Source organism: Halomonas sp. AOP7-B1-5 (genome assembly GCF_052353045.1).
GTDB lineage: Bacteria > Pseudomonadota > Gammaproteobacteria > Pseudomonadales > Halomonadaceae > Vreelandella > Vreelandella colorata.
Genome location: NZ_JBQTDC010000001.1, coordinates 173,015 through 229,715 on the forward strand (window position 1 = coordinate 173,015; position 56,701 = coordinate 229,715).

The window sequence follows — 56,701 nt, forward strand, 5'->3', positions numbered from 1 at the left end:
CCGTCATCGCGCACTTTTATGAGCCGTACCCCGCCCTGCTCGATTTCCACCTCGATGCGCTGACCACCCGCATCGATGGCATTCTCAATCAGCTCTTTGGTTACCGACGACGGGCGTTCAACCACTTCCCCCGCAGCAATCTGGTTAGCCAGGCGAGGGTCTAGGACTTGAATACGCGGCGATAGAGAGATCGACTCAGACACCAGATACCTCAAGAGTTGGGAATACGTAAGACTTGGCCCACACGGATAACATCACCACTTAAATCGTTGGCCTGGCGAAGCTGATTCACCGGCACGCCATGGCGTACGGCAATCGAGGAGAGCGTATCGCCGGACTGAATCCGATATTCATTGCCCGTGGGCCGGCGCTGGTTGTCGCGCTGCCATGCCAATAGACTCGTCGGCGGTGGGTTACGCTCAAAGTGCGCGCGTAGACCACTAAAAATAGCCGTTGCAAGCCCCTGCTGGTGAACAGGATCACGCAGTCGACGCTCTTCGGCGGGGTTGGAAATAAATCCGACCTCAATCAAAAGCGAAGGAATATCAGGTGACTTCAGAACCATAAAGCCTGCCTGCTCGACACGTGATTTGTGCAAGCGGTTAATCCGCCCCAGCTGTTCGAGCACCTGCCCACCGATAGAGAGCGAATCGTTTAACGTAGCCGTCATGGTCAGATCGAGCAAAACGCCTCGCAGCACCTGGTCTTTATCACGCAATGAAAGGCTGCCATCCACCCCGCCAATCAAATCCGCGCGGTTTTCACTATCGGCCAGCCACTGCGCGGTTTCCGAGGTAGCACCACGCTGTGAAAGCGCATAAACCGAGCTGCCTTCAGGACGCGGGCTGTTAAAGGCATCCGCATGCACAGAAACAAAAAAGTCCGCTTTTTGCTCACGCGCCAGCTGGGTGCGCTGGCGTAGCCCTATATAGTAATCGCTGTCCCGCGTCAGCACCGCCTTGAAGCCCGGCGTGTTGTTGATATCCGAAGCTAGGCGTCGTGCGATATTCAACACCACGTCTTTTTCACGCGTACCTGCGGGGCCAATAGCGCCCGGGTCTTCACCACCGTGCCCCGCATCAACCGCAATAATAATATCGCGCTGGGGATGGGGCTGCGCCGGCTGAACCTCAACAGGTGCAGCCGGTGCCTCGGGCACCACCTGGCTGCCCGGCACTTGCGCTTGCGCCTGGGCATTGCTCTGCTGGGCAAGCATTTCCTGGTCGCGAATCATCGCCTCGATCGGGTCGATGGGGTTTTCAACCGCGCTTTCACCTGGGTACTCAAGATCAACCACCAGGCGGTGGCCGTATTGATCATTGGGGGGCAGCACGAAATGACGCGGTTCAACCTCGCGATTGAGCTCAAGCACTACGCGCAAACCGCCCCCGTCGCGCGTGCCGGTGCGCACAGCGTCAATAGCGCTGCCCTCTAATGGAAGCGTAGAGGCATCGGTATTCAGAACACTCTCGTCCAGATCAATCACCAAGCGCTCGGGATTATCAAGTGCGAAAACGTTAGCACTCGTTAGCCCGGAAAGATCAAATACAAGTCGTGCATGGTCAGGGGCGGCCCATAAACGCATACTTTCAACGTTGGCGGCCTGCACCGAAGAGATCCCTGCCATCAGCGCAATCAGCCCTGGCGTTATAAAGCGCATAAAGCCGGTTTTTTTACTGCTTATGACCATGAAGGGGTACCGTCTTCTGACTGCTTGAACAACATAGTGGACTGCAGCCTGTTAAGGACGCGTTCGCCATGTTCATTGTAGGGAGTTAACGTAACCTGACGCCCCAGATCAGCTACCGCAAGCGACAAGCGAATATCAGGCGCGGGCAGCCAGCCTTCACCTCGGCTTGGCCATTCAATGATGCAGATGGCCTCGTCTGAAAGCACATCGCGACCGCCTATAAACTCAAGCTCTTCAGGGTCTGCCACACGATAGAGGTCCAGATGATAAATACGCTGTGCATCCAACTCATAAGGTTCGACCAGCGTATAGGTCGGGCTTTTTACCGCACCAAGATGGCCGTAGGCACGTAATATGCCACGCGTTAACGTCGTTTTACCGGCACCTAAGTCACCTTCCAGATAAATACGCCCACGCCCCTGCAAGGCGCGTCCCAGCGCCTCACCAAAGGCGACTTGTGCCTCTTCGTTATCCAATTGCACCTGCATGCGGGCTGCCTTTCCGGGTTGATCAATTCTCGCGCATAGAATGCCAGATCGCTTGCCAGCAAGCCACGTTCTCCTGACACCTTAGCGGCACGATCTGCAGCAAGGGCATGCACCAGCGTGCCAAGCCAGGCGCACTGTTCGACATCCCCACGTTGCGCCACCAACGCGCCCAGCATGCCGCTAAGCACATCGCCCATACCACCACTGGCCATGCCTGGGTTTCCGTATGGACATACTGCCAGCCCATAAGGACTGGCAATCAAGCTACCCGAGCCTTTTAAAATCACCACCCCACCGCGGGCTTTCTGCAATGCGCGCACTGCGGCAGGCCGATCCGCCTGAACATCCGCCGTGGAACAGCCCAGCAGGCGTGCGGCCTCACCGGGGTGCGGCGTCAATATCCAGTTGTCGCGGCGCTCCTCCGGCCAGTGGCTTGAGAGTAAGTTCAGCCCATCGGCATCAATCACTAGTGGCGCCTCAGAGGCCAACGCATACTGAAGCACCGCTTGCCCCCAGGCAGCCTGGCCTGTACCTGGCCCCACCACCATCACGTCAGCTTTCTGAGGCAGTTCATCCAAGTCGGCACCACCGCGCACGCCATGTGCCATGACTTCGGGACAGTTGATTAAACTGGCCGTGATGTGCTCCGGCGCCGTTGCCAGGCTCACTTTGCCAGCCCCCAGCCGCGCCGCCGCCCGAGAGGCTAATAACGCCGCGCCACCAAAACCGGGGGCACCGCCTAACACCAGCACATGGCCCATATCGCCTTTATGGCTGGTACGCGAGCGCGGCACAAAGGTCTCATTGAGCCACGCTTCATCCAACCGCCACGCAAAGGGCGGAATATCAACAAATGCCTGCGCCTTAACGCCTAAAGGGCGAAAATCGATTTCCCCCGTGTGGGCGGGAGCTTCTCCAGTATGCAGGCCCATCTTGTCGCCGATAAACGTTACCGTGCAGCTGGCCTGGACAGCTTCGCCCAGCACTGCCCCGGTATCGGCCGCAAGCCCAGAAGGAATATCAATCGCCATTACGGGACGCTTGGCCGCATTAATCGCTTTAATCGCCTGCCTGGCTGGTCCCGTGATTTCTCCGTTTACACCGATACCTAACAGGGCATCGATAATCACCTCGCCGGTAAAAACACACTCTGCCTGCCACTCTTCACAGCCGACGCCAGCTGAGGTGGCAAGTTCCGCTGCCCGAGCAGCATCGCCCGCCAATGCATCCAGCGGCTTAAGCGTAATACGCTGGACTTTAAGGCCAGACTGAATGGCCAACGCCGCCAGCACGTGACCATCCCCGCCATTATTACCGCCGCCACACAGCACCGTTAAACTACGCACCTGGGGCCAGCGCGCCCGAAAACTATGCCAGGCACTCGATGCAGCTCGCTGCATGAGGGCGAAGCCTTCGATGCCCCCGGCAATGGTGCGACGGTCCAGTTCACGGACTTGCTCTGCGGTAAATAATGGGCGTAGTGTGGAAGCACTCAAGGTAAGCACAATCTCTCCTTTCGCATGTTGTGATGGCGGTCAATGCGTTAGCATAGCGCGACTAATGCTCGACCGTAGACTGATGATGCCCTCTTCCACTGCTTCTGCACTTTCTCATCATGAGCTGGCACGCCTTGCCGACCTCATCAAAACCTGGGGCCGCGAACTTGGCTTTCAGCAAGTAGGTATTACCGATACGCAGCTCGATGCCCACGAGCAGCATCTCAACGCGTGGCTGGACAAAGGTTACCACGGTGAAATGGGCTTTATGGATAAGCACGGCACCAAACGTACTCGCCCGGCTGAACTTGAACCGGGTACACGGCGGGTGATCAGTGTCCGCATGGACTATTTGCCCCCGGAAGTCGAAACCACCCGGCTGCTTGGCCAGCCCAGCAAAGCCTATGTATCACGCTACGCACTGGGCCGCGATTATCATAAGCTGATACGCAAGCGCCTGGCCCAGCTGGGTAAAAAAATCGAGCAGGAAGTAGGTCCCTTCGGCTACCGCGCGTTTGTGGATTCCGCCCCGGTGATGGAGCGTGCCCTGGCACAAAAAGCGGGCCTGGGCTGGTTTGGCAAAAACGCCATGCTCTTAAACCCCAAAGCGGGTTCGCTGTTTTTTCTGGGCGAGCTTTATACCGACCTGCCCCTGCCCGTTGACCCGCCCTATGAACGGGAGCACTGCGGCAGCTGCGACGCCTGCCAGACGGCGTGCCCGACCGGTGCGATTGTCGATGACAAGGTGATTGATTCGCGCAAGTGCATCTCTTATTTGACCATTGAGCTGCACGGCGCGATTCCGGTGGAGTTTCGCCGCGCCATGGGTAACCGAGTGTATGGCTGCGACGACTGCCAGCTAGTTTGTCCTTTTACACGCTTCACGCGGATAAGCAACGAGCAGGACTTTGCACCCCGCCACGATCTCGACCGCGCGTCACTGCTCAACCTATTTGCCTGGGGCGAAGAGGAGTTTCTGGATAAAACCGCTGGCAGTCCCATTCGGCGTATCGGCTATGAGCGCTGGCTGCGTAATATCGCCATTGGCCTTGGCAATGCCCCCTGGAACGAAGCCGTTGAGGCCGCACTTTGGGCACGCCGGGCTTACCCCAGCGCCCTGGTACGTGAGCATGTCGCCTGGGCGCTTGACGAGCAGCGCCTCAAGCGTGAAGCAGTTATTGCCACTAGCGCGCCTTAACGCTGCCGAGGCTTACTCTTCTTCGTCATGCTCGCCGGCTACGCGCAAGAAGGTATTGCGGTAGTGGGCAAGCTCGGCAATCGACTCTTTAATATCATCCATCGCCAGGTGAACGTTGCGCTTGCTAAAACCAGCAAGCGCACCTGGGTTCCAACGCTTGGCGAGCTCCTTAACGCTTGAAACATCCAGGTTGCGGTAGTGGAAGAAACTCCACAGTGCGGGCATTTCGCGCTCTAGAAAGCGTCTGTCCTGATGAATACTGTTGCCGCACATCGGTGAGCTACCGGGCGTTACGTATTGGCGTAAAAATTCCAGCGTTTGCTGCTCCGCACTGGCCGTATCGACGTTACTTGCCTTGATACGCGCGACCAGCCCCGATTCCCCATGGGTTTTCTGGTTCCAGTCATCCATACTGGCGAGCAGGCTGTCCGACTGCTTCACCGCAATGACCGGGCCTTCGGCCACGACGTTTAAATCTGCATCGGTAATTAACGTGGCGACCTCAATAATGCGCTCTTTATTCGGATCCAGGCCGGTCATCTCAAGGTCAATCCATACCAGCAGATCGCTGCGCGGTGCGGTAGTGTCGTTCATGCTTTTCTCCAAGATAGCCGACGGGTCGAGTTACCCGGCGTCAGTTAACAGGTACAATAAGTCTATTGTACCGAGCATCGGGTGGTCATGAGCAAACGTAAATTAAGCCGTCAACAGCAATGGCGGGTCGACAAGATCCAGGCCGAACGTGCCCAACGCGCTGAAAAGCGTGAAGTGCAGGATACGGATAAACTCGCCGCCGGAGAATACGGCGCCGAACAACCAGGCCGCGTAATGGCCCATTTTGGACGCACGCTGGAAGTACGCAACGCCGATGGCACCCCCGTACGCTGCCACCTACGCGCTAATCTGGAAGGCCTGGTAACCGGCGACCGAGTGATCTGGCGCGCAGGCCAAGACGGTTCAGGCGTTGTAGTAGCACGCGAAGAGCGTGACAGCGTCCTTAAACGCCCTGACGCCCGCGGGCTTTTAAAGCCGGTTGCCGCAAATATTGATCAGATACTGATTGTCTTCGCCGTGGAGCCTGCGCCGCACCCTAACCTCATCGACCGCTATCTAGTCGCCGCCGAAGCGACCGATATCGCGCCTGTGCTTGTGCTTAACAAAATCGATCTGCTTCCGGAAGACGGCGGAGAGTTAAGCAAACTGCTTGAGCGCTATCACAGCCTGGGCTATCCGGTGGTGCGTACCACCACGGCCAATGAAGCAGGGCTTGAACCTTTACGCCAACAGCTTGAAGGCCGCACATCGGTTTTCGTTGGCCAAAGCGGCGTGGGTAAATCCTCCTTGATCGATCTGCTGCTACCCGATGAATCGCTGCGTATCGGCGCGCTTTCCGAAGATTCGCGTAAGGGCACGCACACCACAACGACAGCCCGGCTTTACACCATGAACCGTGACGAGGTCACCGATGGTGAGCTGATCGATTCCCCCGGTATTCGTGAGTTCGGCTTGATCCACTTGACCGAGCAGGATGTGACCGACGGCTTTATTGAGTTTCATCCCTTTATTGGACATTGCCGCTTCCGCGATTGCCGGCACCGGGCGGAACCCGGCTGCGCTTTACTTGAAGCGGTTGAGGCAGGCAAGATTCATCCAGAACGTTTTGCCAGCTATCGACGCATTCTCGATAGCCTAGATGCCTGAATTTTATAGGAGCCGTCCATGAGCACCGAGCACCCGTCATCAGAATCAAATTTTCTGCCACTCATTGTTGAACCCGAGCAGCTCAAGTCCCATCTAGACAGCCCTGAACTGCTGATTATCGATGTCCCGGTCAACCCGGACAGCTACCGCCAGGGGCATGTACCTGGGGCTGTATATCTCGATTTCCGCTATTTGATGCGTGGCGAAGGGCCAGTGCCCAATGACGTTCCCAGCGTCGAGTTTTTATCCCAGCTGTTCAGCGCACTCGGCCTTACGCGCGATACCCATGTCGTGGCGTATGATGATGAAGGCGGCGGCTGGGCTGCGCGCCTTTTATGGACATTGGAGTTGATTGGGCACACCCGTTACTCTTATTTAAACGGCGGCATTCACGCCTGGCGCGATGCAGGCATGCCCGAAAGCACCGAGCAAACACTCCCTTCGCCTAGTGAATACCATGCGCAGGTTTTAAACCCGCAGGCGCTCATTACCTGTGATGAGATTAAAGCCAAGCTGGGTGACAAGCAGTTTGCGATTTGGGATGCCCGCTCCAAAGGCGAATATGACGGCGAGAAAGGCAATAATAAGCATCTTGGTCATATTCCAGGCGCGGTAAATATGGATTGGCTTAATGCCATGGACCGCACTCGTGCTTTGCGTATTCGCGACTATGCCGAGCTTATCACCGAGCTTGGCGCCATGGGCCTGACGCCAGATATGGAAGTGGCCACCCACTGCCAGAGCCACCACCGCAGCAGCTTTACCTGGCTGGTGGGTAAAGCACTAGGATTTAATATACGCGGCTATGCGGGCTCTTGGGGTGAATGGGGTAACCGCGACGATACGCCGATTGAAAAGTAACGTGGCCGGCCGTGCTGGTCCTACGTTTAACCACTGCTAAAAGTAATTAATGTGACGCTATCTCAAAAAGCTTTTTCGTTACTCCAGTACCCGCTTCCGCATCACGCCCTCTCGCGCCTGACCGGCAAATTTGCGCAAAGCGAGGTGCCGTGGCTGAAAAACGCGCTGATTAAAGCGTTTATCAAACGATTTAACGTCGACATGAGCCAAGCGCTTGAACCGGACCCGACGGCCTATGCCAATTTTAACGCGTTCTTTACCCGCGTTTTACAAATCGATGCCCGCCCGCTGGGTGAAGGTCTACTAAGCCCGACCGACGGCTCGCTTTCGCGCCATGGCCGCCTGCAGGAGGGCCAGCTGGTTCAAGCCAAGGGTCATACCTATTCAGCGCAAACGTTGCTGGGTGGGGATGCGGCGCTGGCAGAGGAATTTATGGGTGGGAGTTTTGCGACCGTCTATCTTTCGCCACGTGATTATCACCGCGTACATATGCCGATGACCGGCACGCTGCGCGAGATGATCTATGTGCCTGGACGTATCTTCTCGGTCAATAAAGCCACCGCAAGCTACGTGCCGAACCTGTTTGCACGCAATGAACGCCTGGTGTGCATTTTTGATTCCGAGCACGGCGCGTTTGCCATGGTGCTGGTCGGCGCAATGGTGGTTGCCGCCATTGAAACCGTGTGGTCTGGGCAGGTAACGCCGCTGGCGGGCGTGCCCCAACGCACGCGCTTTGACAATAAGATCACCCTTGAGCGCGGCGAGGAAATGGGGCTATTTAAACTCGGCTCTACCGTGGTGATGTGCTTTGCCAACCCGGTCGCGTTTGCCGATTATCCGCCGGAAACCATGGTGAGTATGGGCCAAACGCTAGGCGATTTTGCAAGCCAGCCGATACAGCGCCAAGCCTTAGTTTGAAGATGCCGCTACCCCAGCAAGAAAGATCGTCAAGCAGCGTTTCGCCCGCGCGTTGCACTGCGCCTCGTCAAGCTGCAGGTCACGGCCAAGCAAAGCATCGATATGCCATTCGCCTATCAGCATCCCCATGAAAATCCCGGCGGCCTCGCGTGGGTCTTCAATATCCAGACGGCCGCTGACAACCTGATCACTGAGATAGTTGGCGAGCGCCTGGCGGGTCTGATCAGGCCCCCGGGTCAGAAACAGCTCGCCAAGCTCAGGGGACCGCTCAGCCTCGAACGCCAGTCCGCGCACTAACCGTATCACGCTCGGGTTAAATATCAGCATCAACATACGCCGCCCTAATTCGTACAACACCTGCTCAGGGGCCTGACGGTCCCGCCGCCCTTCTTCGAGTACTGCCCATGCCGCGCCGATATGGCGCTCCATCGCCGCCGTAAATAGCCCCTCTTTATTGCCGAACTGCTTGTATAACGTCGCAAGCGACCCGCCGGCACGTGCCACTACCTCGTTGACGCTGGCGCCCGCATAGCCCTGCTCAAGAAAAACATCCCGAGCTGCGTCCAGCAGGCGCTCACGCCGCGCTATCCCGCGTGCAGTCAACGTAGCGCCTTCATTCTCAGGCCGTTCAGCGGTAGTAGAAGACCCTAATCGAGACATTCTTACTCCTATTCAAACCGTTTACTGACATATAGCTGTTTGACGTCAGCATCGTTTCAATTTTTACATATAGCGTGCTAACAAAGTAGCCATGTAGTGTAGCATTCATTACACTATAGAGCTTCTTTCCCGATGACCGTTCAACGGGATGACATGCGTTGAGGAGTTGGCCATGCGCTCAAATGGCAAGCAAAGCGAAACCCCGGATACACATCAAAGCGATACGCCAGTTGCACCCGCCAATAGCCACTCCAGCGGCAAACCCAAGCGCAAGATTCTGGCGGTGCTGGTGGGCGTTATCGCGTTGGCGGGGATTATCTGGTGGGGCGTAGGCTGGTGGCAAGTCGGACGCTTTATGGAAGAGACCGACAATGCCTATGTGCGCACCGACAGCGTGGCTGTGCGCGCCGAGCTTTCTGCGCGCGTCGCACTCGTTGCGGTGAACGACAATCAGACGGTTAAGCAAGGTGACCTACTGGTGCGCCTGGACGATGAAAGCTACCGCGACCAGGTGGCGCAAGCCGAGGCCCAGCAAGCGGTGGCGGCAGCCTCGATTGTCCAGTCGCGTCGCCAGGTGGAGCTTCAGCAGGCAGCCATCGATCAGGCGACAACCCAGGTCGATGCTGCCCAGGCCGATGTTGACCGAGCGCGCCAGCACCTTGAGCGCTCGTCGTCACTGGCGGCCAACAACTACGGCTCGCGCCAGCAGCGTGAGGATGATCAAACCGCGCAGCGCGTCGCTGAGGCCAATCTGGCCAGCAGCCAGGCAGCCGTTGTCTCGGCCAGACGCCAACTGGCCGTGGCAGAGAGCGATGTGATCCGCGCCGAAGCTAACCTGGACGCCGCGAGTGCCGATCTTGCCTACACTCGCCATCAGCTCGACAAAACGCGCATTCTTGCGCCACGTGATGGAGTGGTCGGCAACCTTCGAGTCGAAGTTGGCACTGTCGCGCAGCCGTCGTTAACGCTGTTGCAATTGGTGCCCATCGAGTCGGCCTACGTAGCAGCCAACTTCAAAGAGACCCAGCTTGAGCGAATTCGCATCGGGCAATCCGTTACGGTTCACCTGGATGCGTATCCTAATATCACCTTTGAAGGCATCGTTGACAGCCTGTCACCGGCGACAGGCACCGAGTTCAGCCTGCTGCCCCAGGACAACGCCACCGGCAACTTCAACAAAATCGTTCAGCGCGTACCGGTCAAGATCCGAATTACAGCCCCACAAGAAGCGCTGCATCTACTGCGCGCCGGACTTTCGGCGCTTCCTGAAATCGATACGCGAGAACTTGAGCCTAAGCTTGAACCTGAGCCACCGCGGGAAAATAGCGCACGGCTTGCCCACTCAAACGCCGCTAACGCTTCCCAGCAACAGCCCCAGCTATGAGCGAGGCAGCCGCAAGCCCAGTGTTGGGCGCCAGCGACATGCCACCCTGGCGGCAGCGAATTGGCTTTATCGCTGCCGTGTTTGGCATGTTCATGGCCATTTTGGACATTCAAATTGTCGCCAGCTCGCTTAACGAGATCCAATCGGGGCTTTCGGCCAGCGAAGACCAGATATCCTGGGTACAGACTTCCTACCTGATTGCGGAGATCGTGATGATTCCGCTCTCGGGCATGCTGATGCGCATTCTCTCCACGCGGGTCGCCTTTACCCTTTCCTGCGCGGGTTTTACGTTGGCAAGCCTTGGCTGCGCGCTGGCCACATCCATTGAGCAGCTGATCGTACTGCGCGCCATTCAGGGCTTCATGGGCGGGGCGATGATTCCGATCACCCAGGCGGTCAGCTTTTCGATCTTTCCCCGGCGGGTGATGGGCAGCGTTCAGGCGGTGATCGGCATGGTCGTTACCATGGCACCTTCGATTGGTCCGACCGTGGGTGGCTACATTACCGAAACCCAGAGCTGGCACTGGTTGTTTTTGGCCAACGTGATTCCCGGCATCCTGGTGTGCTGGGCGGCATGGACGTTTCTGGATATCGATAAACCCAATCACGCCATCGCACGCAGGCTGGATCTTGTCGGCCTGGCCCTTATCGCGGTATTTCTGGGAACGCTTGAGTTCGTGCTTGAGGAAGGCCCGGGCGATGACTGGTTCGCCAGCCGCCAGATCACCCTGTTTAGCCTGGTCTGTTTAGTCGCGGGCATCTGGTTTTTTGTGCGTACACTGCGCAGCGATCATCCCATCGTCGATCTGCGCGCTTTCGCCAACCGCAACTTTGCTATCGGCGCGGGGATGGGCTTTATCATAGGCATTGCCCTGTATGGGCTGGTTTACATCATGCCGCTTTTCTTTGGCTACGTGCGTGGCTACTCCAGCCTGCAAATCGGCCAGGTGATGTTCGTGACCGGACTTACCATGTTCCTATGCGCCCCCATCGTCGGCCAAGCCTCCAACCGTCTGGATCTGCGCGTATTGCTGTTTTTGGGCCTGCTGCTAGTCGGCGTAGGCACCATGATGAACGCCAACCTCACGGTAGAGTCAGGGTTCTGGCAGTTCTGCGTGCCACAAATCGTGCGGGGCATGGGTCTTATCATGTGCATCATACCGGCATCGCGGATCGCTCTCGGCACCCTGCCCCCCAGCGAAGTGGGTAACGCCAGCGGGCTATTTAACGTGATGCGTAACCTGGGCGGCGCCATGGGTCTGGCACTGCTCGACACCGTGCGTGATATCCGCGAGGACTTTCACTGGAACCAGCTAATTCCGGCTATCGATACTGGGCGCGATGTGGTGGGGGCGGAGATCGCCAAGTATGAGGCCATGCTGAGCGGCACGGTACCCGATGCCTACCACGCCGCCGTGGGGTTACTTACGCAGCGGGTTTCACAGCAGGCCCAGGTGCTGGCTTTCAATGACATCTTTACCTGGCTGGGCCTGATTTATATCGCTACGGTGCCACTGGTGTTTTTACTCAAACGCCTCAAGGCTTAGCGAGTAGCTAGGCCAAAAATTCAACAGTTGGGCGTGGCGAACGCCAGCACGTCTTCCAGGCGTGCTTTACCCAGCGCTAGCTGAATCAGGCGGTCAATACCCAGCGCGACGCCCGCGCCTTCCGGCATGCCGTGCTCAAGTGCGGCAAGCAAATGCCCATCAATATCGACCTCAGGCAGGCCCAGGCGACGCCGTTCGGCGTTGTCTTCATTAAAGCGCGCCCGCTGCTCGGCGGCATCGGTCAGTTCATGATAACCATTGGCCAGCTCAATACCGTTCAGGTAAAGCTCAAAGCGCGACGCCACCCACTCACCGTCGGCGTCTTGATGACGGCGCGCCAGTGCTGCTTGACTCGCGGGATACTCCAGCACCACACTTAATTCGTTCTGGCCCAGCTGCGGCTCAATCACCATGCTCATCAGCAAATCAAGGCAGGTATCGCGACCTTCTTTGGCCAATGCCCCGGCGGGCATCTGCCCCCGCTCTGAAGCCAGCGCACGCAGCTTTTCAAGCGAGGTGGTAAACGGGTCGACCGCCAGATAGGTGTGAAACAACTCACGATACCGGTAGTGCACTACCGGCCCGGCAAACGAAGGCAAAAGGGTCATCACCAGATTCGTCGTCTCACCGATCAGCTCGCCCAGCGCGAATCCCGGGCGATACCACTCGAGCATGGTGAATTCAATATTGTGCCGGGAGCCGACTTCACCATCACGAAAGCTTCGCGCCAGCTGGTAAATAGGCCCACTGCCTGCAGCCAGCAACCGCTTCATGTGAAATTCAGGCGAAGTTTGCAGCCATAAACGGCGCAGGCCTTTATCGGTGCGCGCCTGAGTAACCAGCGACACCAGATGCACGTCGGTGCTTCCCCCCTGCCCAAGCACGGGGGTTTCCACTTCCAGAACGTCACGCTTTGCAAAAAAAGCCCGCACGTTTGCCAGCAGGCGGGCACGCTCACGCAGCGTGGCAATGTCTGCACTGGGTTGCCAGTCAATGGCCATTACCGCCCCTTAAATAAAATAAAAGCCACGCAATCGCGTGGCAATACGGTAGTACACGAGCCATTTAGCGCGTAGTTATACTCAACTACGCACTGATTTGGCTGTGTGTTAAGCGCGAGACACGTACTCGCCGGAGCGGGTATCGATTTTCAACACTTCACCCTGGTTAATAAACAGCGGGACACGTACAACGGCACCCGAAGACAGGGTTGCCGGCTTAGAGCCGCCCTGCGCCGTGTCGCCTTTAAGGCCAGGATCAGTCTCGACAACTTCAAGTTCAATGAAGTTGGGCGGAGTGACGGAGATCGCCTTGTCATTCCACAGCGTAATCGTATAGGGCACCTGCTCTTTGAGCCATTTTGCGGTATCACCCAAGGCTTTCTTTTCAACGGCATACTGTTCGAAAGAGCCATCGGTTTTCATGAAGTGCCACATGTCACCGTCGGAATAGAGATATTCCATCTCCAGATCCATGACATCAGCGCCTTCCAGCGAATCACCGGATTTAAAGGTACGCTCGCCTACACGGCCGGTCATCAGGTTACGCAGCTTAACGCGGTTGAACGCCTGGCCCTTGCCGGGCTTGACCAATTCATTCTCGACGATCGAGCAAGGATCGCCGTCGAGCATTACTTTTAAACCGCCTTTGAATTCATTGGTAGAATAGTTAGCCATGTTGCCTCTCAGTGATCTATTTCAGTTAGCTATTACAGTTAGCGATGCATGGCAGCATACTTCGCCGCAGCGTGGATAGCATCGTCAAATAAGTGCGCGCATGATAACCCGAAGGAGGGCCTTTTTGCAGGAGAACATTATGATCGTTGCCTCGGATAAGCACGAGCGATTCAACGAAGCCCCAAGCCCGACGTGGCAACGGCAGCTTTCAAGTGCCATTCGCGACCCGCATGAGCTCTGCCAACGCCTTGGGTTAAGCGAGGCGTGGCTGCCTGGCGCTCGTAAGGGGCATCAACTCTTTGAAGTGTGCGTGCCCGACGCTTACCTTTCAAGAATCGCCCATGCCACGCCGGACGATCCCTTACTCCGCCAGGTGTTGCCGCTGGGTGATGAGGCCGTGTCAGCCATAGGCTATGTCACCGACCCGCTGGAAGAGGCCGAGCATCGACCCGCCCGCGGCCTGATTCACAAGTACGCAGGCCGGGTGCTGCTGATCGCGAGTCCCAACTGCGCGATTAACTGCCGCTACTGTTTCCGCCGCCATTTTCCGTATAGCGATAACTCGCCTTCACGCGCCGAGTGGCAGGACGCGCTGCAATATCTTCGTGATGCCCCCTCCATCCATGAGGCGATTCTCTCGGGTGGCGACCCGCTGGCAGCTAACGACCGTCAACTCGCCTGGCTGGTGGGTGAGCTGGAAAAAATACCCCACCTTAAGCGCTTGCGTATTCATACGCGATTACCGGTGGTGATACCTGACCGGGTGGATAGTGCACTGCTTGACTGGCTGGGCACCACGCGCCTGCAAAAAGTCATGGTGCTGCATATCAACCACGCCAATGAGATCGATCAAGCGGTTATTGATGCCTGCACCCGACTAAAAGCAGCAGGTGTCACGCTTCTCAATCAAAGCGTGCTGCTACGCGGTATTAACGACGAGGTCGAAACGCTGGCAACGCTTTCCGAGCGGCTGTTTGAGGCGGGTGTACTGCCCTACTACCTGCATGTTCTAGACCCGGTTCAGGGAGCGGCGCACTTTGATGTGCCGGATGACGAAGCGCGCACAATCGTCACTCAGCTGCGTGAGCACTTACCCGGCTTTTTAATGCCCCGGCTAGTGCGCGAAGTGCCCGGGGAGGCTAGTAAAACACCGCTTTAAAAGCGCAACTGGCTGATTGAACATTTTGAAGACCTTCTATTGCACAAGCTAAGAATTTGCGATGGGAAGGTTTTCAGAAAAGTAGATTTCCATCGAGACAGCGCCGCTATCCGTTTTTTCACCACTTGCTACTTCAATGGCCCGGGCATAGATGGCGCTCGGGTTCTGGGTAATGACCATATCCATTACGCCCTCGACCAGCATGCTGCGAGTATCGGGGGTTAGCCTATGCCCTATAAAGCATATCTCTTCGCGCTTTGATTCATGCAGCGCTCGACCAATTCCATCAGATGAGCCGCCGACATTATAGATCCCGACAATATCCGGATGCTGCTCTAATAAGCGGCACGTGTTGTGGTAGTTTTCGTCCCGGTTATCGTGGCCTTCCTGAGGTCCAATCACCGTTAAATGAGGAAAGCTCTCCTCAATCAGCGCCAAAAATCCCATCTCCCTTTCCATATGCGCGCGATAAGCGCGGCTCGCCGCCACAAGCGCCAACTTACCTTGAGGGGCACGGCAGAAGCGTCCCATTACTTTGGCGGCGGTACGTCCTGCGGCAAAGTTATCAATCCCGATATAGGCATGCCGGTTCGAGGTGGGCAGGTCAGAGATAATGGTAACGACGCGTTTTCCGGCATTCACCAGCTCATCGATCACCTGACGCACTTTGGGATGCTCAATGGCCATGAAAATCACCGCATCAGAAGTCTTGCCGTAGCGCCGCAAGGCCTGAACCAACGCCTCTGGATTGAAGCTTTCGATGAAGTGGCTGCGCACTTTAAGGGGCGCCAAGGCTCTTACATAGGTATTTAGCCCGGTGAGATACGGATTGGTCCCCTGCGGCAATAAAAACACAACTTTTGAAAAAACTGGCCCCAGGCGGGCTTTAACCTCCTCTTCGCCTAAATAGCCCACTTTAACCGCCGCTTCCAGCACGCGATGAAGCGTAACGTTGCGCACGCCGGGCCGCCTGTTCAGCACGCGATCCACGGTTGCCGTAGAGACGCCGGCCGCCATCGCAATGTCGGGTATCAAGGGACGCTTTACATCAAAAACCATCATGAATTCCTCATTGCTTAAAAGAGCACCCCTGCCCTAGCCTATTGGTTAGTAGCAGGTGGAAAACACTTGGCTACAAAACAATAAAAAACAATCATGCCTGGAGAATAACAATGCTAGTTAAACTAGTTCGTAATAGCCATCTCGCTTTAATAGCCGGCGCCTTCGCGCTAAGTGCAACAAGCGTGACCGCACAGGAAGTCACTCTTCGCTACGGGCACATGCATACGCCCAACTCCATTGCGGGTATGCAGGCCGAATGGCTAGCGGACGCCATTGAAGAAAAAACGGGCGGCGATGTGGCCGTTGAGATCTACCCCAACTCTCAGCTAGGCCGCCTGCAGGAACTCGCCGAAGCGGTTTCCACAGGCTCCATTGCGCTTTCCCACAATACCGCGGGGGCTATTGGCTCTCTCTACGCTCCGTTCGCCGCCTTTGATACGCCCTACCTTTATCGCGATGTTGATCATCTGATGAAGGTGATGGATGTCGATTCTCCGGTGATGAGCACGCTGAACGAAGAACTGGCTGACGCTTCAGGCGTACGCTTGCTGTATGCCTTCTACTTTGGCACCCGGCATCTTACGGCCAACCAGGAGATCCATACGCCTGACGACTTAGCCGGTGTCAAAATTCGCTCGATTCCGTTCCCCATCTATATGGCGACCGTTGAAGGAATGGGCGCTATTCCGGTGCCGGTGGATTGGTCAGAAGTACCCACGGCACTCGCAACCGGCGTGGTTGAAGGCCAGGAAAACCCGGTCAACGTGGTGGTCAGCGCCAAACTCAACGAAGTACAAAGCCACATGATGCTAACGGGCCACATCAGTGCCGCACAGGTTATCGTCATTAACGATGATACCTGGCAGTCCTTATCCTCCGAGCATCAAGCGGCTATCGCTGAAGCGGCGCTGGAAGTACGCGAACGTGCTACCACCGCCATGCTGGAAGCAGAAGCCAATGACCTTGCGCAACTTGCCGAGGCAGGTAATGCAGATTATTGGCCCGGAAGAAGGCTTGGATGTAGATGCCTTTCGTACCCGTGTGCAAGCGCGAATTACCGAAGAGTTCGATAGCCAATACGGCGATCTCTATCAACTCATCAACGAAACGCGTTAAGCCATGAACGGTCAAGAACCCCTATTAGGGCGAAGCCTTAGCCGGCTGTCCGAGATTTGTGTGGGTATTGCGATGCTATTGCTGGTGATCATCACCGTATTGGTCGTCGCTCAGGTACTCGCCAGAAATCTATTCAGTATTGGGCTGCCATGGGCGGATGAAGCCTCACGGTTTGCGGGTATTTCCATGGTGTACCTTGCGACCCCTTATCTGCTGTTCCACGGCCAGCATGTCGCAGTTACCATGCTGGCGGATGCGCTATCCGGCGTTAAGCGCACCCTGTGTTTAGCGATAGCGGAACTCGCAACGTTAGGCTTTTGCGCCCTGACACTTTACGGATTTTATCGCTTCCTGGTGCGTGCGGGGCGCTTTTCCTCGCCCGCCATGGGGATTCCCAATTTGTGGCTATACATGCCAGCGCTTATCAGCATCGGGTTGCTTGCGTTGATCTCACTCTATCGCCTGGGGCGGATGATGCAGCGGAGGGCTTTAGTATGTCCTTAACGCTACTGCTCATCTTTGCGGGAAGCTTGCTGATTGGTGCACCGGTCGCGGTTAGCCTGGGTCTATCAGCGGGGCTGGTGATTTTTTTCTACGACCTGCCGTTCACGGTCATGGCGCAGCGCGCCATTAATACGCTGGACAGTACGCCACTGTTGGCGGTGCCGCTTTTCATACTCGCAGCGTCATTGCTGGGCGCCACCGGGGTCACCACGCATCTGTTTGAACTGATGCGCATGGTGGTTGGGCGCATTCGCGGCGGTATGGCGCACGTTAATGTGCTTACTAGCTTGATCTTTTCCGGCATGTCCGGCGCAGCATTAGCCGATATCGGGGCATTGGGCGGGATTCAAATTCGTCAGATGGAGCAACAGGGCTACACCAAGCGCTTTGCAGCCGGTCTTACGATTGCCGCGGCGACGATTGGGCCGATCTTTCCTCCGTCGATTCCCCTGATCATCTTTGCCACGGCGGCTGAAGTTTCCACCATTCGTGCGCTGTTGGCGGGCGTCGTCCCTGCGCTCGTAGTGGCAGCGGCGTTAATGATACAAGTCGCGGTCATGGCAAGACGCTCTCAACTGCCGCGTGATGGTGTACAGCCAAGCTTTGCCGCCTTTCGTAGAAAAACGCTGATTTCTCTGCCTGCCTTACTCGCCCCGGTGCTGTTAGTCGGCGGGATGGTCAGCGGTTACTTCGGGCCAACGGAAGCGGCGGGCATGACCACTGCCTATGCCATTCTGATTGGGGTGGTTATTTATCGCACTTTAACCGTTCGTTCTTTTCTGACCTGCACCCGGGAAACCGTGTTATCGACCGCCAACGTGCTTTTTGTTGTCGCCTCCGCGGCCTTGTTTGCCTGGGTACTCACCATGGATCGTGTTCCAGCCCATGCAGGTGAGTGGTTACTGAACGTGTCGGATAATCCGCTCGTTCTTCTGCTTCTCCTGAATCTGCTTTTACTGGTTGTGGGCATGTTCCTGGAAGCTATCGTCGCGATCCTTATCATCGCCCCGATTGTGACACCCGCCTTGCTGCAAGCAGGTGTACCCCCGGAACAGCTAGGCGTGGTGTTCGTACTCAACCTGATGCTTGGACTGCTGACCCCGCCGGTGGGCATGAGTCTTTACATGGTATCAATCGTTACCAAGATGCCGCTTTCCTCGATTATTCGCGGTGTAGCCCCCTTCTATCTTTCCCTTTTTGCAGCCTTGGCGTTGGTCACTTTGGTGCCCTCTTTGTCCACCTGGTTGCCTAACCTTGTTATGTAGGAAGTGTCATGAGCCAATATCTTGGAGCTATTCGTCAATTAGGTTATGTGGTCAACGATATCGAAGCGGCCATGGAGTACTGGAACAAAGTGATGGGCGTGGGGCCTTTTTTCTACAACCCGCGCGTACCTATCGAGAACTATACGTATGACGGCAAGCAATATGACGTGCATAACTCGGTGGCCCTGGCTAACTCAGGCTTCATTCAGGTTGAGCTGATCCAAACGCGTAACGATGCCCCCTCCATGTACCGTGATTTTCTACAAGCGGGCAATACAGGGTTACAGCATGTCGCCTTTTGGACAGAAGACTATGACACCGACCTTGCCGCCATGCAGGCCAGGGGCTATCACGTCAAAATGAGCGGTGAAGTGGGTACCAATGGGCGTTTTGCGTATTTCGACCGTGAGTACCATCCGGGCACCGTTATTGAGCTTTCCGAGGTACTGGGTCCTAAAGGCAAAATGTTCCGCATGATCCGCGAAGCGTCCGAAAACTGGGACGGAAAAGATCCCGTGCGTCCTTTCCCGAACCTGAAAGAGGCAGAAGCATGATTCGCGCTGCCTATCAGATCGAGACGCCGCTTGATCCATCGCTCGTAGCAGAGATGATGGCCGGTGAGCAAAGCTCAGGCACCTTCGTCAAAGTAAAGGGCGAGACCCAAGCCATCAGAGAGCGCTTTGGTGCCAGAGTCACCCATTTAGAAATACTCGAAGAGCTGGATTCACCCAGTCTTTACAGCGCCTATCTGGAGCGCAAGGGTGTTAAAGGCCCGTGGAAAAAGGTGGCGGTGGAGATTGAATATCCTGAAGACAACGTCGGGGTTAATCTTCCGAATCTTGCCGCAACCGTTGCCGGGAACCTTTTCGACTTAGGCGAGCTTACCGGCTTACGTTTGATGGCGCTGCAGCTGCGCCCGGAATATCGCGACCGTTACTCGCTGCCGACTCACGGTATTGCCGGTACGCGCAGTACAACAGGCGTGGCAAATCGCCCCCTGTTTGGGACTATTTTAAAGCCTAATATCGGTATGAGCCCCACTGAAACCGCCGACCTTGTCGAGCAGCTTTGCGAGGCTGGTGTTGACTTCATCAAAGATGACGAAATCGCAGGCAATCACCCGTATGCGCCGGTAGAAGAGCGTGTCAGCGCGGTGATGCAGCGTATCAGGCAATTTAGAGAGCGTACCGGCCGCAACGTCATGGTCGCGTTCAATATCACCGACGAGCTGGATGCCATGCGCCGCCACGCCGACCATGTTCAGGCCGAAGGCGGCAGCTGCGTAATGGCGAGCCTTAACTGGTGTGGGCTTTCCGCGCTGCAAAGCCTGCGCGCCTCAACGCCGCTCGCCATTCACGGCCACCGTAACGGGTTTGGCGCCTTCGCACGCCATCCTGCTTTAGGCATTGATTTTTCCGCCTATCAAACGCTTTACCGCCTGGCGGGCATTGACCACATGCACGTCCATGGCATGGGCGGAAAATTTGCCGATCAAACCGATGAAGTAGCCCACGCCGCCAAGCTTTCGCTCACCGCGCTAGGCGATACGGATGATCGCGTGATGCCGGTGTTTTCCTCTGGTCAGTGGGCAGGCACCCTGCCACTCACCTGCACTAAAATCCAAAGCGCTGACTTTATGTTTTTAGCCGGCGGCGGCATCCTGGCGCATCCTGACGGCGTGGCTGCGGGTGTGGCAAGTCTTCAGGAGGCCTGGCAAAGCATTGAAGCAGGTACGCCGCTTGAGTGCGCCAATCGCCCGGCGCTTGCCAGGGCGCTCGACTTCTTCGGTGAGCGCTAGGCATGCGCTATATATTTGTCGCGGATGACTTTACCGGCGCGTCCGACACCCTGGCGACGCTGCGGCGCGCCGGATTAAAGGCGCGGCTCTATCTGACGGCTCCCTCCTGCGAAGAAGTCGCCGACCTTGATGCGTTTGGTATCGCAACGGCGGCACGCAGTATGGATCAACAAGCCCTAGCCACAGAAATGCAGCGTATCGGCCATCAGCTATTGCCGCATCAACCGGATATTCTGCATCTAAAGGTTTGCTCCACCTTTGATAGCAGCCCAGACACGGGCAATATTGCGACCGCCGTTACCGCGCTTTCTGCACAGCTAAAACCGGCCACCACCTTGATTGTGGGCGGCCAACCCAGCCTTGGGCGTTACTGCGTGTTTGGCAATCTGTTTGCTAAAAGTGCTGATGGGCAGATATATCGCATCGACCGTCATCCGGTCATGCAGCAACACCCGGTAACACCCATGCTGGAAGCTGACCTGCGCCGACACTTTAGCGCTATGGGCCTTGCCAACATTAATCTTCTGGATAGGATCACACTGCATACTGACGCCGCCGCCCCCAGCGCCCCAGTGCTGTGTGATGCGCTTGATAACCACGATCTCAAGCGTATTGGCGAACGCTTTCGCCACGCTTTGAAGCCACAGCTGTGGGTTGGCGCCAGCAGCGTGGTGGAAGCGCTTTATCCCAACGCTCACACTATCGAACCACCCAGCAGCCTGCCCGGCCCGCTTCTCGTCTTTGCGGGCAGTCGCTCTTCTGTCACGGCCGCTCAAGTGGCAGCCACTAGCCGCATGGTCAAAGTGACGATTTCGGCCCGCCAGCTGGCCACCCACTCACACGCCGAGTATGAGCAGATTTTGCGCCACCTGCGCGAAGGCAAAGCAACCCTTGCTGTATTAGATGAAGATACAACACATGGTCTTACGGCACTGGAAATCGCCCAGCATTGCGCCAAGCTGATCGCTTCACTCATTCACTCCAATAGTATCGGTACGCTGCTTGTTGCCGGGGGTGACACCTCAAGCCTGGCCATCCACCAACTGCGGCCTCAAAGCATTGACTATCTCGGCCCGCTCGAGGCAGGTGTGTCGGTTTGTGGGGCAAATTTTGCCGATGGTCATCAGCTACCGGTGATTATGAAGGGCGGCCAAATGGGTTCAGTTACGCTTTTTGATAGCGTTTGCGCGCTAACCTGCCACAACGATAAATAAGCGGCATCAATAGCCATAAAACAGGTACCAGCAGCCAGCGCCAGACAAAACGTGCGATCAGTAGAAACGGCAGCAACACCAGCAGCCAGATAACGAATTGCCCCAGCCACACCGGCAAGCCAAGCCATTTCGCTACATTGGCGCCCAGTGCGCTTACCAGCGACGGGTGGCGAACCACTACATAAGCCGTGGTGGCAACCGCCACCACCTTGGCCATACGCGACAGGCTGGCAAAACGCCCACTGCCTGCCACGATGCCCGAACGTAATCCAGTGCGTGCTCCCTGGGCTTCAATACTGCCTACCCGTGCACCTCGTGCGATGCGCCCTGCCCGCAGCACCTTAACGGTACTCGCCATCAGTAAAAGATCGACACCGGCCCAGCCCACGTCCGCGGCACCAATCGCTGCATCGCGACGCCACTGGTTTTCCAGATTGCGAATACCGCTGGTAAAGAAATCGCTGAGGCCTGCCACAACACGCTCACTTTGCAGCCAGTGCACATCGCCCTCGCGATCCACCACAAACTGGTTGAGCAAGCCATGACCTTCAGTATCCAGCAGGGCAATACCCATTTGGCCTCGCCGGTACGGGCTCCACTCGGCTATGTCTGTTGGGCCGCCTTGCTCCTGCACATCTTCAGTTTCCTCACTCCACCAACGGCTCAGCTGCTGATAATGCTCACCCACCCAGTGCTGAGCACGCAGCGTGGCAATATCGTTATCTCGATAGTAAATGATCGGCAACACGGCATCGGGACCAAAACGCACCAGCACCTGCTGAAACTCAGGCAATGCGGCATACTCGCGTAACGCTACACGGGCGATATCGCCGTAGCGCAGGATGGCCAAATGGGCGCTCATCCAGAGCGCCTGATCTTCAGCGTAATGGAGAAAAATGGCGTTGAGTTCAGCCGACTCCTGAGCCAGCGAAGCTTCAATGGCGGGCAATGTTCGCTGCGCTTCAAGTCGCACGAGGCGTGGCTCAAAAGCTTCGCTGGAGGCCAGCGCCGCCAGCCCACCCGCCAAAACGGTCGCTATCGCTAGCATCGTTAACCAGAGTCGCATGCCTTACTTTCTCCCTGTGCGCGCTCCCGCGTCATTATTAAAAACGCTGCTGCGTTAACTCACCTAAAACACAACCTTAGCAATCACACCACTAACTTCTTTTTAACCGAGATATCTTAAACAAAACGTCAAGTATGGGTGCTGAGCGATTGGCTATAAAGCCAGGCTATTAGCTATAAATAATGCTCTAGCCAGCAAATTACTCTCTATTGCTTTATCCAGCTCGAAAAAACATATTTTTCTGCTAATGTTAATAGGCTAACTATTTTTCTTAGTATTTGTTTCGTTTTAATATTTTCCACCTGGAGACAAGAACGCCATGTCGCAATCACTCAGGGCTAAGCTAGGCGCTTTTGTGCTATTGGCCGCCTCTGTTATCGGGCTTATTACCGCACTTTATGCCTACTTCACTCCACTGACAGGTGTTACCGGATCGCTCGGCGCGCTCGTGGTTATCGCGGCCTGTATCGTGCTGATTATTTTGGCGCTTATGCTGGCGACGCTTCAAGGCCGTGGCGCCCGTATTGCTCTGCGCGTGTTAATCCTGATAGGCCTTGCCGGTACATGCTTTGCCGGATTGCTGCTGCATCAGTGGTGGCTTTGCGTTGCCATGGTACTTGGCTTGATCGGATTGATCATCGATCTTTGCCGCCCGGCTCACAATACCCGTCCCACTCATTTATAAGGAGCCGTCCGTGCCAATACCCCGTTTTACCGAGCAGCGCCTTGCCACTTTATCCGCACCGGTTTTGTTCAAACCCGCCAGACACGGCTTAGCGCTGGCACTGTTTATGGCCCCCTTGACGCTACTCGCTCAGGATCAGCCAGCAGAGCCTTCCAGCGCTGAGCAAACAGGCGAAGCAGAACAAGCGCCCGCCCGCGCACCCATTCCTTTAGTGCCCGAAGGTGCGGTCTGGGATAGTTTTCACGGCCAGCTCAACGCGCAGAAATACAGTCCGCTCGATCAAATTAACGTCGACAACGTAGGCGAGCTCGAAAAAGCTTGGGAGTTTCATACCGGCGACGTGTCGGATGGTTCAGGCGACACCGCTCCGACAGTTTGGTCGGCCACCCCGGTGTTCGCCAATGACACTGTGTATATCGGCACGCCCATGTACCGGGTGTTCGCTCTCGACCCGGCCACCGGCGAAGAGCGTTGGCGCTTTGACACTCAATCCACTCAGGAAGCGCTGACGCAGCCAGCGCTCAAAAGCCGCGGCGTCGCCTACTGGGAAGCCGACGAGCCCGTTGCTGGCAACGTCTGCGAAAAAATCGTTTACTTCGGCACAATGGATGCTCAGCTCTTTGCGCTGGACGCCGATAGCGGTGAGCTGTGCGAAGACTTCGCTGACGGCGGCGTACTGAACGTCAACGAGTGGAACAACATGCCCGAAAACTGGCCGCTGTCGCTGCTTCAGCCGCCCACCGTCGTGGGCGACCGGCTGATTCTAGGCTGGGCGGGCAAGGATTGGGAAGAGAGCGAGGCCCCGGCAGGTACGGTGTTCTCCATCAACGCACGCACTGGCGAGCGCGAGTGGACGTTCGAGGCGCTCTCCGAAGAGATGCGCCAGCGAAGCGGCACCGCCAACGTTTGGACGCATATGGCCGCCGACGAAGAGCTGGGTCTCGTTTATTTACCCGTTGCCTCGCCCTCGCCCAACTTCTGGGGCGGGAACCGCACAGAGGAAGCGCCGCTGGCGACCTCAACCACGGCGCTGGATATCGAAACCGGCGAGGTGGTTTGGTCGCGCCAGTGGGTACATCACGATATTTGGGACTACGATATCAACGCCGCACCGACACTAATGGACATTACCGTCGACGGCGAGGAAATCCCGGCGCTGATGCAGGCGACCAAAATGGGCTTTCTGTTCGTGGTCAACCGTGAAACCGGCGAAGATGTCTGGCCGATTGAAGAACGCGAAGTGCCCGGCGGCGACGGCTCCGTGGAAGGCGAGGTTTACTCACCCACCCAACCTTTCCCCACCGTACCTGCGCCGCTTCTAGATCAATCTGAAAAGCCCGACGTGTGGGCGCTGGCGGATGCGGCAAGCTTTGGTCAGTGTTCCGCGCTTTGGGACGATCTTTGGTACGAGGGCATGTACACCCCACCCACCACCCGTGGCGAAGGTACGCTCGCCTACCCAGATAGCGCAGGCGGCGTTCAGTGGGGCGGCGTTGCCTTCGACCCAATCAGCCAGACGGCGGTGGTGAATACCTCACACATTGTGCAGTACATCAAGCTCTTCAACCGTGAAGATTTTGATGAAGCCGACAGCGGCTCAGGCAACGAAAGTGGCTATTCGCCCCAACTCGGCGCGCCCTACGGTATGCGCCTGGAAGTGGCGCTGAACTGGCTGGGCATGCCCTGCTGGGAGCCGCCTTTCGGTGAGCTGGTGGCGCTCGACATGACCACAGGCGATGTCAAATGGCGTCGTCCGGTGGGCGCGTCGCAGCAGTTCGGCTTCTTTATGCCCGAAAGCTGGGGCTCGCCCACTATCGGGGGCCCAGCGGTGACTGCAGGAGGCCTGATCTTCATCGGAGCCTCTATGGACGCCAAGGTGCGCGCCTACTCGCTGGAAACTGGCGAACAGCTCTGGTCGGACCAGGCCCAGGCGCCCTCCGTCTCCAATCCTGCCGTTTACGAGTATCAAGGCCGCCAGTACGTTGCGTTTATCGCAGGTGGCAATACGATTCTCAAGGATCAGGTCGGCGATCAAATAGCGGTCTACGCGCTACCGGAATAACTGCGTTTAAAAGCGGCAATCTGCGGGGCGGCCTTTAGCTTAATGCTAAAGGCCGCCCCGTTTGCATGAGGAGTACCCCCCATAAATACGCAGCACCACGTTCTGATTAAGCGGCATGCCGCTTAGCGTCAAACAATTGTCATCGTTGCCCCGTATGGTTGCCTGCTGGCACTGCGACAACGATAACTCTTTGGAGACATTAATGAAAAAAGCTTTAATGCTGCTGGCACTTCTTACCATGACGCCCGCGCTGGCCGCGCCTTCTGGCGATATTATTGAGATAACACTGGGCGAGCTACACCCTACACAGCCAGCGCTTGGCTACCGGCAGATGGATTATAAGCAGGGCCGTTTCGCCGTCGATCGTGAGAAGTTTTTCGATGAATTTTGTGAAACAGGCGGTCAAGGCGGCATTGCTCAGTTTGATGAGGCTTCCTCTCTGCACGCTACCGATAGCTTTGCATGCACCGACCCTGTCGGCACGCATCCAGAAGATATGAAAACCGCGGTGATTGCGCCCAACGGCGGTTTTTATCTTACCGATGGCCATCATACGCTGGGTAACTACCTGGCGTTGGAAGGCCCTGAGCTTCGCATGCCGCTGCTCATCACGCATGATTTCAGCGAACTGCCGGATATGGAACGTTTTTGGGCCACCATGGAAGAACAGCGGCTGGTTTGGCTTGATGCGCCCGACGGCCCGATCACATCCGAAGAACTGCCTGAACAGCTGGGCCGTGACCATCAGGTCGACGACCCTTACCGCTCGCTGGTCTATTTCACACGCGGGGTAGGTTATAAAAAGCCTGACACACCGCCGCCATTTCTGGAGTTTTATTGGGGACAATGGCTCGCCGAACAACTCCCCCTCGACACGCTAGATTTAACCACTCTTGAAGGCTATACCGACGCGGATACTCAGGCGGCCACGTTAATGGTTGAGATATCACCCGACACACTGATCGCCGATACCGCCACGGGCAGCCTGACTGCTCAGGAAATGGGCCAGCTGCCAGCATTTAACGCAGCAGAGCTTGATAAACTGCTGTCGCCCCGCGGCAAACTAACCTACGCATTCTCCCTCGAATAACCCTCACTCAAAGCAAGCACACGCTTATTTCAAACGGTTTTGGACGTATCAACAGGCTGGCTGACCGCCGCCTGTTGTGATGAGGGCGTATTACTCTGATTCAGCGCCGATTCCATACGATCAAGCTGCGCTTGCAGCCCACGTACGTCATTGCGTAATGCCTTTAACTCGGCCTCTTCACCCTCACCGTTATCCAGCGCCATTTGCGCGCTCTCTTTTTGCATTACATCAAGCACGATACCAATCATCATGTTCAGGAAGATGAAAGCATTCAAAAAGATAAACGTAAGGAAATAGATCCAGGCGTAAGGGTAAACCTCCATCGTGGGATACAGCACGGCGGTTGCCCAGCTTTCAAAGGTAGCCACCTGGAAAAGTGTCAGCATCGCCAGCGCAATGTTGCCCCAAAGCCCTTCATCGACGTTATGGAAAAGAAAGCTGCCAATCGCCGCGTAGATGTAAAAAATGATAAACATCAGTAGAACGACATAGCCCATCCGTGGGATGGATTTCAGCAATGCGCCTAACAGCATTTGCAGCTCAGGAATCATGGACACCAGGCGCAGTACCCGGAAAATCCGTAAGAGCCGCGCCAGCAGCACCATTTCCGAGTCATCCATAGGGATCAGGCTGGCCGTCACAATGATGAAATCGAAGATGTTCCAGCCTTTCTTGAAAAAGCTCAGCAAGGTGCGTTCAGCGGCCATTCTGATCAAAATCTCGACCAGGAAGAATACGGTTACCGCTATATCAAGATAGAGCAGCCACTGCTCTATGCGCGTTGTTTCTTCATAGGTTTTAGCACCAATCATCAGCGCGGAGAGAACGATAATGGAGATAACAATGCTTTCAAAAATTTTGTTGCTGCGCAGCTGTTCAAAGCGCGACTGCCAGGTATTGAACGGTTCACTCATGGAGCAAGGAGTCTCTAAACGGTTTTCAGCCACACTTTATACTAAAATCACATACCGACCATACAAGTGATATCCTCTTGTTCCATATAACCTATAACGTAGCCTGCGCCACCGGTACGCCCTGAAGCGACTTGGTGGCATTTTTTAGAATTAATAGCGCTGGATGACCCCATGATACTGCTGTGGATAGCCTTACTGCCTTTGCTGGGCGTATTGGTGCCGGCACTCACTGCCCACCGCGGACGCACATTGTGCTCACTCGCAACAGGCATAATGCCGGCAATTGCCTTACTGCTAACGTTGATGCAGTTACCTGCAATGCTCGATGGTGAGGCGTTACGCGTTAGCTTCACGTGGATGCCTGAACTCGGGCTTGAGCTGGCCTTTCGCCTTGATGGGCTTTCGTTACTTTTCAATATGCTGATTTTAGGTATTGGCTTATTGATCTTGTTGTATGCCCATTTCTATCTTGCCAAAGATGAGCCACATGGACGTTTTTATGCCTTTATGATGCTGTTTATGGCGTCCATGGTCGGCATTTCGATGTCTGACAACCTCATACTGCTGTGGCTGTTCTGGGAACTTACCAGTATTTCCTCTTTCTTGTTGATTGGCTTTTGGTCGTATCGCAGCGATGCACGTAAAGGTGCACGCATGGCATTGACCGTGACCGGTGCAGGCGGTTTAGCGCTACTTGCAGGCTTATTGCTGCTAGGTGATATGGCCGGCAGTTACCGTATGGATGACGTTCTCGCCAGCAGCGAACGTATTCTGGCCGACTCTCGTTATCCCATCATGCTGGCTCTGGTCCTGCTCGGGGCATTTACCAAATCGGCCCAGTTCCCATTTCAGTTCTGGCTTCCCCATGCCATGGCCGCGCCTACGCCGGTATCGGCTTATCTGCATTCGGCAACGATGGTTAAAGCCGGCATTTTTCTAATGGCGCGCCTGCATCCCGCCATTGCTGGCAGCGAACTTTGGAGCGTTATCGTGCCCTTGGTGGGCTCTATTACGCTGCTATACGGTGCCTGGTTTGCGTTGTTTAAAACCGACCTCAAAGCCATTTTGGCGTTTTCGACTATCAGCCATTTGGGCCTGATCACCGTACTCTTAGGTATTGGCAGCCCTATGGCGGTGCTCGCGGCACTCTTCCACATTATTAACCACGCGACCTTTAAAGCGGCTCTGTTTATGAGTGCGGGCATTATTGACCACGAGGCAGGTACTCGCGAATTGAAGCAGCTGGGCGGCCTACGTAAAACCATGCCGGTCACCGCGCTGCTGACGATTTTTGCTTCAGCCGCCATGGCAGGCGTACCGCTGTTCAACGGCTTTTTATCCAAAGAAATGTTCTTCACCGAAACGCTTGCCACGCCTGTGCTCGGCGGGCTTAGCTGGCTTATCCCCGCGCTTGCGACCGTCGGCGGCATTCTTTCGGTCGCTTACTCAATCCGGCTAGTGCATGCGGTTTTCTATAAAGCACCCAAGGAAGCCTCACCCAAAACGCCCCACGAGCCGCCGCATTTAATGCGTCTGCCCGTTGAAATACTGGTAGTGCTTTGTGTTGCGGTCGGCGTTTTACCGGCGTTTTTTGCAACCAACCTGCTGGGCTTGGCTACTCAAGCGGTGCTTGGCGAGCCGCTGGATTTCCATCTGGCTATTTGGCACGGCGTTAACCTACCGCTCGTGATGAGCATGATCGCCTTTGCGGTAGGTGCCCTCCTGTATTGGCGTCATGCTGACTTACGCCGCTTCCTTCAGCCCTTCGCAAGCGTCGATGCTCGGCGAGTGTTTGAGCGCTCGTTAGTTGCAATCGGCTATCGTGCCGAGCAGATTATTGCGGCTCTGGATGGCAATTCGCTACAGCGGTTTATGAGCTGGCTATTGTTGGCGGCGCTTTGCATGGGCGTACTGGGGCTCGTGCAAATCGACATACTCACGGGCGCTAAAGGCAATCAGCCGACGGATGGCATTGTCGTGCTTGGGGCCGGCATGCTGATTTTTGGCGGTATTGCGACGGCGGCCACCCACCGCTACCGGCTAATTTCGCTGTTAATGCTGTCAGTGGTAGGCCTTTTTGTCGCCCTTACCTTTGCCCGCTTTTCAGCCCCTGACTTGGCGCTTACTCAGCTTTCCGTTGAGGTAGTGACCATGATCCTGCTAATGCTTGCGCTGTTCTTCCTGCCGCAAAAAACGCCGCGCGAGTCGAGCCCTATGCGCAACGTGCGCGATATGCTGCTGGCAGGCTCGCTGGGTCTGGTCGTGGCAAGCCTTAACTACGCAGTCATGACCCGCGACACCCTGTCGATCTCCAATTTCTTTATGGAAAACAGCGTGCCCGGTGGCGGTGGACATAACGTCGTCAACGTAATCCTGGTCGATTTCCGCGGTTTCGATACCCTCGGTGAAATTACCGTACTGGCATTGGCAGGCCTGGCTATCTTTAAGCTGCTTAACCGCTTGCGCCTGTTTATGCCCCATAGTGATGGCGAAGGCCGTGTGTGGTCGCCCGATCGCTACCCGGCCATTTTGACCTCGATCTCAATGACGTTATTACCCCTAGCGTTATTGGTATCAGCATTTATTTTCCTACGCGGCCACAACCAGCCTGGCGGCGGTTTTATTGCCGGCCTGATTACCGCCGTTGCGCTTATTCTGCTGTATATGGCACGCGGTGTTGCATGGGCCCAGGCGCGCCTGGACTTCCCCTTCCAGCCTGTCGCCGTGGTCGGTGTGGCGATCGCCACGTTAACCGGCCTGGGAAGTTGGCTGTTTGGTTATCCCTTCCTTACCTCGGCGTTTGGCTACTTCAGCCTGCCGGGAATCGGCAAGTTTGAGCTGGCCACTGCGCTGTTATTTGATCTTGGAGTTTACCTAGCTGTGGTAGGCGCCACGCTGATGATCCTTGCCAACCTGGGCAAGGTAACCACTGCGCACCGCCCGGTCACCGACCCTAAAGAGCCGGAGACTCCCGCCGCTCAGTTACCCGCCAAGGAGCCTAATTGATGGAAACCCTTTACGCGATCACCACCGGCGTATTAACCGCATGTGGCCTGTATTTAACCCTGCGCGGGCGCACGTTTCCCGTCGTGGTTGGGCTAACGCTTACGTCTTACGCGGTGAACCTGTTTCTTTTCTCCATGGGCGGCCTTACCACTGATGGTGCCACCATCGTCAACGGGGACGGCGCTTATGCCGACCCGCTACCTCAAGCGCTAGTGCTCACGGCCATCGTCATCGGTTTTGCCATGACCGCGTTTGTCGTAATTCTTGCCATGCGTGCCCGCAGTGAAGCGGGTAACGACCACGTAGACGGCAGAAAGGAAGACCGTGAATGATTCAACATTTAATCGTTTTACCCGTAGTAGTCCCGTTGGTGGCAGGTATTTTGCTGCTCTATCAACGCCAAGGTTTGGTTCGTTATAAGCGCATTGTCAGCGTCGTTGCGACGGTTTTGATACTGCTGGCGGCGATCAGTCTGGTAAAAACCGCAGCACAGGGAGAGATTGTTTACTACGCCCTGGGCGACTGGCAGCCACCGTTTGGTATCGTCTTGGTGCTTGATCGTCTTTCGGCTCTAATGCTGTTGATTACCGCTCTATTGGCGGTCGGTGCGGTGGTGTTTGCCTGCGCCGGGGACGATGAAAAAGGCAGTAACTTCCATGGTCTGTTTCAGTGGCAGCTGTTGGGTATTAACGGCGCCTTTTTAACCGGTGACCTGTTCAACCTGTTTGTGTTTTTCGAAGTACTACTGCTCGCCTCTTATGCCCTGCTGCTGCATGGCGGAGGCAAGGCGCGCATTCAGGCAAGCGTTCACTATGTGGTTTTGAACCTGGCGGGTTCATCGCTTTTCCTAATTGCCGTGGGCATTCTTTATGGCGCCACCGGCACGCTCAACATGGCCGATATGGGGCAGCGTTTAGTGGACCTGCCTGCCGAGCGCCAGGGTTTGGTGACGGCGGGTGCACTCATGCTGCTAGTGGTGTTTGGCTTAAAGGCCGCTATCGTACCGCTGTATTTCTGGCTGCCACGTGCTTACGCAGCGGCGCCCGCGCCGGTAGCGGCTCTGTTTGCCATCATGACCAAAGTCGGCATTTACGCGATCCTGCGCGTGTACTCGCTTATCTTTAGCGAAAGCGCAGGCACGCTTGACGCGCTAGAACAGTCCTGGATTTGGTGGCTGGCATTGGCAACCCTTGCGGTGGCTGGCATAGGCGTTATTGCCGCACGTGATTTGCGTCTGCTGGTTGCCTATCTGGTGCTTATTTCTGTGGGTACGCTGCTTGCTGGCGTCGGCATGCGCTCGCCTCAAGCTATTTCGGCCCTGCTTTATTACCTGATGCATACCACGCTAATCACCGGTGGGCTTTTCCTGCTGGCGGAAATGATCGGCCTGCAGCGGGGTAAAGCGGGTACGCGTATCGTCAAAGGCCGCCCTATGGTGCAAGGCAATGCCTTGGCGCTGCTGTTCTTTATCGGGGCTATCGCGGTTATTGGCATGCCGCCACTATCAGGGGCCGTGGGTAAGGCATTGATGCTTAACGCAGCAGAAGGTACCCAGCGCCTGTGGTTATGGCCACTGCTGTTACTCGCAAGCTTGGCATCGCTCGTCGCTCTTTCCCGGGCAGGTTCTACCCTGTTCTGGAGAAGCCACCGCGGTAGTTTCAGCGGCAGCCGTTTGGCGCGTCGTCAATGGTTTGGGGTCGTCTGGCTACTCAGCGCGGCGCCTATTCTGGTCGCTCTGGCAGGCCCGATAAGCGACTACACTCAAGCCACGGCCGAACAGCTAAGCCACCCACAACGCCTGATTGATACGTTAATTTCTAACGCTGGGGAGGCACCATGATTGCGCCGCGTTCTTGGTTACCAACACCGGTTCTATCGATTCTGCTACTCATCGTATGGCTGCTGCTAGCGCGCAGCTATGCATTTGGACAGTTCGTACTAGGCGGTGCGCTGGCGATTCTGATTCCCCTGCTCACCTACCGCTTCTGGGATTCAAAGCCGCGTATAAAGAAGCCCTTCAAACTGCTGCGCTACGTGCTTCGCGTGTTAGGTGATATTGTCACCGCTAACTTCGAAGTGGCCTATTTAATTGCCAACCCGTGGCGCACGCTGAAACCGCATTTCATCGAATACCCCCTGATGCTCGAGGAACGCTTTACCATTACCCTGCTGGCCAGCACCATTAGCCTCACGCCGGGTACGGTATCGGCAAATTTGCGGCTGGACGGCAAATCGCTGTTGATTCATGCGTTAAATGTGGATGATGAAGAAGCTTTGATCGAACAAATTCGCGAGCGTTACGAGCGGCCGCTTAAGGAGATTTACGAATGTTAGATGCTGCGTTGTATATCACCTTAACGCTGGTAGTGCTGGCGTTGCTGATGAACCTGTTCCGCTTGACCGTGGGCCCGGACATGCCGGATAGGGTGCTGGCACTGGATACCATGTACGTCAACTCCATCGCTTTGATCGTACTGCTTGGGCTTTGGCTGAACAGCAAAACCTATTTCGAATCGGCACTGCTGATTGCCATGCTTGGCTTTATCAGCACCGTGGCCGTGTGCAAATACATTCTGCGCGGAGACATTATCGAATGATGACGCGATTAATGACGGCCCGCTATAAGGAGGCATTTCAATGTCGCTACTCGTAGAAGCCATTACTTCGCTATTGCTGATTGCAGGCGGTGTGTTTGTATTTATCGGCTCGTTGGGTATGGCGCACTTGCGCGATTTTTATATGCGCTTACACGGACCTACCAAGGCCACCACGCTGGGCATTGGCTGTATGCTGATTGCCTCAATGCTGTATTTCTGGAGTCTTGACGGCAAGCCGGATATTCAGGAAATGTTGATTACGCTGTTTCTGTTTATTACCGCGCCGGTTAGCGCACATTTGCTGGCCAAAACGGGTTTGCATATGCAGCTTCGCCATACGGACACCACCGGCGGCAAGCCTTTTGAGTTACGCGACGAGGAAGTCGGTGATAAGCCCGTCCCCCATCCCGATAAAGGCCACGGCTAAAAAAGCACGTATCTAACCGACAAAGCGCTGGCAAACTGCCAGCGCTTTTTTTTAAGCCATGCTTCAAGCCAGGGGAAGCATGATGAAGATTAAAAACATTAGTTATGAACAGTAGTGAGCGGCGGCACTTTCCAGTAAGCTCCACTGCGATTTTGACCATCTTGAGGTGAATGTATGTGGAGCCTCCTACGCCTGTCTGCCATAACGCTCTCGTTGGTTATGGTCGCCGGTTGCTCAGACCCCAAAATAGATACTAGCTCGATGCCGGCCGCGGTTGTCTCAATTGAGAATGTACGTGAGGCAATGCCTGCTTATAAGCGCGATGAGTTTGATAAAGCGCTCGCGATCATGGCAATGCCCAGCTTTAGCAGCGTGGCGCTACTTAGCCCCCAGCGTATGAATGCAGCGGAAATCGCTGAGTCTGCCAACGTGCGCATGCATGGTTTAACGGGCGATCAGGTAATTGACCGCGCCGACGATATTTTACGTGAAAGGCGCGCCAGAGAGCGCGAACAGGCTATTACAACGCTTGCCCGGTTGACTGAAAAGCAAACGCAGGCTGAAAAAGACCGCGAGCATCGGGAGCGCTTTAGTATTGATAGCGCGCGCTACTATATGAGCCAAAGCCCTTACGGCACGCCGGAGCCAGCAGTGGATATTGAGGTTACCAATAACACTGAGCAGGCCGTCTCGCAGGTATTTTTAAGAGGTGTGGTGACCAGCACTGAGCGATCCGTTCCCTGGATTGATGAAACGTTCTACTACGTGATCGCAGGCGGCCTTGAAGCAGGTGAAACGGCTACATGGCGCCTGGCGCCTAACCGCTTCAGCGCATGGGGTAATACGCAGATACCCAGCAATGTAACGCTTACAGTAACGGTGGAAGGCCTTAACGATGCACAAGGTAACCCGCTATGGGACTCGCCAGCACTTAGCGAAAGCGAAGCGGCAAGGCTTGAACACCTGAGTCACGAGTATCAAGGCGTGGCGCTCTCCTCGATCATGTAACTGATAGATTCATCAGACCATTAACCATGAGTCGGTATGTTACGCACCGACTCATTGGTTACGAGCAAAACGCTTAATCGATCAAATCCGTTTGACGATAGCCAATCAGATACAACACAGCGTCAATGCCCAGCGTAGAGATAGCCTGACGCGCCTGGGCGCGCACCAGTGGTTTGGCCCGAAACGCGATGCCCAACCCCGCCTTAGCCAACATTTTGAGATCGTTGGCCCCATCGCCCACGGCAATGGTCTGCTCCAGCGTAAAGCCTTCACGCAGTGCGATCTGCTCCAAAAGCTCTGCTTTACGCTCGGCATCAACGATAGGTGCCTTCACTTCACCGGTGACCTTACCGTTTTCAATTACCAGCTCATTGGCATGAATCTCATCAAAGCCAAGCTTCTCCTGTAAATGACAGGCAAAGTAGGTAAAGCCGCCGGACAGAATCACGGTGCGGTAGCCAAAGCGCTTTAAGTTAGCCATTAACCGCTCAACGCCGTCCATCAACGGCAGCTCTTCGGCGATCTTGATCAACACCGACTCATCGAGGCCTTTAAGCTTGCTCATGCGTTCGCGAAAGCTTTCCTGGAAGTCCAGCTCGCCACGCATGGCGCGCTCGGTCACCTCGGCAACCTCATCACCCACCCCGTGATGCCGGGCCAGCTCATCGATCACTTCGGCTTTGATCAGCGTGGAATCCATATCGAAGCACACCAGGCGACGATGACGACGCCAGATCGAGTCTTCCTGAATGGCAATATCCACGCCATGCTCGGCGCCTAGCGCCAACGCCTTTTCACGCAGCGCTTCGATATTGGCATCATCCCCACGAAGCCAACACTCGACGCAGGCACCGCCAGCAGGCGCGCTACCATCCAGCAACTCACGCCCTGAAAGCCGATGAATCAGCTCGACCGTTAAACCAAACTCGGCCGTTAGAATGCCGACTTCGGCCAGGATGCCTGCCGGTAAATTCGGCGCCAGCAGCGTCAAAATCAGCCGAGGCTGGCTTGCTTCATTGCTCCAGCGCTGATAATCATCGGGGTTAACCTTAATCGCCTGCACATCCAGCCCTAGCGCGTCGCCCGCTTCACTTAGCGTCGCCTCCAAGGCATTATCGTGCTCAAGCCCCACCAGCGCTTCCAGGGAAAGCATGCCAAACGTCACGCTTTGGTTGATATCCAAAAGCTGCGCCCCCGTGCTGGCAAATGCTTTGCCCAGGCCCTCTAGCTGGCCGGGGCGTGCCACACCCGTTGCGCGAATCAAACAACGTTTTGTCATGAGTTACTCTCCCGCCTCTAGCCGGTCAACTTTTTGGAAGCCGCGCGGCAACTTACTGCCTCGCCGACCTCTTTCGCCGCGATAATATGCCAAATCATCCGCCTTGAGCGTGAGTTTTCGCTTACCGGCGTGAATCAGCAACGCATCGGTTGCGCTGAGAATGGTAATATCACGTACGAACTCTTCCCGGCGTGTAGCCCTGGGGCCGGGGATATCGAGCATCTTATTGCCTTTGCCCTTGGTCATTTCAGGCAGCTGCTCAAGCGGAAACAGCAGTAACCGGCCTTCGTTAGACACCGACGCTACCCAAAGCTCTTCACCATCAGGCACTTCGATCGGTGCCATTACGCTGCAGCCTTTGGGTACGCTGAGCACCGCTTTACCGGCTTTATTTTTACCAGTGAGTGCATCCAGGCGGGCCATAAAGCCGTAACCACCGTCGCTTGCCAATACAAAGCGCCGCTCAGGCGGGGCAAGCATTAGCCCTGCCATTTGCGCCCCTGCCGATACATTCGCCCGCCCAGTCACTGGTTCACCCTGGCCCCGCGCGCTGGGCAGGTTGTGGGCGGCCAAGGTATAAGCGCGCCCCGTATCATCCAGCAGTACTAGAGGCTGATTGGTTTTACCCCGGGCCGCCAGATGGAAACTATCCCCGGCTTTATAGGAAAGCCCCTCTGGATCAATATCATGGCCTTTGGCGGCGCGGATCCAGCCTTTATCAGACAGCACCACGGTGATCGGGTCGGCACCCAGCAGCTCGACTTCCGAAAGCGCCTTGGCTTCACTGCGCTCAACCAGCGGTGAGCGGCGCTCGTCGCCGTGCTCTTTACCCGCCGCGCGGATCTCTTTTTCGATCAGCGTGGTCAGTTTTGCTTCGCTTCCCAGCAGCCCCTGGAGCTGTTTCCGTTCTTTTTCCAGCTCATCCTGCTCGCCGCGAATCTTCATCTCTTCAAGCTTGGCAAGATGACGCAGGCGTAGCTCGAGAATCGCTTCCGCCTGACGCTCTGAGAGACTAAAGGCGGTGATGAGTGAAGCTTTCGGGTCATCTTCCTCGCGAATAATCCGGATCACTTCGTCAAGGTTGAGATAGGCTGTCAGCAAACCTTCCAAAATATGCAGACGATCTTCAACCTTACCTAAGCGGTGCTCCAATCGACGGCGCACCGTAGTGCGGCGAAAGCGTAGCCACTCACCCAGCATGTCGGGCAGGGACATGACCCGCGGACGGCCATCCAGGCCGATCACGTTCATATTCACCCGCACGTTCTTTTCCAGATCCGTGGTGGCAAACAGGTGGGCCATAAGCGACTCAACGTCCACCCGGCTGGAGCGCGGCTCAATGACCAGGCGCGTGGGCTCTTCATGGGTCGACTCATCGCGAAGATCAGCAACCATGGGCAGCTTCTTGGCCTGCATCTGCGCGGCGATCTGTTCAAGCACTTTGGCACCGCTGACCTGGTAAGGCACTGCGGTGATCACGATATTGGCGTCTTCACGAACATAGCGAGCGCGCAGTTTTACCGAGCCGCGGCCTGACTCATAAAGCTTACGCAGGTCGGCTGGGGGAGTGATGATTTCTGCGTCTGTCGGAAAATCAGGCGCGGGCACAAACGCCATCAAGTCGGTCGTGGTCGCTTGAGGGTTGCGCAGCAAATGGCAGGTAGCTTCGACCACTTCACCAACGTTATGCGGCGGTATATCCGTGGCCATCCCTACCGCAATCCCGGTACCGCCATTGAGCAGTACATGGGGTAGCTTGGCAGGCAGCACGAGAGGCTCCTGCATGGTGCCGTCAAAATTGGGCACCCAATCGACAGTACCCTGGCCTAATTCGCCCAACAGCACTTCGGAAAACTTGGAGAGTTTGGCTTCGGTATAGCGCATAGCCGCGAACGACTTGGGATCGTCCGGGCTTCCCCAGTTACCCTGGCCATCGACCAAGGGGTAGCGATAGCTAAACGACTGCGCCATCAGCACCATGGCTTCGTAACAGGCGCTGTCGCCATGCGGGTGAAACTTACCCAGTACGTCGCCCACGGTACGCGCTGACTTTTTGTACTTGGCGTTGGCGTGAAGCGCCAACTCACGCATGGCGTAAATGATCCGCCGCTGCACAGGCTTCATGCCGTCGCCAATATTGGGCAGCGCACGGTCTAAAATGACGTACATCGAGTAGTCGAGGTACGCTTTTTCGGTATAGTCGCGCAAGGAGAGACGTTCGACGTCGCCTTCCGCTACCTGAATATCCATGGTCATCGGGAGTTATACCTCAATGTCTGCGAGGTTGCCGTAATCTTCCAGCCATTTCTTGCGGTCGCTAGCGCGCTTCTTGGCGAGCAGCATATCCATCATTTCCATGGTGCCGTCGCCCTCTTCCAGCGTTAGCTGTACCAGGCGTCGGGTTTCGACCGCCATGGTGGTTTCTCGCAGCTGTAGCGGGTTCATTTCACCCAGGCCCTTGAAGCGCTGCACGTTTGGGGTGCCACGTTTTTTGGACAGCTGTTTGAGAATGGCATTTTTTTCGCTCTCATCGAGGGCGTAGTGGACCTCTTTACCTAAATCGATGCGGTAAAGGGGTGGCATGGCGACAAACACGCGGCCGGCATCCACTAGCGCGGGGAAATGGCGTACAAACAGCGCGCACAGCAGCGTGGCAATGTGCAGCCCGTCAGAGTCCGCATCGGCAAGAATACAAATCTTGTGGTAGCGCAGCTTTTCAAGATTCGCGCTACTGGGGTCCGCGCCAATGGCAACCGCAATGTCATGAACTTCCTGAGAGCCATAAATGTCGTGGGTCTCGACTTCCCAGGTATTCAAAATCTTACCGCGCAGCGGAAGAATAGCCTGAGTTTCACGGTTACGGGCCTGCTTGGCGCTGCCCCCGGCCGAGTCACCCTCCACCAGAAACAGCTCGCTAAGCGACGGGTCCTGCCCCGAGCAGTCAGCAAGCTTGCCCGGAAGCGCCGGGCCTGACGTAACCTTTTTACGGGCGACTTTCTTAGCCTTTTTCTGGCGATGCTGGGCGGCGCTGATTACCAGTTCCGCCAGTTGCTCGGCTTGATCAATATGGTGGTTTAGCCACAGTGAGAACGCATCTTTTACGACGCCCGATACAAAGCCTGCAATGGTGCGTGAGGAGAGGCGCTCTTTGGTTTGCCCGGCAAACTGGGGGTCGAGCATTTTCACCGAGAACACGAAAGAGGCGCGCTCCCAAAGATCATCTGCGGTGAGCTTTATACCGCGCGGAAGCAGACTGCGATATTCACAAAACTCGCGCAGTGCATCCAGTAATCCAGAGCGAAAGCCATTAACGTGGGTGCCGCCTTGCGGCGTGGGAATCAGGTTAACGTAGCTTTCCAGCAACGATTCACCACCTTCAGGCAGCCATTGAATGGCCCAGTCCACGCCATGCTCGTCATCACTGAAGTGACCGACAAACGGAGCGTTGGGCAATACTTCATAGCCATCGGTGGCTTCCGCCAGATAGTCGCGCAGGCCGTCAGCGTAGGCCCACTCGGTTTTAGTGCCATCTGGCTCAACCAGCGTAACGGCAAGCCCTGGGCAGAGTACTGCCTTGGCACGCAGCAGGTGCTTGAGCCTTGAAACCGCAAGTTTGGGGCTGTCGAAATAGCTTTCATCGGGCCAGAACCGCACCAGAGTTCCCGTGGCGCGTTTGGTAGCCTTGCCTATTTCATGCAGGTTTTCGACTTTTTCACCATGCTCAAAGGCAATCGCATGACGCGCGCCGTCACGAGTTACTTCTACTTCCAGGCGCCGTGAAAGCGCGTTGACGACCGAGACGCCCACGCCGTGAAGGCCACCGGAAAACCGATAGCTCGAAGAGGAGAACTTACCGCCTGAGTGCAGCTTGGTAAGAATCAGCTCCACCCCTGAAACGCCATGCTCGGGGTGAAGGTCAATCGGCATACCTCGGCCGTCATCCTGAACCTCGATGCCCCCATCGCTGTGCAACATGACACGCATAAAAGAGGCGTGGCCGGCCAGCGCTTCGTCCACGCTGTTATCGATCACCTCCTGAGCAAGGTGATTGGGCCGTGAGGTATCGGTGTACATACCGGGACGCTTACGTACCGGCTCGAGCCCTGACAGGACTTCGATAGAACTCGCGCCGTACTGAGAGGCATCAAACTGGGTCATGTAACGTCGGTTCCTGAAGGGTAAAGCTGGCAGCTGCCTGTGATTCGTACAGGCAGCTGACAAAGATCGCTAGAATAGCAAAAAGCTGTATATCCAGCCATGCCTTTTACTTGATTAAGAAAAGTGCTGCATGCATTTATAGCTACCGCGGCAGCTACTTATCCTGCTCGGCGGCCCAGAACGCTTCGATCAAGCCGCGGCTGGAGGCATCCATACGCGAGACATCCCCTTCGCCGTCGATAATCGCCTGGGTATCGGTGGCAATCTGCTTACCAAGCTCCACGCCCCACTGGTCAAACGGATTGATATCCCAGATGACCGCTTGCACGAACACCTTGTGCTCATAAAGCGCAATCAAAGCGCCCAGGCTGTGAGGGGTAAGCTTATCCAGCAGCACTGTAGTCGATGGCTGGTTGCCGCGGTAGCGTTTGTGCTCAGGGCGTGGTCCATCATCTTCTAAGGCGTCATCGCCCAGCATTAGAACGCGGGATTGGGCGAAGCAGTTGGCAAGCGCCAGCCGGTGCTGTGCTTTAAGGTGGCGGCGGGTGTCCGGGTCTTCGACCTCATCATAACGCTTGAGCGGGGCGATAAAGTCACACACAACCGACTGGGTGCCCTGGTGAAGCAATTGATAAAACGCGTGCTGGGCGTTGGGGCCCAGCTGCCCCCAAAGTACCGGGCAGGTCGAATAGCTGACCGCCTGGCCCTGGCGGGTGACCGACTTGCCGTTGGACTCCATTTCCAACTGCTCAAGATAGGCGGCAAAATATTCCAGACGGCCATCGTAAGGCAGGATCGAGTGAGCGCGGATATCCAAAAAGTTGACGTTCCAGATACCGGCCAGGGCCAGCAGTACGGGCAGATTGTCTTCCATGGGTGCTTCACTGAAGTGGCGGTCCATGGCATGGGCACCGGCCAGCAGTTCGCGAAAATGCGCCATACCCACGACCAGGGCAATCGGCAAACCAATCGTGCCCCACAGCGAGTAGCGCCCGCCTACCCACTCCCAGAATTTAAGCTGATGATCTGGTGCAATCCCCCACTCGCTCATTTTCTCGGGGCTGGCCGACACACCGATAAAATGCTGACGTACGATAAGCTCAGCGCTCACCGGTGGAGCGCTGACAAAATCACTATGCTGAGTTAAACGGCCCAACAGCCAGTCTCTGGCCGTATTGGCGTTGGAGAGCGTATCAATAGTGGTAAACGACTTTGAAGAAAGTACAAAGATGGTCGTTTCGGGATTTAGACGCCCTAAATAATCGGCCAGCTGCGAACCGTCCATTGTCGAGGCAAAATGCACCTCAACGGGATGAATATTCTCAGGCCGGTAGTCAGCCAGTGCGTGCGTCACCATTAACGGCCCTAGGTCCGAGCCGCCGACGCCTAAATTCACCACATGGCGAATGGGCTTGCCCGTCGCCCCGCGCCACTGCCCGGCGTGCAAACGACACACCAAGCGCTCCATTTGCGCCAGACTTTCCTGAACCCCCGCCACTACGTCTTCGCCTTCAACGTTCAGCGTTGCATCGGCCGGCAACCGCAGCGCGGTATGCAGCGCCGGGCGGTTCTCGCTGACGTTAACCCGCTTACCGCTCAGCAGAGCATCAATGGCCCCCGGTACGCCGGCATCCTGGGCCAGGGCTAACAGGTGCTCTAGCGTATCGTCATCCCAGCGCTGCTTGGAAAGATCTAGCGTCAGGCCTGCCACATGACGGGTAAAGTGTGACCAGCGGCTGCGATCCGAGCCAAACAACGTCTTTAAATGAACGCTTTTGAGTTCCTCGGCATGCTGTTTTAGTGTCTGCCAAGCGGGCAGTTTATCGGGGGTAGCGCGTGATGCTGAGGCCATTTGCCGTCTCCTGTGGCGTCGAACCATGCAGCTCGGGTCTGTTCTGGTCAAAGTAGGGCGCGTAAACTATTACCCCCTTTTGATGACCCCCGGCTTGCCAATGAGTAATGCATCTTACCGTGACGCTATCTTTTCGACACCCCTTGATCGAGTGGCGCGCTTCTCTTTCGATGAGCAGGTGGTTGCCTGCTTCCCTGACATGATCCGCCGCTCGGTACCGGGCTACGGCCAGATCCTGGGTATGCTCAGCCTGATTGCCCAGCGCCACCTTCGCCATGGCGGTCACGTCTATGACCTGGGCTGCTCGCTCGGCGCCTCGGGCCTCGCTCTGGCAGGCGCGCTGAAACCTGATGCGTTTCGCTATACGGGTGTCGATCTTTCGCCCGCCATGGTGGAGCGCGCCCGGCAAACGTTCAGTGAAGAGTGCCCTGAACATGCCATGAGCGTGGAAGAAGCCGATATCCGCACGCTCGAGTATGCGCCATCAGGCATGATCATTCTTAACTTTACGCTGCAGTTTTTGCCCCCCGCCGACCGGGATGCGCTATTAAAGCAGCTGTTTGACGCCCTTGAGCCCGGCGGCGTGCTGGTGTTATCTGAAAAAACCGTTGATGTAGATGAGCGGGATAATGCATGGCGGGTCGAGCGCTACCACGACTTCAAGCGCGCCAACGGTTACAGCGACATGGAGATCAGCCAAAAGCGTACCGCGCTTGAAAACGTGTTAGTGCCTGATACGTTGGATGCGCTGCATCAGCGCTTACAGCAGGCAGGCTTCCCACGTACGGTAACGTGGTTCCAGTACCTGAACTTTGCCTCTGTCATTGCGTTTAAGGAGAGCTAAGTGGAACTCCCTGATGATCACCGTGCGCTTTATCAGGCATTTTTAGACCAGGGCTTAACGACTTGGCTGGCTAAATTACCCGAGCAGCTGGCCCGGGGGCTTGACCGCCAGCGCCATGGCGATCTGCCGGCCTGGGAAAAAGCCGTGGCCAAACTGCCACCTCTACCTGCACAGCGCGACGTTCAGCTCGATAGCGATACGGTAACGGTGGAGCTTGCGCTCAGCGATAGCCAACAGCGCCAGTGTTTTAACCTGCTGCGTAAGCTGGCTCCGTGGCGCAAAGGCCCTTTTCAGCTGGGCGGCATTGATATCAAGACCGAGTGGCGCTCCGACTGGAAGTGGCAGCGCGTCGCGCCTCATCTAGCGCCACTGAAATACCGCAAGGTGCTGGATGTAGGCGGCGGCAGCGGCTACCACGCCTGGCGAATGACCGGTGCTGGGGCTGCATTCGTGTTGGTGATTGATCCTTCGCCGCGCTTTTACTGGCAGTTTCAGGCGGTGCGCCACTTCGTAGGCGATGCCGATGGCGGGCGCACTCAGTTCCTTCCCGTGGGTATCGAGGACATACCGGAAAACCTCGGCTTTTTCGATACCGTGTTCTCCATGGGCGTGCTGTACCACCGCGCCTCCCCTTTCGAGCACCTTCAACAGCTGAAAGCAGCCCTGGCGCCGGGTGGCGAACTGGTGCTGGAAACGCTGGTGGTGGAAGGCGACAAGCAAACGGTGTTTGTGCCCGGCGAGCGCTACGCCGCGATGCCCAACGTCTACTTTCTACCCTCCTCCAAGGCGCTCTGCCACTGGCTCAGCCGCTGCGGCTTTACCAATATCCGCGTGGTCGATGAAGCAGTCACCACATTGGACGAGCAGCGCTCCACCGAGTGGATGACCTATCAGTCGCTGGTCGACTTTCTCGACCCCGATGACCGCACTCGCACCATCGAGGGCTACCCTGCGCCACGGCGGGCGGTGATCATGGCTAACAAGCCAGGATAAGCTGTAAATAGCGTTTGAAATTAGTGCTTAACGGCGCAAGATCACCAGCCAGCGGCCCAGGTTCAACATGCTGGCAAGTGAAGCCGCGACATAGGTAAACGCACAGGCGGTTAACACGTGACGCGCACCCGCCATGTCGTAGGGCGGCACATAATCTTTTAAAAGAGGCAGTGCGCGGTTGAAGCTGGCATCGAATTCAACTGGTAGCGTCACCAGGTGAACCAACGCGGCGGTACCGAAGCTAATCACCGCCATGCCAATCACTAACGCCAAACCGCCCGGCACGCGCGTCAACAAGAATAAAAACGGCGCGGCCATCATTAGAATGGCCCCCATCTTTTCTGCCTTTTGGGCAACGCCCACCAAGCGGCTGCGCGCCAGCAGCGGCGCATAGCCTTGATGATGCTGTATGGCATGACCCACTTCATGGGCGGCAACGGTTACCGCCGTGAGTGACCGCCCATCGTAATGATCGGGCGAAAGGCGCACACAGCGCGTTTCAGGATCGTAATGATCGCCAAACTCGGTCCGTTCAACGCTTACTTCATCGACACCCAGGCGCCGCAGCAAATGCTCGGCAAGCTCGGCCCCGGTACCCGGGTAATCGTCGCGGCCGCGCTGGTGACGCTTAAGCACCCACTTTGCCCATACGTTGGGCAGTATAAAAACCGCGAGTAACAGCACGATGAGTAGAACGACCATGATGACTTAGCATCCGAAATGGGAAGATAGTGGAAAGCTTCGTTTTATCATGGTCAGACAACAACGACGTTAAGGCAAGGCTTACCCTTGCGCTTCACGGCGCTCTTCTTCGAGATGCTCTTTTACATCGCGCTCGACTGCCTGTAGGCCACGCGCCGAAATATCGCCATTGGCGTGGGCGTGCTCAGCAATCAATACGCTGTCGGGGGCGAGTACCAAGTCGCACTGGGAATCTACCAGTTCATCACGAAGCCGTTGAATAGCCTGTTCGCGTTCAGGGTCTTTATCCACGCGACGGATATAGATAGCTTTGATACGCCCAGGGTAAGCCTTGACGATCTCGGCATATACTTCTGGGTCGTGTTGCCCGCTATCGCCAATCAAAATGCACGGTAGCTCATCGAACAGCGTCAACATTCGATCAATTAACATGCGCTTGTGATCCTCGGCACGGCGCGGCCAGGGGTGACGTAATGAAATCCCCCACTCGCGTAGAAAAAGAATCGGGCCAACCGGAATCCGGTTGAGCTGAAAGAACGTTTCGAGCATTTCGTAAATAGCCCAGGGCCCGCGGGATACATACAAAATGGGTCGTTCGGCCTTCTCACTTTCGCCGCGGTGCAGGGCCTGATATAGCGAGGCGACACCTGGAAATGCCGTGCGCCGATGCGGTTTGCGTACAAAGAGGCGATAAAGCATCTTCAGCTTTTCGGCAACGCCGGTAAACATGACGGTGTCATCAATATCGCTAATGATCAGCAGATCTGTTTCCGGTGGCGGTACGTATACCTCAACGTTAGTACGTACAGGCGACTGGTTTTCTGCATGCACCATGATATCCGCTCGATGCCAGGAAACATCGATAGGCAGCGAATGGGTAATCGGAAGGTGTGCATCGAAATATCCGTCCCGATCAGTCATCAACGTTAGCTGGTTTTGACCGATGCTAATGTCCACCTGTGCATTAGCGAGGCCGCGGCGAAAAATTCGTCGGGTAACGTCGGCCGTATCACGCAACATGCCGCGTCGCGGAATAGCGCGGCCAAGGGCGGCTTGGCGAAATACCCGCCCCATTACGAACACTTCTTCAGACGAGCCGTAGCCGCGGTAAGGATGAACAACCATCCCCCCGCGGCCACGGTCTCGCTTCATGGGTTTTGCAGCAGTATGGACAAGCCTTTTTACAAAGCTTGCCCACGGGCTAAACCACGACATTAAGCGTGCTGACCAGAATGACGACCTTCTTGAAGCTCTTCCAAGAGTTTGGCATTGAAGGCGTCTAGGTCTTTAGGCGTTCGGCTGGTGACAAAACCACTATCCACCACGACTTTTTCATCGACCCACTCAGCGCCAGCATTACGTAAATCCTGCGCGATGCTAGGCACCGACGTCAGCCGACGTCCATCAACCACACCGGCATTGATTAAAATCCACGGGGCGTGGCAAATAGCAGCTACGGGCTTACCGGCCTGGAAAAATGCTTTTACGAAGCTTAACGCGTCTTCATTAACTCGCAGCTCGTCTGGGTTAAACAAGCCACCCGGCAGTACCAAAGCGTGGTAATCGGATTCGTTAACATCGGCAAGCGCTTTATCAGCCTCGTAGGTATCGCCCCAATCTGTTTCAGCCCAGGCACGAATACCTTTACCGTCAGGCGTCACAATATGTACTTCGACACCGGCATTTTTGAGCGCATCGCGCGGTGAGCTTAATTCAGCCTCTTCAAAACCATCGGCAGCAACAATTGCGACACGTTTACCATTCAGTGCTTGGTTCATCATGCTCTCCTTTTCGTGATGAGGTGTGCGTTAAAAACGCCCTATTAGTGTGGCGCATCCTGAGTGAGCGTCAAGCGAATGGCCCTATTGTTTAGCCTTTCTTAATTTAACAGATACGAAAAAGCCCGCTTCTAACGAAGCGGGCTAAGGTATTGATCAAACGTAATTTAGCGCTTGAATAAGGCGTTAATGTCTTTAGCTTCCCAATGCGGGAAATGCTTGCGCACCAGCGCGTTCAGGTCACGCTCAAAGGCAGTCCAATCGGTAGTGGATGCATCGGTAGCGCTATGCGCGGCTACCGCACGTATCATCCCCGCGCCTACCGTGACGTTGGTTAGTCGATCGACGATGATAAAGCTACCCGTTTTAGGGCTGTTGCGATAATTATCGATCGGCACCGTAGCGGTAAGCTCAATTTCGCAGCGCGCAATCGCATTAAGCTCTAATACGTCAGTGGCGTGTTTTTCAAGCGTGTTGACATCGACCTGATACTCGATCGCACTGACCTGCCCGGAAAGATCGCGGGTCGCGAGTTTAAAGTCGTAGAGCTTACCCGGCTTCAGCGCTTCTTCGTGCATCCAGACCACGTCGGCGGTAAACGCATTGGAAAGCGGTACGTCGGCCTCTGCGCTCACCAGCCAGTCACCACGGGAAATATCGATTTCGTCTTCAAGCGTCACGGTGATGGCCTGCCCCGGGTAGGCTTCACTCAAATCACCATCAAAAGTAACTATCCGCGCCACTTTTGACACCTTGCCTGAAGGCAGGGCTTTTACCGCCTGACCTGGGCGCAGAACGCCAGCAGCCAGCGTGCCGCAGTAGCCACGAAAATCCAGGTTCGGCCGGTTGACGTACTGCACGGGCAAACGCAGATCCGTCAGATTATCATCCTGGCTGATTTGGGTATTTTCGAGTAATTCAATCAGCGTTTCACCGCTATACCACGGGGTATGTTCACTGCGGTTAACCACGTTATCGCCGTTTAGCGCCGACATGGGTACAAACTGAATGTCACGCGCCTGCAAATTGGTGGCAAACGCGTGGTATTCCGCTTTGATTTCTGCAAAGCGCTGCTCGGAAAAGCCGACTAAATCCATCTTATTGACGGCAATTACCAAGTGCTGAATACCCAGCAGGTCAGCAATAAAGCTGTGCCGGCGCGTTTGGGTCTGCACACCGTAACGCGCGTCAATCAGGATAATCGCCAGGCTTGCCGTAGAGGCGCCGGTGGCCATATTGCGTGTGTACTGCTCATGCCCTGGCGTATCGGCAATGATAAATTTGCGCTTATCTGTGGAGAAGAACCGGTAGGCCACATCAATGGTAATGCCCTGCTCGCGCTCGGACTGCAAACCATCGACCAACAGCGCCAGATCCACCGTATCACCAGTGGTACCGCTGGTCTTGGAGGCCAGGGTAATCGCGGCGAGCTGATCTTCGAAGATCATCTTGGAGTCGTGCAGCAACCGGCCGATCAGCGTCGATTTGCCGTCGTCCACGCTGCCGCAGGTAATGAACCGCAGAAGGTCCTTGTTTTCATGCTCGTGCAGGTACTGCTCGATATTGTCGGCGATCAAATTGGACTGGTGAGACATCAGAAGTACCCCTCGCGCTTTTTCTTCTCCATGGAACCTACCTGATCGCGATCGATGGCGCGGCCACTGCGCTCGCTGGTCCGGGTCAGGAGCATTTCCTGAATGATTTCCGGTAGCGTTGCGGCTTCTGATTCCACCGCACCGGTCAGCGGATAGCAGCCCAGCGTTCTAAAGCGCACCGATTTTTCTTCGGGCACTTCACCTGGCGCCAGCGGCAGGCGGTCGTCATCCACCATCACCTGCATGCCGTCACGCTCGACTATCGGGCGCTTGGCGGAGAAGTACAGTGGTACAATCGGGATCGATTCCAGATAGATGTACTGCCAGATATCAAGCTCGGTCCAGTTGGAAAGCGGGAACACGCGAATTGATTCCCCCTTGTTGACCTTGGCGTTGTAGACGTTCCAAAGCTCCGGGCGCTGATTTTTGGGGTCCCAGCGGTGGTACTTGTCGCGGAAGGAGTAGACGCGCTCCTTGGCGCGCGAGGCTTCCTCATCGCGCCGGGCACCGCCGAAAGCGGCATCAAAACCGTACTTGTCCAGCGCCTGCTTAAGCGCCTGGGTTTTCATAATATCGGTATATTTCGCGCTGCCATGGTCGAACGGGTTGATATTGGCTGCCCGCCCCTCTTCGTTGGTGTGCACGATCAGCTCCATGCCCGCTTCGGAGGCCATGCGGTTACGAAACTCGATCATTTCGCGAAACTTCCAGGTGGTATCCACGTGCATCAGGGGAAACGGCGGCGTACCGGGATAAAATGCCTTACGCGCCAGATGCAGCATCACCGAGGAGTCTTTACCGATCGAATACAGCATGACCGGGTTACTGAATTCAGCCGCCACTTCACGAATGATGTGAATGGACTCGGCTTCTAGCTGTTTTAGGTGCGTTTGACGCGCGGCATCAAGTGCGCCAGGCACCTCACGCCGCGGCGTCGAAGAGAGTGTGGAGAACTGAGTCATGGTCTACTACCTCACAAAACAAGCCGATTCTTATAAGCTTGCAGTACACGCTGAATTAAAACGTTATACGCTCGATTGTGAGTAGAGTAACGCCGAGTTAATAATAACCCAAAAGAATTAATAACTATCTTTTTATTCTTTTATGAAATAAGCAACATAGAAAGCGTGATATCGTCTAGACATCAACGCGTTCAACCCAGGTTTGCCACTCTTCACCGTTAAGATCCACTACTCGATAACCAGGCCTTGAGGCTTCATCGATGGTGAACGTTTCGGCACCCGGCATAAACTGATCCGACATCGCCGGGCAACCATAGACGTCTACACGTCCGCCATCCGCTAACCCGATGTGCTGGGCATACGCCTGATGCGCGTGGCCGAACAGTACGATCTTGACCTGCGGGTAAGCGCTCAGCACCTGCCAAAACGCCTCCCGGTCCTGCAAACCGATAGCATCCATCCAGCTAGCGCCAACGTCTACCGGCGGATGATGCATGGCGATCAGCACGGGACGGTCGTCCTCTTTAAGTAGTGCAGACAACGCCTTCAGCCGCTCGCTGCCCAACTCTCCATGGGGTTGGCCTGCCACCTGTGTATTAAGCAGCAGCAGGCGCCATTGCTGCATATCAACCGCTTCTAGTAGCGGATGCTCCGCGCGCATCAGATCGATCTGGTCGTGATTGCCCGGCAGCCAAAACCACGGGCAGGGCAAACTCGCCAGTGCGTCGCTGGCAAGCGTATAAGACGCGGCGGTTTCGTCCTGGCTGACATCCCCCGTCAATACGATGATATCCGGGCGTTCGGCAACCGCTGCCGCGAGAACGCGTTGAAAATGCAGCCACGGCACACCGGCGCGCGAGCGTGCATTGATATCAGCATACAAGTGGGCATCGGTTATCTGCACCAGGCGCATTAGCGCATCTCCGGTAAATCGTAGGTGTGACCATGGGCCAGCCCGTGGGCTAACCATTCGCCCAAAAAGCGATTGAGCTGTAGTTTTTCGTCAGGCTGATGCATGTGCGCATTAGGATAGCGATAGCGGCCACTGAAGTGGCGCTGGCGCTGAAAATCCGTGACTTCCGCCATACGCACATCATGATATAGGTGAACGCGCATGCGCGGACCTTCCATAACCGCATCCAGCGGGCCACTCTGAGTGACCTCTACCATAGTGGTGTAAGGTGCATGCTCCAGTACTTTAAGCTGCAAATCGCCAAAGTGCTGTTCATCACTACTTAGAGCGATCTCGCGGCGTTGCCCGCTCTCCATATCACCAACTAGGCGCAATAAACGCAGATAGTTGGCGCTGCACTCCCCTTGGAGCGACTTTAAATCGGTGACATAGGCTGTTCTTGCCATGCTCACTCCTCGTGGTTTTCGCTTGAGGTGAGGGCTCGCTGGGACAACGCGCGCAAGGAGGCGCGTTGGCCATTGAGCCAGTGCAGTCCTATCAAACACATGGCGTTGTCGAGTCTCCCCTGCGCCAAGAGTTCCCAAGCGGTGGGAAAAGACACCACGTGAACGCGAATATCTTCATGTTCTTCATCAAGACCATGAATACCGCTTACGCCCTGCGTATCAACCAGCCCACAAAACAGCGTTACACGCTCATTGCAGGCCCCAGGGCTTGGGTAATAGGTATGTATCAGGGTTAACGGCCCTACTTTGCAGCCTGCTTCTTCCAGCGACTCACGTCTGGCAACATCTTCAAGCGACTCATCTTTATCAATCAGGCCCGCTACGAATTCAAGTTTCCAGGGGGAAACGGGGTCGTTTACTGCACCCGCGCGAAACTGCTCAACCAGCACCAGCGCATCGCGTGCGGGGTCATAAAGCAATACTCCCACCGCATCGTGTCGGCTATGCACTTCGCGGTGCATGGGTTTGCTCCAGCCACCTTCAAAAAGGCGATGGCGAAGCTCCATCTTTTCTAAGCGGAAAAAACCCTCATAGAGCGTCTCGCGCTTGAGCAGCTCAACATCGTCAAGGCTCAGAAGCGGTGTGTTTAATGATACTTTTTCAACGCTGGACGCCATGAGGCACTCCCGGTGATAACAATCGTTCTATTATCAGTGCTTGCTACCGGGAATGCCAATCTGGCCAGGAGGGATTATAGACGGTTCAACATGGCCTGGGCATCGCGGCGCAGCGCTTCGTCAGAAAGCTCGCGCTGCGCACGCGGGGTGCCGTTCACTGCGCGCTCGGCGTGCTCGCGGGCCGCATTGGTATCGCCTTCATCAAGCAAGAACTCGGCGTAGTAGTAGTTGACATCGATGCCGTCAGGGCGAACCTCGACGGCGCGCTGGAACATTTGCCGGGCTTTATCGCTGCTGCCAAAACTGATCGGGCGCCCCGGCACGTTGTCGTAAAGCGCGCCCAGCGTGACGTACGCAGAACCGTTGCCACCCTGGGGGTCGAGGGAAATGGCCCGCTCAAGCACATCGCGTGCATCACCAGCTACACCCAATGCGCCAAACCCACCACGTTCACGCGCATAAGAGGCCAGAATAATTCCTTGCCAGACCAGCAGATCAGCCTGATCAGGGTTCGCATTTACCAGGGTAGCTGCTTCATCCGCCAAGGTTTTAAGGGTGCTTTCGCGCTGGTTGGCAGGCAGATCGCTCATCGTATGTTCCCAGCGATTCTTCAGCGAGAAAAGCTCGCTCTCGTAGCCAAAGGCCGTTGCCGAGGCAAGCGCCAGCGTACCGCTGAGGGCGGTGGCAATCAGTAAACGTGAAACGGGTATGGCGCGCATGACAGTCTCCTGGATTATTTTTATCAGCGTAGCGTTTAAGGGTTAAATCGCCCACCCCGACAATGTAACGAACGTTTGAATGATTCGCTAGTGACTCCGGTCATTCAACATGCTTTTACCTAAGAGGCTTTTTTTCACGTAGAGTAAGTGTCTTAAAAGTGCCGCCCCTACCGAAATGAGAGCACGCGAATGAAAGGCCGTAATATGACCCGCTGGCGCGATCCGGCAAAAGATCCACGCCAGGCACCCAAAAGCAATTTGATTACCGCTGAGGGCGCCGCGCGTTTACGCGGCATTTTGGATCACTTGTCCAGAGTCAAACGCCCCGAACTCTCAACAAAAGTAGGCGAAGCCGCCGCACTGGGCGATCGTTCCGAAAACGCTGATTACACGTATAACAAGAAAGAGCTGAACCGCGTGATTGCCCGGATTCGCTACCTGACAATACGCTTGGATGAACTGCAGGTGGTCGACCGGCTACCGGCGAATCTGGATAAAATCTTCTTCGGCGCCTTTGTCGATCTGGAAGATGAAGAGGGAGAAGCGCTGCAACTTCGCATTGTGGGTCACGACGAGATCGACACCCAAAAACGCTGGATCAGCATCGACGCGCCCATGGCTAAAGCGCTTCTCGGCAAGCAGGTCGATGACGATGTAAAGGTACTTACCCCCAATGGCGAAGTGCTCTACACCGTGACCGGCATCCGTTATACCGGTTAATCCTTTAATGCATAGTCGATAGTGGTCACCACACGAACTCGCTTGATATTGGGCGTATAGCTGTCTAGATCCTCGATAGAGAAATAGCCCTGCGTCGCCTGGCGTATCTGGCCCACCTGACTTCCCGAGTCTTCAGCAAACTGCTGGGCGGCATTGCGCGCATCGGCAGTGGCCTCGGCAATCATTTCGGGCTTGATCGCCTCCAGCCCGGTAAACAGGAATTCGGTTTGATACTCGTAGCTGGGCGAGAGTAAAACACCCTGGCGCACCAGCGACGAGGTGCTGGGGATCGCCTGCATCACCCCTTCTACATCCGGCGAACGCAGCAGTAGCGTGGCTTCTGCGCGGTAGCGCTCATCAGGGCGCTGCCCGCCATATAGATTACTGAACTGATCGGTAATCCTGGGTGGCGTGGTGCTGATATGTTCAGGAGCAAACCCCTGGGCTTCCAGAAAGCGGCGAATTGCCTGGTTATTATTGGAAAGCTGCTCTTCCAAGTCACTTAAACTGTTCGCGCTAACGCTGTAATTAAACGGCCACAACACCAGGTCTGCCGCTACTTCGCGCTCGGCCAACCCACGAACCGTGACATTGCGCGAAGACTGCTGCCATACCTCGGCCGCCTGCTTGATGTAGCTACCGCCCCCAACCAACCCCACCGCCAGCAACCCACCCAGCACGACAGCACTGCCTAACATCACGATATTTCTGCTGTTTCTAACCATCACGGCCACCCCGCACAACGTTCATTAAATTGCCCAATGCTTATCAGCATCATAGCGGTGAAATGTTATGCTGTCGGCAGCCGAATGTGGCAAGTGTGAGGAAATATTGAGCTAGCCTTTTCACCCTTGCCCCTACTGTGCATAGAAACCACCGCGATTAGAAAACCAGTGTAGGCAACATCAATGAAAGCGCTGGAATGAATGTCACCAGTAGCAAAATGCCTACCATTACCAGCCAGAAAGGCATGACGGCGCGAATAAAGGATGAAACGTTAATTCCCGTGATACTGCAGGTAGTAAACATCACCGTGCCTAACGGCGGCGTAATCGTGCCAATGGTGGCATTGATAATGAAAATAATGCCAAAGTGAACGGGATCCACACCAAATTGAGCAGCTACCGGCGCCAGCAGCGGCGAAAGTACGATCAAAATGGCGTTGCCTTCCAGAAACATGCCTAAGACCAATAACAGTACGTTAGCTAGCAATAGGAAGGCGATAGCACTGCCAACCTGGGTAGACAACATCATAGCGATCTCCTGAGGAATTTGTTCCCAGGTAAGAAAGCGTGCAAAACCCGATGCGACGGCAATGATGAACAGCACATTAACTGATGCCAAGAGCGACTCATTGGTCGCCAGCGCTATCGTCTTGGGCGTCATCTGCTTATAAATGAAAACACCCACGATGAGAGCATAAAGCACTGCAATGGCCCCTGCCTCTGTTGGCGTAAAAACGCCAACTCGGATACCGCCAATAACGACCAGAGGCAGCATCAAAGCGATAAGGCCGGCACGCGTCACGCTAATCCACTCCTTACGCGCTACTTTCGCTCGCTGGGGTGGCTGGTAGCCGTAACGCCGACACAAGAAGGACACCAGCACCATTAGGCTGATTGCCATCAAAACGCCAGGCACCACACCAGCAAGAAAAAGCCGTCCAATGGAAACATTATTGACGTAGCCATACACGATCAAGGCGATGCCGGGAGGAATAGTCGAGGTAATAAGTGACGAAGCTGCGGTTACCGCGCTAGAAAAAGGTACGGGATAACCTTTAGCCGTCATGCTGGGCACCAAAAGTTTGGCATTCATGGCTGCGTCGGCAATATTAGAGCCTGACAGCCCCCCCATAAAAGTACTTAACAACACATTGGCTTGTGCTAATCCACCATGCATACGACGAGTCAGCAATTCAGCAAGCTTCAGCAACCGGTCGGTTATGCCTGAATAGTTCATGAAAACACCCGCCATAATGAAAAATGGAATGGCGAGTAAAGAAACCGACTCCAGACCACCGGCCAGACGCTGAATAAGCAGCATCATGGGTTGGTCAGCCCCTACGATGAAATAGAGAAACGTCGAAAAAAACAGTGCAAATGCGACGGGGGTACCTAACAGAAACAGTAAAAACAGTGCGCCAAGCGCAATACTGACAGCCATGTGGTTAGCTCCTAAGATGAATGTTGCTGAACCAGCCGCACGACACAGTGATAAATCATTATCACTGCACTAACGGGGATCGCCACATGAATCCAGTAATAGGGAATTTGCAGCATTGGTGTACTGCGATACGCTGAAAAGCTGAGTAGCTGGGTCCCCCAATAAAGCATTACCGCGGCACTCACCAAGATGATGCCCACACTGAATATTTGCTCGTTCCAATGCGCCAATCGTGGTGGGAGCTTATCGGTCACAAAACTAATGAACACATGCTCCCTGCGGCGCACCAGGGCGCTAGCGCCCAGAAATGCGGCCCACACTAAAAGCATTTGAAGAATCTCTTCCGTCCAGGCCAGGGGGCTGTTAAATAAATAGCGCATGAATATATTGCTAATCGCCACCAGGAAAAGCGCAAAAATGGCGGCGGTCGCGATGACTTCATCAAGACGCATGAATCGGTCTAGCCACGTGAAGATACGCTGCATATCAGACACCTCAACTTGGCTCCCCGGCTAACCGGGGAACCATGCGATCACAGGATGATCAGCCGTTAATGATTTCGTAAACCTTGTCGTACAGACCCTCGCTCCATTGAGGAAACGCGGATGGAATCTGCTGTGCAGCCCGCTCGCGGAAAGGCGCGATATCAACTTCATGAATCTCAACGCCTTCACTACGTAAACTCTCTAGTGCCTGTTCGCTGTTATCCGCTACCAGCTCAGAGAGATACTCTGCCATCTGCTGACCGGTATCCGTCATAATTTGCTGCTGCTCTTCACTGAGCTGATCCCAAAAAGACTTTCCGGTAACGAAAGGCGCCACGGTATGCATATGAGACGTCAAGCTAAGATGTTTCACCACCTCGTGGAACTTGCCCCCGTAAAGTACCGCTGCAGGATTTTCAACGCCGTCGACTATCCCCTGCGCCAGCGCAGGATAAACGTCACCCAGCGACATCGGCGTGGGTGTTGCCCCCATGGCACGTATGGCTTCCACATACATTTGCGAGTTTTGAACGCGGATACGTATACCATCAAGATCAGCAGGACTACTAACTGGCTCGCGTGATAGCAGGTGGCGTGCACCATATACCGCATTTGGGATGACGATGTGGTAGCCAGACTCATCCACCTTTGCCATTTGCTCAGCAAACCACTCCGAGTCAAAAATCTTGAGCTTCGACTCAAAATCTTCACTCAGATAAGGTGCATCCAGTACCGCAAGGTCGGGAACGGAATCGAGAAAATTACTGTAAGCAGTAATCGAGATAATCGGCGCACCAAAGCGTGCCTGTTCCATGACCTCCGTTTCCGAACCCAGCTGGCTGGCAGGAAACGCTTTCAGTTCCAGCTCACCATTGCTTGCCTCATTCACCCATTCGGCCCACTGCTTGACGGCTACATCCACCGGCTCGCCGGGCTGGTTGCCGTACGCAACGCGGATCTCAGTGCTGGCGTGAGCAGTCGTAGCAACGCCAAGCGTTGTAACAGTTGCAAGCGTAATAGCGATAGACAGTTTATTCAGGCGCATTAAGCACTCCTCTTCTTCTTGTGTTTAACCGTAGGTGTGGTGTCTGCTTTAAAGCAGTGTTGTTTTATCGTTAATGTTCGATATGTTTTTTCGCTTAAGCGCATCGCTCAGCTTTGGTGTCGGTATCGCGTAATTTTTCGCCATAACTACCACTGGCTGTATGCGGCGGCTCAGCTTGTCATTGTGATACTGGGCAATATCTTTTAGACGATGATCTAAAAAAGGGTTATCAAAACGTTCCAGCGTGCTCTGCCAGTAGACGTTTAAATCCATATTCGGTAATTCAAGAGCCAAGACAGGCAATACCTCTGTCTCCATCACCTCACTGAGCGCGTTACGCAGTTTTGGCTCTTGCATGGCCTCTCTTACGTAGGTAATGGAATCGGTCAAATCAAGCGTGAGCCACTGATCAACCAGATACGTATGCGCCAGATTAAGGATGTGAAGCTTGCGTAACTCATAAGGCTGTAATGAACTCACGACCTCAATGGCAGGATGCTCAAAAGGCATAATCAGGCATGGGGCTTGCTGAACAGCCCAGAGCGCATAAGGCTCAGCAACGGCGCCAACCGGCTCAAGCGGTGCCGAGACGATCCGATCTACCAGCGTATTGACCCAGCAGCATTCGACATCCAGCCAAGTACTGAAATGAGCATCTTGGTAGTCCTTTCGCGCCAGACTGGAAACAATCTCTTTGAGCACTTGACCGTTGCTGCCGATCAATTCGCAGGGCAGCAGCGTAAGACCTGGCCGCTGAGCCTTGAAACGTGCATAA

Annotated in this window: 55 protein-coding genes (2 of these 55 cut by a window edge); 26 read left to right on the plus strand and 29 right to left on the minus strand. The window is 55.6% G+C overall.

Annotation, left to right across the window (positions count from 1 at the left end; genetic code table 11):
• The 4 genes in view from mutL to ACT3XD_RS00840 are tightly spaced (at most 20 nt apart) and all read right to left on the minus strand, a layout consistent with a single transcriptional unit that may run on beyond the window.
• On the minus strand, positions 1-203 hold the 5' end (the start) of the coding sequence (gene mutL, locus ACT3XD_RS00825) for a DNA mismatch repair endonuclease MutL (RefSeq protein ID WP_192537106.1). The gene continues 1,744 nt to the left of window position 1, outside the view; only the first 203 of its 1,947 coding nucleotides appear in the window; it begins with the start codon at positions 201-203; the stop codon falls past the left edge of the window.
• A gap of 8 nt (positions 204-211) precedes the next feature.
• Positions 212-1,660: an N-acetylmuramoyl-L-alanine amidase gene (locus tag ACT3XD_RS00830; protein ID WP_225736064.1), complete on the minus strand. Its 1,449-nt coding sequence runs from the start codon at positions 1,658-1,660 to the stop codon at positions 212-214.
• Positions 1,661-1,680: 20 nt separating this feature from the next.
• A complete protein-coding gene (gene tsaE / locus ACT3XD_RS00835; RefSeq protein WP_192537103.1) occupies positions 1,681-2,178 on the minus strand; it encodes a tRNA (adenosine(37)-N6)-threonylcarbamoyltransferase complex ATPase subunit type 1 TsaE in 498 nt (165 codons plus the stop codon).
• On the minus strand, positions 2,076-3,683 hold the full coding sequence (locus ACT3XD_RS00840) for an NAD(P)H-hydrate dehydratase (RefSeq protein ID WP_318782736.1): 1,608 nt from the start codon (positions 3,681-3,683) through the stop codon (positions 2,076-2,078). The genes tsaE and ACT3XD_RS00840 overlap by 103 nt, the downstream gene beginning before the upstream one ends.
• 55 nt (positions 3,684-3,738) lie before the next feature.
• On the opposite strand from ACT3XD_RS00840, the gene queG reads away from it, so the two are divergent.
• Positions 3,739-4,872: a tRNA epoxyqueuosine(34) reductase QueG gene (gene queG / locus ACT3XD_RS00845; RefSeq protein ID WP_225736056.1), complete on the plus strand. Its 1,134-nt coding sequence runs from the start codon at positions 3,739-3,741 to the stop codon at positions 4,870-4,872.
• A gap of 12 nt (positions 4,873-4,884) precedes the next feature.
• On the opposite strand, the gene orn is transcribed toward queG, so the two are convergent.
• A complete protein-coding gene (gene orn / locus ACT3XD_RS00850) occupies positions 4,885-5,466 on the minus strand; it encodes an oligoribonuclease (RefSeq protein ID WP_192537101.1) in 582 nt (193 codons plus the stop codon).
• 87 nt (positions 5,467-5,553) lie between these two features.
• Here orn and rsgA point away from each other — a divergent pair, with 87 nt between their 5' ends.
• From rsgA to asd, 3 genes are read left to right on the plus strand one after another with little or no spacing between them, the layout of a single operon-like run.
• Complete coding sequence (gene rsgA / locus ACT3XD_RS00855; RefSeq protein ID WP_192537099.1) at positions 5,554-6,573, plus strand: small ribosomal subunit biogenesis GTPase RsgA; 1,020 nt, start codon at positions 5,554-5,556, stop codon at positions 6,571-6,573.
• 18 nt (positions 6,574-6,591) lie between these two features.
• A complete protein-coding gene (locus ACT3XD_RS00860; RefSeq protein WP_192537098.1) occupies positions 6,592-7,434 on the plus strand; it encodes a sulfurtransferase in 843 nt (280 codons plus the stop codon).
• A 51-nt stretch (positions 7,435-7,485) separates the two neighbouring features.
• Positions 7,486-8,352, plus strand: a complete 867-nt coding sequence (gene asd / locus ACT3XD_RS00865; RefSeq protein WP_192537097.1) for an archaetidylserine decarboxylase — start codon at positions 7,486-7,488, stop codon at positions 8,350-8,352.
• On the opposite strand, the gene ACT3XD_RS00870 is transcribed toward asd, so the two are convergent.
• A complete protein-coding gene (locus ACT3XD_RS00870; protein ID WP_192537096.1) occupies positions 8,344-9,012 on the minus strand; it encodes a TetR/AcrR family transcriptional regulator in 669 nt (222 codons plus the stop codon). The two genes, asd and ACT3XD_RS00870, sit on opposite strands and share 9 nt — an antisense overlap.
• 172 nt (positions 9,013-9,184) lie before the next feature.
• Here ACT3XD_RS00870 and ACT3XD_RS00875 point away from each other — a divergent pair, with 172 nt between their 5' ends.
• Complete coding sequence (locus ACT3XD_RS00875; RefSeq protein WP_192537095.1) at positions 9,185-10,396, plus strand: HlyD family secretion protein; 1,212 nt, start codon at positions 9,185-9,187, stop codon at positions 10,394-10,396.
• Positions 10,393-11,943, plus strand: coding sequence for a DHA2 family efflux MFS transporter permease subunit (locus tag ACT3XD_RS00880; RefSeq protein WP_192537094.1), 1,551 nt, complete (start codon positions 10,393-10,395; stop codon positions 11,941-11,943). Before ACT3XD_RS00875 ends, ACT3XD_RS00880 begins: the two co-directional genes overlap by 4 nt.
• Positions 11,944-11,963: 20 nt before the next feature.
• On the opposite strand, the gene epmA is transcribed toward ACT3XD_RS00880, so the two are convergent.
• Together epmA and efp are read right to left on the minus strand one after the other, a co-directional pair.
• Entirely contained in the window at positions 11,964-12,944 is a 981-nt protein-coding gene (gene epmA, locus ACT3XD_RS00885) for an EF-P lysine aminoacylase EpmA (protein WP_192537093.1), read from the minus strand.
• A 108-nt stretch (positions 12,945-13,052) separates the two neighbouring features.
• The gene (gene efp, locus ACT3XD_RS00890) at positions 13,053-13,619 is read right to left on the minus strand and encodes an elongation factor P (RefSeq protein WP_192537092.1); all 567 of its coding nucleotides are present in this window, start codon (positions 13,617-13,619) and stop codon (positions 13,053-13,055) included.
• A gap of 139 nt (positions 13,620-13,758) precedes the next feature.
• Between efp and epmB the strand changes: the two genes are divergently transcribed.
• Positions 13,759-14,778: an EF-P beta-lysylation protein EpmB gene (gene epmB, locus ACT3XD_RS00895; RefSeq protein WP_192537091.1), complete on the plus strand. Its 1,020-nt coding sequence runs from the start codon at positions 13,759-13,761 to the stop codon at positions 14,776-14,778.
• Positions 14,779-14,826: 48 nt separating this feature from the next.
• Here epmB and ACT3XD_RS00900 read toward each other — a convergent pair whose 3' ends face one another.
• Positions 14,827-15,840: a LacI family DNA-binding transcriptional regulator gene (locus ACT3XD_RS00900; RefSeq protein WP_192537090.1), complete on the minus strand. Its 1,014-nt coding sequence runs from the start codon at positions 15,838-15,840 to the stop codon at positions 14,827-14,829.
• A 110-nt stretch (positions 15,841-15,950) separates the two neighbouring features.
• Between ACT3XD_RS00900 and ACT3XD_RS00905 the strand changes: the two genes are divergently transcribed.
• Genes ACT3XD_RS00905 through ACT3XD_RS00930 form a run of 6 tightly spaced genes read left to right on the plus strand, consistent with a single transcriptional unit; the run spans position 15,951 to position 21,737 of the window.
• Complete coding sequence (locus ACT3XD_RS00905) at positions 15,951-16,913, plus strand: TRAP transporter substrate-binding protein (RefSeq protein WP_225736055.1); 963 nt, start codon at positions 15,951-15,953, stop codon at positions 16,911-16,913.
• A 46-nt stretch (positions 16,914-16,959) separates the two neighbouring features.
• A complete protein-coding gene (locus ACT3XD_RS00910; RefSeq protein ID WP_192537089.1) occupies positions 16,960-17,460 on the plus strand; it encodes a TRAP transporter small permease in 501 nt (166 codons plus the stop codon).
• Complete coding sequence (locus ACT3XD_RS00915; RefSeq protein WP_192537088.1) at positions 17,451-18,725, plus strand: TRAP transporter large permease; 1,275 nt, start codon at positions 17,451-17,453, stop codon at positions 18,723-18,725. The genes ACT3XD_RS00910 and ACT3XD_RS00915 overlap by 10 nt, the downstream gene beginning before the upstream one ends.
• Positions 18,726-18,733: 8 nt before the next feature.
• The gene (locus ACT3XD_RS00920; protein WP_192537087.1) at positions 18,734-19,279 is read left to right on the plus strand and encodes a VOC family protein; all 546 of its coding nucleotides are present in this window, start codon (positions 18,734-18,736) and stop codon (positions 19,277-19,279) included.
• Positions 19,276-20,523: a RuBisCO large subunit C-terminal-like domain-containing protein gene (locus tag ACT3XD_RS00925; RefSeq protein ID WP_192537086.1), complete on the plus strand. Its 1,248-nt coding sequence runs from the start codon at positions 19,276-19,278 to the stop codon at positions 20,521-20,523. Before ACT3XD_RS00920 ends, ACT3XD_RS00925 begins: the two co-directional genes overlap by 4 nt.
• Before the next feature lie 2 nt (positions 20,524-20,525).
• Positions 20,526-21,737, plus strand: coding sequence for a four-carbon acid sugar kinase family protein (locus ACT3XD_RS00930; protein ID WP_192537085.1), 1,212 nt, complete (start codon positions 20,526-20,528; stop codon positions 21,735-21,737).
• On the opposite strand, the gene ACT3XD_RS00935 is transcribed toward ACT3XD_RS00930, so the two are convergent.
• Positions 21,688-22,803, minus strand: a complete 1,116-nt coding sequence (locus ACT3XD_RS00935) for a hypothetical protein (RefSeq protein ID WP_192537084.1) — start codon at positions 22,801-22,803, stop codon at positions 21,688-21,690. The genes ACT3XD_RS00930 and ACT3XD_RS00935 overlap by 50 nt on opposite strands.
• Positions 22,804-23,122: 319 nt before the next feature.
• Here ACT3XD_RS00935 and ACT3XD_RS00940 point away from each other — a divergent pair, with 319 nt between their 5' ends.
• The 3 genes from ACT3XD_RS00940 (at position 23,123) to ACT3XD_RS00950 (ending at position 26,640) form a co-directional block, all read left to right on the plus strand.
• Entirely contained in the window at positions 23,123-23,488 is a 366-nt protein-coding gene (locus tag ACT3XD_RS00940) for a hypothetical protein (RefSeq protein WP_192537083.1), read from the plus strand.
• Between the two features lie 10 nt (positions 23,489-23,498).
• Positions 23,499-25,550, plus strand: a complete 2,052-nt coding sequence (locus ACT3XD_RS00945; protein ID WP_318782735.1) for a pyrroloquinoline quinone-dependent dehydrogenase — start codon at positions 23,499-23,501, stop codon at positions 25,548-25,550.
• 202 nt (positions 25,551-25,752) lie between these two features.
• Complete coding sequence (locus ACT3XD_RS00950; protein ID WP_192537082.1) at positions 25,753-26,640, plus strand: ParB/Srx family N-terminal domain-containing protein; 888 nt, start codon at positions 25,753-25,755, stop codon at positions 26,638-26,640.
• Positions 26,641-26,669: 29 nt separating this feature from the next.
• Here ACT3XD_RS00950 and ACT3XD_RS00955 read toward each other — a convergent pair whose 3' ends face one another.
• Positions 26,670-27,554, minus strand: coding sequence for an ion transporter (locus ACT3XD_RS00955; protein WP_192537081.1), 885 nt, complete (start codon positions 27,552-27,554; stop codon positions 26,670-26,672).
• Positions 27,555-27,725: 171 nt separating this feature from the next.
• On the opposite strand from ACT3XD_RS00955, the gene ACT3XD_RS00960 reads away from it, so the two are divergent.
• The 7 genes from ACT3XD_RS00960 (at position 27,726) to ACT3XD_RS00990 (ending at position 34,592) form a co-directional block, all read left to right on the plus strand.
• The gene (locus ACT3XD_RS00960) at positions 27,726-30,560 is read left to right on the plus strand and encodes a monovalent cation/H+ antiporter subunit A (RefSeq protein ID WP_192537080.1); all 2,835 of its coding nucleotides are present in this window, start codon (positions 27,726-27,728) and stop codon (positions 30,558-30,560) included.
• Positions 30,560-30,892 carry a Na+/H+ antiporter subunit C gene (locus ACT3XD_RS00965; protein WP_018915663.1) on the plus strand — a complete coding sequence of 111 codons (333 nt, stop codon included), beginning with the start codon at positions 30,560-30,562 and terminating at the stop codon, positions 30,890-30,892. Before ACT3XD_RS00960 ends, ACT3XD_RS00965 begins: the two co-directional genes overlap by 1 nt.
• Positions 30,889-32,400: a monovalent cation/H+ antiporter subunit D gene (locus ACT3XD_RS00970; RefSeq protein ID WP_192537079.1), complete on the plus strand. Its 1,512-nt coding sequence runs from the start codon at positions 30,889-30,891 to the stop codon at positions 32,398-32,400. Before ACT3XD_RS00965 ends, ACT3XD_RS00970 begins: the two co-directional genes overlap by 4 nt.
• Entirely contained in the window at positions 32,397-32,894 is a 498-nt protein-coding gene (locus ACT3XD_RS00975) for a Na+/H+ antiporter subunit E (protein ID WP_018915661.1), read from the plus strand. The genes ACT3XD_RS00970 and ACT3XD_RS00975 overlap by 4 nt, the downstream gene beginning before the upstream one ends.
• Positions 32,888-33,157, plus strand: coding sequence for a K+/H+ antiporter subunit F (locus ACT3XD_RS00980; RefSeq protein ID WP_018915660.1), 270 nt, complete (start codon positions 32,888-32,890; stop codon positions 33,155-33,157). The genes ACT3XD_RS00975 and ACT3XD_RS00980 overlap by 7 nt, the downstream gene beginning before the upstream one ends.
• A 40-nt stretch (positions 33,158-33,197) precedes the next feature.
• Positions 33,198-33,584: a Na+/H+ antiporter subunit G gene (locus ACT3XD_RS00985; RefSeq protein WP_192537078.1), complete on the plus strand. Its 387-nt coding sequence runs from the start codon at positions 33,198-33,200 to the stop codon at positions 33,582-33,584.
• Positions 33,585-33,758: 174 nt separating this feature from the next.
• Positions 33,759-34,592, plus strand: coding sequence for a DUF6694 family lipoprotein (locus ACT3XD_RS00990; RefSeq protein ID WP_318782734.1), 834 nt, complete (start codon positions 33,759-33,761; stop codon positions 34,590-34,592).
• Positions 34,593-34,665: 73 nt separating this feature from the next.
• Here the strand turns inward: ACT3XD_RS00990 and serB are convergent, their stop codons facing one another.
• The 4 genes from serB to pgi form a co-directional block, all read right to left on the minus strand.
• Entirely contained in the window at positions 34,666-35,871 is a 1,206-nt protein-coding gene (gene serB / locus ACT3XD_RS00995; RefSeq protein ID WP_192537077.1) for a phosphoserine phosphatase SerB, read from the minus strand.
• 3 nt (positions 35,872-35,874) lie between these two features.
• Positions 35,875-38,127 carry a DNA topoisomerase IV subunit A gene (gene parC, locus ACT3XD_RS01000; protein WP_192537076.1) on the minus strand — a complete coding sequence of 751 codons (2,253 nt, stop codon included), beginning with the start codon at positions 38,125-38,127 and terminating at the stop codon, positions 35,875-35,877.
• A 6-nt stretch (positions 38,128-38,133) separates the two neighbouring features.
• Positions 38,134-40,029, minus strand: coding sequence for a DNA topoisomerase IV subunit B (gene parE / locus ACT3XD_RS01005; RefSeq protein WP_192537075.1), 1,896 nt, complete (start codon positions 40,027-40,029; stop codon positions 38,134-38,136).
• 154 nt (positions 40,030-40,183) lie between these two features.
• Positions 40,184-41,881, minus strand: coding sequence for a glucose-6-phosphate isomerase (pgi, locus tag ACT3XD_RS01010; RefSeq protein WP_192537074.1), 1,698 nt, complete (start codon positions 41,879-41,881; stop codon positions 40,184-40,186).
• A 100-nt stretch (positions 41,882-41,981) separates the two neighbouring features.
• On the opposite strand from pgi, the gene cmoA reads away from it, so the two are divergent.
• Both cmoA and cmoB read left to right on the plus strand, forming a co-directional pair.
• Positions 41,982-42,725, plus strand: coding sequence for a carboxy-S-adenosyl-L-methionine synthase CmoA (cmoA, locus tag ACT3XD_RS01015; RefSeq protein ID WP_192537073.1), 744 nt, complete (start codon positions 41,982-41,984; stop codon positions 42,723-42,725).
• Complete coding sequence (gene cmoB / locus ACT3XD_RS01020; protein ID WP_192537072.1) at positions 42,726-43,718, plus strand: tRNA 5-methoxyuridine(34)/uridine 5-oxyacetic acid(34) synthase CmoB; 993 nt, start codon at positions 42,726-42,728, stop codon at positions 43,716-43,718.
• A gap of 27 nt (positions 43,719-43,745) precedes the next feature.
• Here the strand turns inward: cmoB and ACT3XD_RS01025 are convergent, their stop codons facing one another.
• The 9 genes from ACT3XD_RS01025 to ACT3XD_RS01065 all read right to left on the minus strand — a co-directional run bounded on the left by ACT3XD_RS01025 (position 43,746) and on the right by ACT3XD_RS01065 (position 51,510).
• Complete coding sequence (locus ACT3XD_RS01025; protein WP_192537071.1) at positions 43,746-44,420, minus strand: zinc metallopeptidase; 675 nt, start codon at positions 44,418-44,420, stop codon at positions 43,746-43,748.
• 81 nt (positions 44,421-44,501) lie between these two features.
• Positions 44,502-45,572 carry an App1 family protein gene (locus ACT3XD_RS01030; protein WP_225736054.1) on the minus strand — a complete coding sequence of 357 codons (1,071 nt, stop codon included), beginning with the start codon at positions 45,570-45,572 and terminating at the stop codon, positions 44,502-44,504.
• 62 nt (positions 45,573-45,634) lie between these two features.
• Positions 45,635-46,198, minus strand: a complete 564-nt coding sequence (locus ACT3XD_RS01035) for a type 1 glutamine amidotransferase domain-containing protein (protein WP_192537069.1) — start codon at positions 46,196-46,198, stop codon at positions 45,635-45,637.
• A gap of 167 nt (positions 46,199-46,365) precedes the next feature.
• Complete coding sequence (gene cysN / locus ACT3XD_RS01040; protein ID WP_192537068.1) at positions 46,366-47,793, minus strand: sulfate adenylyltransferase subunit CysN; 1,428 nt, start codon at positions 47,791-47,793, stop codon at positions 46,366-46,368.
• Entirely contained in the window at positions 47,793-48,755 is a 963-nt protein-coding gene (gene cysD, locus ACT3XD_RS01045) for a sulfate adenylyltransferase subunit CysD (RefSeq protein ID WP_192537067.1), read from the minus strand. The genes cysN and cysD overlap by 1 nt, the downstream gene beginning before the upstream one ends.
• A gap of 175 nt (positions 48,756-48,930) precedes the next feature.
• Positions 48,931-49,668 carry a metallophosphoesterase gene (locus ACT3XD_RS01050; RefSeq protein WP_192537066.1) on the minus strand — a complete coding sequence of 246 codons (738 nt, stop codon included), beginning with the start codon at positions 49,666-49,668 and terminating at the stop codon, positions 48,931-48,933.
• The gene (locus ACT3XD_RS01055; protein ID WP_192537065.1) at positions 49,668-50,114 is read right to left on the minus strand and encodes a DUF1249 domain-containing protein; all 447 of its coding nucleotides are present in this window, start codon (positions 50,112-50,114) and stop codon (positions 49,668-49,670) included. The genes ACT3XD_RS01050 and ACT3XD_RS01055 overlap by 1 nt, the downstream gene beginning before the upstream one ends.
• 2 nt (positions 50,115-50,116) lie before the next feature.
• Positions 50,117-50,791 carry an NUDIX domain-containing protein gene (locus ACT3XD_RS01060; protein WP_192537064.1) on the minus strand — a complete coding sequence of 225 codons (675 nt, stop codon included), beginning with the start codon at positions 50,789-50,791 and terminating at the stop codon, positions 50,117-50,119.
• 74 nt (positions 50,792-50,865) lie between these two features.
• A complete protein-coding gene (locus tag ACT3XD_RS01065; RefSeq protein WP_192537063.1) occupies positions 50,866-51,510 on the minus strand; it encodes a tetratricopeptide repeat protein in 645 nt (214 codons plus the stop codon).
• Positions 51,511-51,699: 189 nt separating this feature from the next.
• On the opposite strand from ACT3XD_RS01065, the gene greB reads away from it, so the two are divergent.
• Positions 51,700-52,230, plus strand: coding sequence for a transcription elongation factor GreB (gene greB, locus ACT3XD_RS01070; RefSeq protein ID WP_192537062.1), 531 nt, complete (start codon positions 51,700-51,702; stop codon positions 52,228-52,230).
• Here the strand turns inward: greB and ACT3XD_RS01075 are convergent.
• The 5 genes from ACT3XD_RS01075 to ACT3XD_RS01095 all read right to left on the minus strand — a co-directional run.
• Positions 52,227-52,964: an SIMPL domain-containing protein gene (locus ACT3XD_RS01075; protein WP_192537061.1), complete on the minus strand. Its 738-nt coding sequence runs from the start codon at positions 52,962-52,964 to the stop codon at positions 52,227-52,229. The genes greB and ACT3XD_RS01075 overlap by 4 nt on opposite strands.
• Before the next feature lie 148 nt (positions 52,965-53,112).
• Positions 53,113-54,396 (minus strand): TRAP transporter large permease, encoded by a 1,284-nt coding sequence (locus tag ACT3XD_RS01080; RefSeq protein ID WP_192537060.1) that lies wholly within the window; start codon positions 54,394-54,396, stop codon positions 53,113-53,115.
• An 11-nt stretch (positions 54,397-54,407) separates the two neighbouring features.
• Positions 54,408-54,881, minus strand: coding sequence for a TRAP transporter small permease (locus tag ACT3XD_RS01085; RefSeq protein ID WP_192537059.1), 474 nt, complete (start codon positions 54,879-54,881; stop codon positions 54,408-54,410).
• A gap of 58 nt (positions 54,882-54,939) precedes the next feature.
• A complete protein-coding gene (locus tag ACT3XD_RS01090; protein WP_192537058.1) occupies positions 54,940-55,926 on the minus strand; it encodes a C4-dicarboxylate TRAP transporter substrate-binding protein in 987 nt (328 codons plus the stop codon).
• 48 nt (positions 55,927-55,974) lie between these two features.
• Positions 55,975-56,701: the 3' portion of a mannitol dehydrogenase gene (locus ACT3XD_RS01095; RefSeq protein WP_192537057.1), read on the minus strand. It continues 425 nt past the right edge of the window; only the last 727 of its 1,152 coding nucleotides appear in the window; its start codon lies off the right edge, out of view; its stop codon occupies positions 55,975-55,977.

Excerpts from the sequence above, each read along its gene's own strand:
- ACT3XD_RS00830 (WP_225736064.1), bottom strand. The coding sequence starts at position 1,660 with ATGCGCTTTATAACGCCAGGGCTGATTGCGCTGATGGCAGGGATCTCT.
- tsaE (WP_192537103.1), bottom strand. The coding sequence starts at position 2,178 with ATGCAGGTGCAATTGGATAACGAAGAGGCACAAGTCGCCTTTGGTGAG.
- queG (WP_225736056.1), top strand. The coding sequence starts at position 3,739 with ATGCTCGACCGTAGACTGATGATGCCCTCTTCCACTGCTTCTGCACTT.
- orn (WP_192537101.1), bottom strand. The coding sequence starts at position 5,466 with ATGAACGACACTACCGCACCGCGCAGCGATCTGCTGGTATGGATTGAC.
- rsgA (WP_192537099.1), top strand. The coding sequence starts at position 5,554 with ATGAGCAAACGTAAATTAAGCCGTCAACAGCAATGGCGGGTCGACAAG.
- ACT3XD_RS00860 (WP_192537098.1), top strand. The coding sequence starts at position 6,592 with ATGAGCACCGAGCACCCGTCATCAGAATCAAATTTTCTGCCACTCATT.
- ACT3XD_RS00870 (WP_192537096.1), bottom strand. The coding sequence starts at position 9,012 with ATGTCTCGATTAGGGTCTTCTACTACCGCTGAACGGCCTGAGAATGAA.
- ACT3XD_RS00875 (WP_192537095.1), top strand. The coding sequence starts at position 9,185 with ATGCGCTCAAATGGCAAGCAAAGCGAAACCCCGGATACACATCAAAGC.
- ACT3XD_RS00880 (WP_192537094.1), top strand. The coding sequence starts at position 10,393 with ATGAGCGAGGCAGCCGCAAGCCCAGTGTTGGGCGCCAGCGACATGCCA.
- epmA (WP_192537093.1), bottom strand. The coding sequence starts at position 12,944 with ATGGCCATTGACTGGCAACCCAGTGCAGACATTGCCACGCTGCGTGAG.
- efp (WP_192537092.1), bottom strand. The coding sequence starts at position 13,619 with ATGGCTAACTATTCTACCAATGAATTCAAAGGCGGTTTAAAAGTAATG.
- epmB (WP_192537091.1), top strand. The coding sequence starts at position 13,759 with ATGATCGTTGCCTCGGATAAGCACGAGCGATTCAACGAAGCCCCAAGC.
- ACT3XD_RS00900 (WP_192537090.1), bottom strand. The coding sequence starts at position 15,840 with ATGATGGTTTTTGATGTAAAGCGTCCCTTGATACCCGACATTGCGATG.
- ACT3XD_RS00905 (WP_225736055.1), top strand. The coding sequence starts at position 15,951 with ATGCTAGTTAAACTAGTTCGTAATAGCCATCTCGCTTTAATAGCCGGC.
- ACT3XD_RS00910 (WP_192537089.1), top strand. The coding sequence starts at position 16,960 with ATGAACGGTCAAGAACCCCTATTAGGGCGAAGCCTTAGCCGGCTGTCC.
- ACT3XD_RS00915 (WP_192537088.1), top strand. The coding sequence starts at position 17,451 with ATGTCCTTAACGCTACTGCTCATCTTTGCGGGAAGCTTGCTGATTGGT.
- ACT3XD_RS00920 (WP_192537087.1), top strand. The coding sequence starts at position 18,734 with ATGAGCCAATATCTTGGAGCTATTCGTCAATTAGGTTATGTGGTCAAC.
- ACT3XD_RS00925 (WP_192537086.1), top strand. The coding sequence starts at position 19,276 with ATGATTCGCGCTGCCTATCAGATCGAGACGCCGCTTGATCCATCGCTC.
- ACT3XD_RS00930 (WP_192537085.1), top strand. The coding sequence starts at position 20,526 with ATGCGCTATATATTTGTCGCGGATGACTTTACCGGCGCGTCCGACACC.
- ACT3XD_RS00935 (WP_192537084.1), bottom strand. The coding sequence starts at position 22,803 with ATGCGACTCTGGTTAACGATGCTAGCGATAGCGACCGTTTTGGCGGGT.
- ACT3XD_RS00940 (WP_192537083.1), top strand. The coding sequence starts at position 23,123 with ATGTCGCAATCACTCAGGGCTAAGCTAGGCGCTTTTGTGCTATTGGCC.
- ACT3XD_RS00950 (WP_192537082.1), top strand. The coding sequence starts at position 25,753 with ATGAAAAAAGCTTTAATGCTGCTGGCACTTCTTACCATGACGCCCGCG.
- ACT3XD_RS00955 (WP_192537081.1), bottom strand. The coding sequence starts at position 27,554 with ATGAGTGAACCGTTCAATACCTGGCAGTCGCGCTTTGAACAGCTGCGC.
- ACT3XD_RS00960 (WP_192537080.1), top strand. The coding sequence starts at position 27,726 with ATGATACTGCTGTGGATAGCCTTACTGCCTTTGCTGGGCGTATTGGTG.
- ACT3XD_RS00965 (WP_018915663.1), top strand. The coding sequence starts at position 30,560 with ATGGAAACCCTTTACGCGATCACCACCGGCGTATTAACCGCATGTGGC.
- ACT3XD_RS00970 (WP_192537079.1), top strand. The coding sequence starts at position 30,889 with ATGATTCAACATTTAATCGTTTTACCCGTAGTAGTCCCGTTGGTGGCA.
- ACT3XD_RS00975 (WP_018915661.1), top strand. The coding sequence starts at position 32,397 with ATGATTGCGCCGCGTTCTTGGTTACCAACACCGGTTCTATCGATTCTG.
- ACT3XD_RS00980 (WP_018915660.1), top strand. The coding sequence starts at position 32,888 with ATGTTAGATGCTGCGTTGTATATCACCTTAACGCTGGTAGTGCTGGCG.
- ACT3XD_RS00985 (WP_192537078.1), top strand. The coding sequence starts at position 33,198 with ATGTCGCTACTCGTAGAAGCCATTACTTCGCTATTGCTGATTGCAGGC.
- ACT3XD_RS00990 (WP_318782734.1), top strand. The coding sequence starts at position 33,759 with ATGTGGAGCCTCCTACGCCTGTCTGCCATAACGCTCTCGTTGGTTATG.
- serB (WP_192537077.1), bottom strand. The coding sequence starts at position 35,871 with ATGACAAAACGTTGTTTGATTCGCGCAACGGGTGTGGCACGCCCCGGC.
- parC (WP_192537076.1), bottom strand. The coding sequence starts at position 38,127 with ATGACCATGGATATTCAGGTAGCGGAAGGCGACGTCGAACGTCTCTCC.
- parE (WP_192537075.1), bottom strand. The coding sequence starts at position 40,029 with ATGACCCAGTTTGATGCCTCTCAGTACGGCGCGAGTTCTATCGAAGTC.
- pgi (WP_192537074.1), bottom strand. The coding sequence starts at position 41,881 with ATGGCCTCAGCATCACGCGCTACCCCCGATAAACTGCCCGCTTGGCAG.
- cmoA (WP_192537073.1), top strand. The coding sequence starts at position 41,982 with ATGAGTAATGCATCTTACCGTGACGCTATCTTTTCGACACCCCTTGAT.
- ACT3XD_RS01025 (WP_192537071.1), bottom strand. The coding sequence starts at position 44,420 with ATGGTCGTTCTACTCATCGTGCTGTTACTCGCGGTTTTTATACTGCCC.
- ACT3XD_RS01030 (WP_225736054.1), bottom strand. The coding sequence starts at position 45,572 with ATGAAGCGAGACCGTGGCCGCGGGGGGATGGTTGTTCATCCTTACCGC.
- ACT3XD_RS01035 (WP_192537069.1), bottom strand. The coding sequence starts at position 46,198 with ATGAACCAAGCACTGAATGGTAAACGTGTCGCAATTGTTGCTGCCGAT.
- cysN (WP_192537068.1), bottom strand. The coding sequence starts at position 47,793 with ATGTCTCACCAGTCCAATTTGATCGCCGACAATATCGAGCAGTACCTG.
- cysD (WP_192537067.1), bottom strand. The coding sequence starts at position 48,755 with ATGACTCAGTTCTCCACACTCTCTTCGACGCCGCGGCGTGAGGTGCCT.
- ACT3XD_RS01050 (WP_192537066.1), bottom strand. The coding sequence starts at position 49,668 with ATGCGCCTGGTGCAGATAACCGATGCCCACTTGTATGCTGATATCAAT.
- ACT3XD_RS01055 (WP_192537065.1), bottom strand. The coding sequence starts at position 50,114 with ATGGCAAGAACAGCCTATGTCACCGATTTAAAGTCGCTCCAAGGGGAG.
- ACT3XD_RS01060 (WP_192537064.1), bottom strand. The coding sequence starts at position 50,791 with ATGGCGTCCAGCGTTGAAAAAGTATCATTAAACACACCGCTTCTGAGC.
- ACT3XD_RS01065 (WP_192537063.1), bottom strand. The coding sequence starts at position 51,510 with ATGCGCGCCATACCCGTTTCACGTTTACTGATTGCCACCGCCCTCAGC.
- greB (WP_192537062.1), top strand. The coding sequence starts at position 51,700 with ATGAAAGGCCGTAATATGACCCGCTGGCGCGATCCGGCAAAAGATCCA.
- ACT3XD_RS01080 (WP_192537060.1), bottom strand. The coding sequence starts at position 54,396 with ATGGCTGTCAGTATTGCGCTTGGCGCACTGTTTTTACTGTTTCTGTTA.
- ACT3XD_RS01085 (WP_192537059.1), bottom strand. The coding sequence starts at position 54,881 with ATGCAGCGTATCTTCACGTGGCTAGACCGATTCATGCGTCTTGATGAA.
- ACT3XD_RS01090 (WP_192537058.1), bottom strand. The coding sequence starts at position 55,926 with ATGCGCCTGAATAAACTGTCTATCGCTATTACGCTTGCAACTGTTACA.